This window comes from Brevibacterium sediminis, from assembly GCF_024895295.1.
GTDB classification, from domain to species: Bacteria; Actinomycetota; Actinomycetes; order Actinomycetales; family Brevibacteriaceae; genus Brevibacterium; species Brevibacterium sediminis.
On record NZ_JAHQRN010000006.1, the window covers coordinates 1 to 56,011 of the forward strand.

55 protein-coding genes (1 of these 55 cut by a window edge) are annotated in these 56,011 nt (G+C 63.9%); 32 read left to right on the top strand and 23 right to left on the bottom strand.

Going from position 1 to position 56,011, the window contains the following annotated elements; translation table 11 throughout:
- The first annotated feature begins 213 nt into the window (after positions 1–213).
- Positions 214–420, top strand: a complete 207-nt coding sequence (locus tag KTJ89_RS14210) for a hypothetical protein (protein ID WP_172172848.1) — start codon at positions 214–216, stop codon at positions 418–420.
- A 51-nt stretch (positions 421–471) separates the two neighbouring features.
- Here KTJ89_RS14210 and KTJ89_RS14215 read toward each other — a convergent pair whose 3' ends face one another.
- Positions 472–969, bottom strand: a complete 498-nt coding sequence (locus KTJ89_RS14215; protein ID WP_259358175.1) for an SRPBCC family protein — start codon at positions 967–969, stop codon at positions 472–474.
- A gap of 1 nt (position 970) precedes the next feature.
- Positions 971–1,381: an ArsR/SmtB family transcription factor gene (locus KTJ89_RS14220; RefSeq protein ID WP_259358176.1), complete on the bottom strand. Its 411-nt coding sequence runs from the start codon at positions 1,379–1,381 to the stop codon at positions 971–973.
- Positions 1,382–1,709: 328 nt separating this feature from the next.
- Between KTJ89_RS14220 and KTJ89_RS14225 the strand changes: the two genes are divergently transcribed.
- The 3 genes from KTJ89_RS14225 to KTJ89_RS14235 all read left to right on the top strand — a co-directional run bounded on the left by KTJ89_RS14225 (position 1,710) and on the right by KTJ89_RS14235 (position 5,068).
- Positions 1,710–3,170, top strand: a complete 1,461-nt coding sequence (locus KTJ89_RS14225; protein WP_139906575.1) for an APC family permease — start codon at positions 1,710–1,712, stop codon at positions 3,168–3,170.
- A complete protein-coding gene (locus KTJ89_RS14230) occupies positions 3,167–4,084 on the top strand; it encodes a universal stress protein (RefSeq protein WP_139906576.1) in 918 nt (305 codons plus the stop codon). Before KTJ89_RS14225 ends, KTJ89_RS14230 begins: the two co-directional genes overlap by 4 nt.
- 132 nt (positions 4,085–4,216) lie before the next feature.
- Complete coding sequence (locus KTJ89_RS14235) at positions 4,217–5,068, top strand: fumarylacetoacetate hydrolase family protein (protein ID WP_259358177.1); 852 nt, start codon at positions 4,217–4,219, stop codon at positions 5,066–5,068.
- A 91-nt stretch (positions 5,069–5,159) separates the two neighbouring features.
- On the opposite strand, the gene KTJ89_RS14240 is transcribed toward KTJ89_RS14235, so the two are convergent.
- The gene (locus tag KTJ89_RS14240; RefSeq protein WP_259358178.1) at positions 5,160–5,738 is read right to left on the bottom strand and encodes a hypothetical protein; all 579 of its coding nucleotides are present in this window, start codon (positions 5,736–5,738) and stop codon (positions 5,160–5,162) included.
- 280 nt (positions 5,739–6,018) lie between these two features.
- Here KTJ89_RS14240 and KTJ89_RS14245 point away from each other — a divergent pair, with 280 nt between their 5' ends.
- From KTJ89_RS14245 to KTJ89_RS14290, 10 genes are all read left to right on the top strand, one after another.
- On the top strand, positions 6,019–6,366 hold the full coding sequence (locus KTJ89_RS14245) for a hypothetical protein (RefSeq protein WP_259358179.1): 348 nt from the start codon (positions 6,019–6,021) through the stop codon (positions 6,364–6,366).
- A 1-nt stretch (position 6,367) separates the two neighbouring features.
- A complete protein-coding gene (locus KTJ89_RS14250) occupies positions 6,368–7,816 on the top strand; it encodes a sodium:solute symporter family protein (RefSeq protein ID WP_259358180.1) in 1,449 nt (482 codons plus the stop codon).
- 136 nt (positions 7,817–7,952) lie between these two features.
- Positions 7,953–9,233 carry a CaiB/BaiF CoA transferase family protein gene (locus KTJ89_RS14255; protein ID WP_139906580.1) on the top strand — a complete coding sequence of 427 codons (1,281 nt, stop codon included), beginning with the start codon at positions 7,953–7,955 and terminating at the stop codon, positions 9,231–9,233.
- A 48-nt stretch (positions 9,234–9,281) separates the two neighbouring features.
- Positions 9,282–9,842 carry a dihydrofolate reductase family protein gene (locus tag KTJ89_RS14260; protein WP_259358181.1) on the top strand — a complete coding sequence of 187 codons (561 nt, stop codon included), beginning with the start codon at positions 9,282–9,284 and terminating at the stop codon, positions 9,840–9,842.
- A gap of 156 nt (positions 9,843–9,998) precedes the next feature.
- The gene (locus KTJ89_RS14265; protein ID WP_259358182.1) at positions 9,999–10,946 is read left to right on the top strand and encodes a hydroxymethylglutaryl-CoA lyase; all 948 of its coding nucleotides are present in this window, start codon (positions 9,999–10,001) and stop codon (positions 10,944–10,946) included.
- Between the two features lie 13 nt (positions 10,947–10,959).
- The gene (locus KTJ89_RS14270) at positions 10,960–12,174 is read left to right on the top strand and encodes a CaiB/BaiF CoA transferase family protein (RefSeq protein ID WP_259358183.1); all 1,215 of its coding nucleotides are present in this window, start codon (positions 10,960–10,962) and stop codon (positions 12,172–12,174) included.
- Positions 12,175–12,243: 69 nt separating this feature from the next.
- Positions 12,244–13,308: a tripartite tricarboxylate transporter substrate binding protein gene (locus KTJ89_RS14275; protein WP_259358184.1), complete on the top strand. Its 1,065-nt coding sequence runs from the start codon at positions 12,244–12,246 to the stop codon at positions 13,306–13,308.
- On the top strand, positions 13,305–13,901 hold the full coding sequence (locus tag KTJ89_RS14280) for a tripartite tricarboxylate transporter TctB family protein (protein ID WP_259358185.1): 597 nt from the start codon (positions 13,305–13,307) through the stop codon (positions 13,899–13,901). The genes KTJ89_RS14275 and KTJ89_RS14280 overlap by 4 nt, the downstream gene beginning before the upstream one ends.
- 9 nt (positions 13,902–13,910) lie before the next feature.
- Positions 13,911–15,425 (top strand): tripartite tricarboxylate transporter permease, encoded by a 1,515-nt coding sequence (locus KTJ89_RS14285; RefSeq protein WP_259358186.1) that lies wholly within the window; start codon positions 13,911–13,913, stop codon positions 15,423–15,425.
- 9 nt (positions 15,426–15,434) lie between these two features.
- Entirely contained in the window at positions 15,435–16,133 is a 699-nt protein-coding gene (locus KTJ89_RS14290) for a helix-turn-helix domain-containing protein (protein ID WP_139906586.1), read from the top strand.
- Positions 16,134–16,184: 51 nt separating this feature from the next.
- Here the strand turns inward: KTJ89_RS14290 and KTJ89_RS14295 are convergent, their stop codons facing one another.
- Positions 16,185–16,859, bottom strand: a complete 675-nt coding sequence (locus KTJ89_RS14295; RefSeq protein WP_259358187.1) for an SRPBCC family protein — start codon at positions 16,857–16,859, stop codon at positions 16,185–16,187.
- A gap of 256 nt (positions 16,860–17,115) precedes the next feature.
- Between KTJ89_RS14295 and KTJ89_RS14300 the strand changes: the two genes are divergently transcribed.
- The gene (locus KTJ89_RS14300) at positions 17,116–17,616 is read left to right on the top strand and encodes an NADPH-dependent FMN reductase (RefSeq protein ID WP_259358188.1); all 501 of its coding nucleotides are present in this window, start codon (positions 17,116–17,118) and stop codon (positions 17,614–17,616) included.
- 184 nt (positions 17,617–17,800) lie between these two features.
- Here the strand turns inward: KTJ89_RS14300 and KTJ89_RS14305 are convergent, their stop codons facing one another.
- The 3 genes from KTJ89_RS14305 to KTJ89_RS14315 all read right to left on the bottom strand — a co-directional run bounded on the left by KTJ89_RS14305 (position 17,801) and on the right by KTJ89_RS14315 (position 19,998).
- Complete coding sequence (locus KTJ89_RS14305) at positions 17,801–18,130, bottom strand: putative quinol monooxygenase (protein WP_259358189.1); 330 nt, start codon at positions 18,128–18,130, stop codon at positions 17,801–17,803.
- Positions 18,131–18,212: 82 nt separating this feature from the next.
- Positions 18,213–18,998, bottom strand: coding sequence for an SDR family oxidoreductase (locus KTJ89_RS14310; RefSeq protein ID WP_259358190.1), 786 nt, complete (start codon positions 18,996–18,998; stop codon positions 18,213–18,215).
- A 172-nt stretch (positions 18,999–19,170) separates the two neighbouring features.
- Entirely contained in the window at positions 19,171–19,998 is an 828-nt protein-coding gene (locus KTJ89_RS14315; RefSeq protein WP_172172749.1) for an IclR family transcriptional regulator, read from the bottom strand.
- A gap of 112 nt (positions 19,999–20,110) precedes the next feature.
- Here KTJ89_RS14315 and KTJ89_RS14320 point away from each other — a divergent pair, with 112 nt between their 5' ends.
- The 8 genes from KTJ89_RS14320 (at position 20,111) to KTJ89_RS14355 (ending at position 28,721) form a co-directional block, all read left to right on the top strand.
- Entirely contained in the window at positions 20,111–20,686 is a 576-nt protein-coding gene (locus KTJ89_RS14320; protein ID WP_181271058.1) for a hypothetical protein, read from the top strand.
- Positions 20,686–22,308 (top strand): GMC family oxidoreductase, encoded by a 1,623-nt coding sequence (locus KTJ89_RS14325; RefSeq protein WP_259358191.1) that lies wholly within the window; start codon positions 20,686–20,688, stop codon positions 22,306–22,308. Before KTJ89_RS14320 ends, KTJ89_RS14325 begins: the two co-directional genes overlap by 1 nt.
- A gap of 127 nt (positions 22,309–22,435) precedes the next feature.
- Positions 22,436–22,996 (top strand): dihydrofolate reductase family protein, encoded by a 561-nt coding sequence (locus tag KTJ89_RS14330; protein WP_259358192.1) that lies wholly within the window; start codon positions 22,436–22,438, stop codon positions 22,994–22,996.
- A 176-nt stretch (positions 22,997–23,172) separates the two neighbouring features.
- Positions 23,173–23,931, top strand: a complete 759-nt coding sequence (locus KTJ89_RS14335; RefSeq protein ID WP_180345555.1) for an HpcH/HpaI aldolase family protein — start codon at positions 23,173–23,175, stop codon at positions 23,929–23,931.
- 339 nt (positions 23,932–24,270) lie between these two features.
- Positions 24,271–25,119, top strand: a complete 849-nt coding sequence (locus KTJ89_RS14340) for an ABC transporter permease (RefSeq protein WP_259358193.1) — start codon at positions 24,271–24,273, stop codon at positions 25,117–25,119.
- Between the two features lie 11 nt (positions 25,120–25,130).
- Positions 25,131–26,159, top strand: coding sequence for an ABC transporter substrate-binding protein (locus tag KTJ89_RS14345; protein WP_172172741.1), 1,029 nt, complete (start codon positions 25,131–25,133; stop codon positions 26,157–26,159).
- A 13-nt stretch (positions 26,160–26,172) separates the two neighbouring features.
- Positions 26,173–26,952, top strand: coding sequence for an ABC transporter ATP-binding protein (locus tag KTJ89_RS14350; protein WP_139467842.1), 780 nt, complete (start codon positions 26,173–26,175; stop codon positions 26,950–26,952).
- A 119-nt stretch (positions 26,953–27,071) separates the two neighbouring features.
- On the top strand, positions 27,072–28,721 hold the full coding sequence (locus tag KTJ89_RS14355; RefSeq protein WP_259358194.1) for a M24 family metallopeptidase: 1,650 nt from the start codon (positions 27,072–27,074) through the stop codon (positions 28,719–28,721).
- Between the two features lie 222 nt (positions 28,722–28,943).
- Here the strand turns inward: KTJ89_RS14355 and KTJ89_RS14365 are convergent, their stop codons facing one another.
- From KTJ89_RS14365 to KTJ89_RS14375, 3 genes are all read right to left on the bottom strand, one after another.
- A complete protein-coding gene (locus tag KTJ89_RS14365) occupies positions 28,944–31,103 on the bottom strand; it encodes an aldehyde dehydrogenase family protein (RefSeq protein ID WP_310650302.1) in 2,160 nt (719 codons plus the stop codon).
- Between the two features lie 109 nt (positions 31,104–31,212).
- A complete protein-coding gene (kdgD, locus tag KTJ89_RS14370; RefSeq protein WP_139467845.1) occupies positions 31,213–32,160 on the bottom strand; it encodes a 5-dehydro-4-deoxyglucarate dehydratase in 948 nt (315 codons plus the stop codon).
- A 100-nt stretch (positions 32,161–32,260) separates the two neighbouring features.
- Complete coding sequence (locus tag KTJ89_RS14375; protein ID WP_172172735.1) at positions 32,261–33,145, bottom strand: LysR family transcriptional regulator; 885 nt, start codon at positions 33,143–33,145, stop codon at positions 32,261–32,263.
- 199 nt (positions 33,146–33,344) lie between these two features.
- Here KTJ89_RS14375 and KTJ89_RS14380 point away from each other — a divergent pair, with 199 nt between their 5' ends.
- Positions 33,345–34,142, top strand: a complete 798-nt coding sequence (locus KTJ89_RS14380) for an IclR family transcriptional regulator (RefSeq protein ID WP_172172733.1) — start codon at positions 33,345–33,347, stop codon at positions 34,140–34,142.
- A gap of 73 nt (positions 34,143–34,215) precedes the next feature.
- Here KTJ89_RS14380 and KTJ89_RS14385 read toward each other — a convergent pair whose 3' ends face one another.
- From KTJ89_RS14385 to KTJ89_RS14425, 9 genes are all read right to left on the bottom strand, one after another.
- Positions 34,216–35,148, bottom strand: a complete 933-nt coding sequence (locus KTJ89_RS14385; protein WP_259358195.1) for a hydroxymethylglutaryl-CoA lyase-like TIM-barrel protein — start codon at positions 35,146–35,148, stop codon at positions 34,216–34,218.
- A 10-nt stretch (positions 35,149–35,158) separates the two neighbouring features.
- Positions 35,159–36,463: a CaiB/BaiF CoA transferase family protein gene (locus tag KTJ89_RS14390; RefSeq protein ID WP_259358356.1), complete on the bottom strand. Its 1,305-nt coding sequence runs from the start codon at positions 36,461–36,463 to the stop codon at positions 35,159–35,161.
- Between the two features lie 50 nt (positions 36,464–36,513).
- On the bottom strand, positions 36,514–37,995 hold the full coding sequence (locus KTJ89_RS14395) for a GntP family permease (protein ID WP_172172731.1): 1,482 nt from the start codon (positions 37,993–37,995) through the stop codon (positions 36,514–36,516).
- A 244-nt stretch (positions 37,996–38,239) separates the two neighbouring features.
- Complete coding sequence (locus KTJ89_RS14400; protein WP_259358196.1) at positions 38,240–39,313, bottom strand: alcohol dehydrogenase catalytic domain-containing protein; 1,074 nt, start codon at positions 39,311–39,313, stop codon at positions 38,240–38,242.
- Positions 39,310–40,002, bottom strand: a complete 693-nt coding sequence (locus KTJ89_RS14405) for a phosphonatase-like hydrolase (protein ID WP_139469539.1) — start codon at positions 40,000–40,002, stop codon at positions 39,310–39,312. The genes KTJ89_RS14400 and KTJ89_RS14405 overlap by 4 nt, the downstream gene beginning before the upstream one ends.
- Before the next feature lie 111 nt (positions 40,003–40,113).
- Entirely contained in the window at positions 40,114–41,793 is a 1,680-nt protein-coding gene (gene phnE, locus KTJ89_RS14410; protein ID WP_259358197.1) for a phosphonate ABC transporter, permease protein PhnE, read from the bottom strand.
- Entirely contained in the window at positions 41,790–42,707 is a 918-nt protein-coding gene (gene phnC / locus KTJ89_RS14415; RefSeq protein WP_259358198.1) for a phosphonate ABC transporter ATP-binding protein, read from the bottom strand. Before phnC ends, phnE begins: the two co-directional genes overlap by 4 nt.
- An 11-nt stretch (positions 42,708–42,718) precedes the next feature.
- Positions 42,719–43,663, bottom strand: a complete 945-nt coding sequence (locus KTJ89_RS14420; protein WP_259358199.1) for a phosphate/phosphite/phosphonate ABC transporter substrate-binding protein — start codon at positions 43,661–43,663, stop codon at positions 42,719–42,721.
- A gap of 310 nt (positions 43,664–43,973) precedes the next feature.
- Positions 43,974–45,089 (bottom strand): TIGR03364 family FAD-dependent oxidoreductase, encoded by a 1,116-nt coding sequence (locus KTJ89_RS14425; protein ID WP_259358200.1) that lies wholly within the window; start codon positions 45,087–45,089, stop codon positions 43,974–43,976.
- A gap of 184 nt (positions 45,090–45,273) precedes the next feature.
- Here KTJ89_RS14425 and KTJ89_RS14430 point away from each other — a divergent pair, with 184 nt between their 5' ends.
- The 4 genes from KTJ89_RS14430 to KTJ89_RS14445 all read left to right on the top strand — a co-directional run bounded on the left by KTJ89_RS14430 (position 45,274) and on the right by KTJ89_RS14445 (position 49,098).
- Positions 45,274–46,038, top strand: coding sequence for a GntR family transcriptional regulator (locus KTJ89_RS14430; protein WP_062860559.1), 765 nt, complete (start codon positions 45,274–45,276; stop codon positions 46,036–46,038).
- Positions 46,039–46,253: 215 nt separating this feature from the next.
- Positions 46,254–47,699 carry a dihydrolipoyl dehydrogenase family protein gene (locus KTJ89_RS14435; protein WP_259358201.1) on the top strand — a complete coding sequence of 482 codons (1,446 nt, stop codon included), beginning with the start codon at positions 46,254–46,256 and terminating at the stop codon, positions 47,697–47,699.
- A gap of 22 nt (positions 47,700–47,721) precedes the next feature.
- The gene (locus KTJ89_RS14440; protein WP_259358202.1) at positions 47,722–48,663 is read left to right on the top strand and encodes a phosphoglycerate dehydrogenase; all 942 of its coding nucleotides are present in this window, start codon (positions 47,722–47,724) and stop codon (positions 48,661–48,663) included.
- 39 nt (positions 48,664–48,702) lie between these two features.
- Complete coding sequence (locus KTJ89_RS14445; RefSeq protein WP_259358203.1) at positions 48,703–49,098, top strand: MmcQ/YjbR family DNA-binding protein; 396 nt, start codon at positions 48,703–48,705, stop codon at positions 49,096–49,098.
- 24 nt (positions 49,099–49,122) lie between these two features.
- On the opposite strand, the gene KTJ89_RS14450 is transcribed toward KTJ89_RS14445, so the two are convergent.
- A complete protein-coding gene (locus KTJ89_RS14450; RefSeq protein WP_259358204.1) occupies positions 49,123–49,932 on the bottom strand; it encodes a hypothetical protein in 810 nt (269 codons plus the stop codon).
- Between the two features lie 149 nt (positions 49,933–50,081).
- Between KTJ89_RS14450 and KTJ89_RS14455 the strand changes: the two genes are divergently transcribed.
- Both KTJ89_RS14455 and KTJ89_RS14460 read left to right on the top strand, forming a co-directional pair.
- Positions 50,082–50,948, top strand: coding sequence for an aldo/keto reductase (locus KTJ89_RS14455; RefSeq protein WP_259358205.1), 867 nt, complete (start codon positions 50,082–50,084; stop codon positions 50,946–50,948).
- Between the two features lie 38 nt (positions 50,949–50,986).
- Entirely contained in the window at positions 50,987–51,520 is a 534-nt protein-coding gene (locus KTJ89_RS14460) for a GNAT family N-acetyltransferase (protein WP_259358206.1), read from the top strand.
- A gap of 33 nt (positions 51,521–51,553) precedes the next feature.
- Here KTJ89_RS14460 and KTJ89_RS14465 read toward each other — a convergent pair whose 3' ends face one another.
- Complete coding sequence (locus KTJ89_RS14465) at positions 51,554–52,564, bottom strand: LacI family DNA-binding transcriptional regulator (protein WP_259358207.1); 1,011 nt, start codon at positions 52,562–52,564, stop codon at positions 51,554–51,556.
- A 159-nt stretch (positions 52,565–52,723) separates the two neighbouring features.
- Here KTJ89_RS14465 and KTJ89_RS14470 point away from each other — a divergent pair, with 159 nt between their 5' ends.
- Positions 52,724–53,659, top strand: a complete 936-nt coding sequence (locus tag KTJ89_RS14470) for a dihydrodipicolinate synthase family protein (protein ID WP_259358208.1) — start codon at positions 52,724–52,726, stop codon at positions 53,657–53,659.
- 210 nt (positions 53,660–53,869) lie between these two features.
- Positions 53,870–55,147: an Nramp family divalent metal transporter gene (locus tag KTJ89_RS14475; RefSeq protein WP_259358209.1), complete on the top strand. Its 1,278-nt coding sequence runs from the start codon at positions 53,870–53,872 to the stop codon at positions 55,145–55,147.
- A 77-nt stretch (positions 55,148–55,224) separates the two neighbouring features.
- Here the strand turns inward: KTJ89_RS14475 and KTJ89_RS14480 are convergent, their stop codons facing one another.
- Both KTJ89_RS14480 and KTJ89_RS14485 read right to left on the bottom strand, forming a co-directional pair.
- Positions 55,225–55,647, bottom strand: coding sequence for a PadR family transcriptional regulator (locus KTJ89_RS14480; RefSeq protein ID WP_259358210.1), 423 nt, complete (start codon positions 55,645–55,647; stop codon positions 55,225–55,227).
- A gap of 1 nt (position 55,648) precedes the next feature.
- Positions 55,649–56,011, bottom strand: partial view of a hypothetical protein gene (locus KTJ89_RS14485; protein ID WP_181271421.1) — the 3' portion only. The gene runs 90 nt beyond the window's last position; only the last 363 of its 453 coding nucleotides appear in the window; its start codon lies beyond the right edge, outside the window; its stop codon occupies positions 55,649–55,651.

The window sequence follows — 56,011 nt, forward strand, 5'->3', positions numbered from 1 at the left end:
GCTTGACAGACATAGAAGGATCGGCTCAGCAACCTGGCGCCAGGTTGCTCAGCCGCCGTCGGGTGCCTTGGAGAGCGAATTTCATCCTTTTGTGGGAGATACATCGACTCGGAGACCCGCTACTGTTGAGTGGTCCCGTCACCGTTACGACGCCCGTTGAAGGTTCGTCGGACGTGATGACGGTCCAGTCAGCCCAGCCCATCAACTGGAACGGTGATCAGAAACTTGCAGGAACCCGCCCGTCGCTCCCTGCTGCTGACAGCATTGAGCTATCCGCTCGTCGTTGCGGGAATCATCCTGCTGATCCTCGCGGACGAGGTCCCGGGTGCAGCCCTGCTGGGCTCCGGTGTCTTCCTCATCGGCATCAACGAGCTGTGCCTGTACATTGCCAGGTCGTCCGCCCCCTCCCGAACTACCTGACGGCGGCTCAGCAACCTGGCGCCAAGTTGCTGAGCCGCCGTCACGTAGTAATTAGGGGTGGTCTAGGAGGCGGTCGAGTTTGTTGTAGCCCTCGACGATGCCGTGCTCCATACCCGAGGCGACCATGCCGTCGCGGGATTCGAGCGAGTCGAAGATTGAGGTCGACATCAGCCGTGTCCGCCCGTCGTCGAGGTCAGTGAGCGTGAGGATCTCGAGGTTGACCGCGTCCGGGAATCCCTCAAAGGTGAAGGTCTGGACGATGCGCTCGTTCTCCCTCACCTCGTGGAACGAGCCGAAGAACGCGTACTCGCCGCGATCGTCGTTCGAAACATAGCTCCAGTTCCCGCCGGTCGTCGCATTCCATTCCCGGATCGTGTTCGTGATCGAGTCCGGTCCGCACCACTTGACGAACAGTTCGGGGTCGATATGGGCCCGGAACACCTTGTCCGGTGAGGCGGCGAAATCGCGGGTGATCGAGACGGTCTGCACCCCCTCGGGGACGTCGAGCTTGAGAGTCGAATAGTCGGCTGCGGTGTCTGTGGTGGTCATGTCATGCTCCTTTGCGTGATCTTCTGTGGGGTGATGTGTCCTCGGATCCCTCCGCCGAGGCGGCGCTGGAGTCCGAGTCGTTCGCTTCCTCGTCCGCGTTCATCGCTTCGAGGACCCCGTCGAGGCGTTGGTAACGTTCCTCTGCCTGCTGCTTGTATCTTTCGATCCATTTCGTCATCAGATCGAACACATTGTCTTCGAGGTGGACTGGTCTGCGCTGGGCGTCACGGGTGCGGGAGACCAGTCCGGAGTCCTCGAGCACCTTGAGATGTTTCGATACGGCCTGCAGGCTGACGTCATAGGGTTCGGCGAGTTCGTTCACCGTCGAGTCCGCGACGCTGAGTCTGGCCACCATGTCCCGTCTCGTCGGGTCGGCCAGAGCGGCGAAGACCTTGGACAGCTGATCGGCCACTTGAGCCTCCTGTGGATCTGAATCGAAACAATCATTCAACCAATGGGTTGATAAAAGGGTATGTCTGCCAATTCTCGTAAGTCAACCATTTAGTTGAATAAAGTATTCGTTGGAGCGTATCTCGTCCTCCACCTGCAGTGACGTGCGCAGGGTCGGGGCCGCCTCGGCGAGAGGCGACGGATTTCGCACCGATGAATTCCGGTAGAAACCGAATCGGATCGCGCAGTCTGTCGTATGGTCTCAGTAGCGGCGAGCAGCGAGCGCACCTGACCGGTGCGCGACGGGCTCCGCCGACAGGCAAGTAAGACGATGAAGTCTGGAGATGAACATGCCCACACTGCGACAGCAGCTGTTCCGGATCAAACCGGTTCCGCGGCAGAAGGAAGACGTCGAGACCGATCTCAAACGCACGATCGGGCTGTTCTCGCTGACGATGGTCGGCGTCGGCTCAACCATCGGCACCGGCATCTTCTTCATCCTCTCCGAGTCCGTTCCGGTGGCGGGACCCGCCGTGATCTGGTCATTCGTCATCGCCGGCGCCGTCGCCGGCCTCGCGGTCATCTGCTACGCCGAGCTCGCCGGATCCGTCCCCGTCTCCGGTTCCTCCTACTCCTATGCGTACGCGACCCTCGGCGAACTGCCGGCGATGGGGGTGGCCGCGTGTCTACTCCTCGAATACGGAGTCGCCGGTGCGGCCGTCGCGGTCGGCTGGTCGCAGTACGTCAACCAGCTGCTGTTCAATCTTTTCGGATTCCAGATCCCGCACGCCCTGGCCTACGCGCCGGAAGAAGGCGGCATCGTCAACCTGCCTGCCATCCTGCTGCTAGCGATGTGCTGCTTCCTCCTGGTGCGCGGCACCGGCGAATCCATCGTCGTCAATGCGATCATGGTCTGCCTCAAGATCGGCGTGCTCATCTTCTTCATCTGCGTCGGCGTCACCGGCTGGGACTCGAATAACTTCGCCGACTTCGCTCCGTTCGGCATCTCCGGAGTCGTCGCCGGCTCGGGTCTGATCTTCTTCAGCTACGTCGGCATGGACGCTGTCGCCACGGCCGGCGATGAGACGAAGAACCCGAAGAAGACGATGCCCCGAGCTCTCATCGCTGCCCTCATCATCGTCACCTCCGTCTACGTCCTCGTCGCCGTCGCCGCCCTGTCCGCCCAGCCGTGGGAGAAATTCGACGGACAGACCGCAGGCCTGTCGGCCATCCTCGAGAACATCGTCGGCTCGCAGTGGCCCGGCACGGTCGTGGCCGCCGGCGCGGTGATCTCGATCTTCTCCGTCACCCTGGTCTCCATCTACGGCCAGTCCCGGATCCTCTTCACGATGGCCGGCGACGGAATGATGCCCAAGCTCTTCCGTGAGGTCAATCCCCGCACACTCACCCCGGTCAAAGGCACGATCGTCGTCTCCGCCGTCATCGCGGTCCTCGCCGGCTTCATCCCGTTGAACTTCCTCGCCGAGATGACCTCGATCGGCACCCTCGTCGCCTTCGTCGTCGTCTCCCTGGCCGTGATCATCCTGCGCGTGCGCGAACCGAACCTCGAACGCGGCTTCAAGGTCCCGTTCTATCCCGTCCTGCCGGTGCTCTCGATCATCGGCTGCTTCTGGATCATCTCGAGCCTGCAGGTCATCACTATCGTCGTCTTCATCATCTGGACCGCCTTTATCCTGGGCCTGTACTTCATCTTCGGCCGCAAGTCCTCCGTCCTCGGCAAGCAGCTCGCCGAGGCGGGACCCACCAATCTCGAAGCCCCCGGACCGGACTCCACAGGAGGAGCCAAATGAGCATCGTCGTCGGTCTTGCCCCAGGTCAGGACAACCGCGCAGCCGTCGAGCTGGGCATCGTCCTCGCCCGCACCTATCGACGCCGGATCGTCGCAACCGCCGTGGACTCCGCTGCGTTCCCGATGGCGCCCGTGCACTTCGAGAGCCAGTACGAGAACAGGTTCCGCACCGTCGCCGAGGCGGCCCTCGACGAGGCGCGTGCGCTCATTCCCAGCGATATCGAGTCCGAATGTGTCCTCCACTCCGCGCGGTCGTCTCGGCGCGGTCTGCTCGAGATGTGCGAGAAGACCGACGCCTATCGCCTCGTCGTCGGACCATCGTCGGAAGGGAAGCCGGGCAAGATCGCGCTCGGGTCGGTGTCGAACGGTCTGCTGCACAGCGCCAGGCTGCCGGTGGCCCTGGCCCCGGCCGGATTCGAAGCGCCTGCAGGGGCGCGGCTGGAGCGGATCACGGCCGCGTATTCGGGCTCGTCCACCTCGGCGGATCTCATTCTTGGTGCTGCGATGGTCTCGGCGGAGTCGGACGTGCCGTTCCGCATCGCCTCGTTCGCCCCGCGTTCACGTGTGGTCGCCTCGGCGAACGTGCCCTTCGACATGGAGTCGCGCGTCATCGACGAATGGACGAAGACCGTCCAGCGCGACACGGACAAGATCCTGTGCTCGATCGAGCAGCTGCACATCAAACCAGGTGAGACGGACGTCGTCGTGGGAACCGGCGCCGATTGGGCCGCGGCGCTCGGCGCTGTCGAGTGGAAGCATCCGGAAGTGATGATGCTCGGATCCTCCGGGCTGGGTGCGCTCAAGCGGGTCTCGCTCGGCAGCCACGCGATGCGGATCCTGCAGAACTCTCCGGTGCCGACCGTCGTCGTGCCCCGTCGGGCGAAGGCCGATTACATCCGCCAGCAGACCGTGTGACGGTCGGTCCGGGTGGGCGCTTCGACGCCGCGGGTGTCCAATGCTTGAACAGTTCCAAATTAGCGCAGGCAGTCTCGCTAGCCTGGCGACAGGTCACAACGACGTGGCCGAGAGCTAGTAGAGAGGAACCGCATGGAACTGCTGCGACTGGGACCGATCGGACACGAGATTCCGGCTGTCCGCCACGACGGAGTCTGCTTCGACCTCCGCCCGCTGACCGATGACATCGACCCGGACTTCTTCGCCGCCGACGGTATCGGACGCGTCCGAAGCGCGCTTGACGCTGGGGAACTCAAGCCGCTCGATGGTGCTGATGAAATGCGCATCGGCGCGCCGCTGACCAGACCTTCTGCCATCGTGTGCGTGGGCATGAACTATGCAGCGCATGCTCGTGAGTCCGGAGCCGAACCTCCCGAGCGACCCGTCATCTTCTTCAAGATGCCCTCGACCATCGCCGGGCCCAACGACCCGATCGAACTGCCGCCGTATGCGGCGAAGGCCGATTGGGAGGTCGAACTCGGAGTGGTCATCGGATCACGGACCTTCAGGGTCGCCTCGGCGGAGGAAGGACTCGATCACGTCGCCGGGTACGTGCTCGGCAACGATCTGTCCGAGCGCCGACTGCAGATCGAGGAGTCCGGGGGCCAGTGGTCGAAAGGGAAGAATCTGCCCGGGTTCACCCCGCTCGGGCCGTGGATCCGCCCCGCCGCCGAGGTGGACCCCGGCAACCTGCGCCTGCGCAGCTGGGTCAACGGCGAAGCCAGGCAGGATTCGTCGACGAGTGACCTCATCTTCTCCGTCGGCGAGATCATCTTCCAGCTCAGCCAGGCGATGGCCTTCGAACCGGGCGACGTCATCCTCACCGGCACACCGCAGGGCGTCGCGCTGTCGGGGCAGTACCCGTACCTGGTCGACGGCGACGTCGTCGAAATCGAGCTCGAGTGCCTCGGCCGACACCGACAGGTCGTGACCGTCACGGAGTGAATGCGCGAAGCGGCGCACCGATGACTGGTGCGCCGCTTGTGTTTGCGGATCGGCGTCTCAACGATGACGCCGGATCAGGTGAGGGCTGAGATCAGCGGTTCTCGTCGAAGCCGCCCTGCTCGCCACCGAAGCCACCCTGGGCCTGATCCCGGCCGCCGAATCCAGCCTGCTCCTGCTGACCCGACTGACCCTGCTGACCGCCCTGTTCGCGGTCGTTGGCTCCGCCGAAGCCGCCGGACTGCTGTCCTTCCTGCTCTTGCTGACCGCGGTCGTCTCCGCCGAACCCGCCGTCGTTCTGACCGCCCTGAGCCTGCTGGCCGCGATCATCGCCGCCGGGTCCGTCCTGTTCCTGACCGCTGGGCTGGCCACCCTGCTCACGGTCATCTCCACCGAATCCGCCGGACTGTTCCTGGCCGCCGCTGAAGCCGCCCTGCTCTTGCTGAACGCGGTCGTCGCCCCCGAAGCCGCCCTGTTCCTGGCCGCCGCTGAAGCCGCCCTGGGCCTGCTGATTTTGGCCGCCGAAGCCACCCTGCTCCTGCTGACCCGACTGGCCTTGCTGGCCACCCTGGTCGCCGAAGCCGCGCTGCTGTCCCTCGGGACCGCTCTGCTGCTCATTGCCGAAGTCGTTCTGACCGCTGTCGTTGTTGCCTGCGAAATCGTTCGATTCCATGTCCAACTCCTCATTCGGTGACGAATCATCGCTGTCTGCGACTCGATTGCCAGTCTTCGGTACCCAGAGCCTGGGTGACAATAGAGTTCAAGGAATGTTGCACGAAGTTCACTCAAGCCGCAGCTGATGTTCAGCCAAGGCAGCTTTTCAATGCGACTTTGCTGTCAGCGGCATTTCGTCACCGTCCAGCACCGATTGTGGAGAGAAGATGGACGTGGTCGTGACCATGGTGGTCGGACCGCCGGCCGAGCAGACCGGCCGAACGAGTGCGGGAGGCACAATGAGTACACCCGATTCCGACACACGACGGGTGACGAAAGGTCGCGTCACGGTCTGGGCGGTTCTCTGTCTCATTCCGGTGATCGCCGCCTTCGTCCTCCAATGGCTGCCGATTCTCAACGGCCCACATCTGTTTCTCGGGCTGCCGACCATCTTGTGGTGGACCTGTGTGCCCGGCAGCCTCCTCGTCACCGGCATCCTCCTGATCATCGAGAAGACCCGCCCCGATCTCGAACGGCAGGGCCACCTCGACGACCTTGCCCTCGAAGAAGCCGAGAGGCTCGAATCGGCCAAAGTCGGAGACCGACCGGAAGTGCAGGCACACCCCGACAACGGTCGGGAGGGCTGAGATGAGCACTATCGAGATCGTCACCCTCGGCGGAATCGTCCTCGTCGCGATCCTCGGTTTCATCGGACGCAAGAAGCCCAATGCCGACCTCTCCGAGTGGACCGTCGGCGGCCGACGCTTCGGCGTGGCCACGACCTGGCTGCTTCAGGCCGGCGAAACCTTCACCACCTTCACCTTCCTCGGTACTGCCGGGCTCGTGGTCTCTGGAGGCGCCGCCGCCTTCTACTCGATGCCCTACGTACCCCTCGGCTACCTGGTCCTCTACTTCATCGGCCCGAAGATCTGGCGCATGGCCAAAGCACGCGGACACCTGACACAGGCTGACTTCCTCGAACACAGCTACTCCTCGCGCACCCTCGGAGTCATCGCAGGCATCTGCGGAGTCATCTTCCTGCTGCCCTACCTGCAGCTGCAGATCACCGGACTCGGCCTCATCGTCCAACTCGTCACCGGCAACCGAACGACGGGCGTGTGGTCAATGGTCATCGCCTTCATCCTCGTCGTCGCCTTCGTCCTGTGGTCGGGCCTGCGAGGCGTGGCCACGACCGCATACTTCAAAGACGCGCTCATGCTCGTCATGCTCTTCGTCGTATGCATCTCGATCCCCATACATTTCACCGGCGGATTCACGAACGTCTTCGACACCGTCGCTGCCACCATGCCCGACCTCCTGAGCGTCCACGGCACAGAGGAATACGGCATCCCCTGGTACATCTCGAACATGGCGATCAGCGCCATCGGCGTGGCCTTCGTGACTCTTCCGCACATGTGGCCGCCGATCCTCGCCGCCCGCAGCTCCGCGGTGCTGCGCCAGAACTACCTGTGGCTGCCGATCTACAACACCTTCATCGTCCTGCCGCTCATCGTCGGCTACGTGGCCGTCGTCATCCTCGGTCGGAACACCGATGCCGACTCGGCTCTGCTCCACCTGTCCGGACAGATGTTCCCCGATTGGGTGATCGGAGTCCTCGCCGTCGCCGGAATCACCACGGCGATGGTGCCCTCGGCCGCGCTGCTCATCGGCATCTCGACCCTGGCTTCACGCAATGTCTTCCGGATCAGATCCGAACGGCATCAGTTCACTGCGACTCAGATCATCGTCGTCGTCGCCACTGCCCTGTCGCTGCTGCTGGCCATCGTCATGCCCGACCTGTTGGCGAACCTCCTGCTGCTGACTTTCTCCGGCCTCGACCAGCTCGCTCCGGCGATCGCCGCGGCTCTCTTCTTCCGCGGTCGTCTCAGTGTTCGCTCGATCATCGCCGGTCTTGCTGCGGGACTGATCGTCGTCATCGCCTACACGTTCTGGCTGCCGTTGCCGTGGGCGATCAGCGAAGGCATCATCGGCCTCGGCGTCAACATCCTCGTCGTTGCGGTCTGCGAAGCCGTGCGTGCCGGGGTCGGTCGGTCGCAGGCTGAGACTTCGACCGAATCCATCGGTCAACGCGCGTAGGTCACGCTGCGGAACAGCTGAGCACCGCCTCGGGGAGGTGGACCGTCCGACCGCCCGGGCGGCGGATATCCGCGCCGATCGCCCCGACACCTGGCACCATGGGAGAACCGAACCACGCACAACTAGGAGCATCGTCATGAGCACGCACCGACTTCCCCTTTCCGGTGTGCGAGTCCTCGAACTCGGAAACTACATCGCCGCACCCACCGCCGGGCGGATGCTTGCGGACTTCGGCGCCGAGGTGATCAAGGTCGAACGCCCCGGCACCGGCGATGAGCTGCGCAATTGGCGGCTCAAGGCCGGCGACACCTCGATGCTCTACCGCACGATCAACCGCAACAAGAAGTCGGTCGTGCTCGACCTGCGCAGCGACGAGGGACGCGAAGCTGTGCTCGAACTCGTCCGCCGCAGCGACATCCTGCTCGAGAACTTCCGCCCCGGCACCCTCGAGAAATGGGGACTCGGCCCCGACGTGCTCGAAGAGGCGAACCCCGACCTTGTGTTCGTGCGCATCTCAGCGTTCGGCCAGACCGGACCGATGTCGTCCCGGCCTGGATTCGCCGCCGTCGCCGAAGGATATTCCGGCTTCCGCGAACTCGTCGGCGACCCCGACCGCCCGCCGGTGCGCGTGGGCATCTCGATCGGCGACTCGATCGCCGGAATGCAGGCGGCGTTCGGTGCCGTGATGATGCTCTTCGACCGACAGCGGCAGAAGATCGCCGGAGCCGCCGAGGCGGTCGTCGGATCCGCGCACAGCTTCGAAGGCAAGGGTCCGCTGTCGGAGCGGACCGTCGACGTCGCGCTCAACGAGGCGATGTTCTCCGTGATGGAATCCCTCGTCCCCGACTACTCCGCATTCGGCGAGGTCCGCACCCGCACCGGCGGTCGGATGGAGGGCATCGCGCCCTCGAACGGCTACATGTGCGCCGGCGGGAAATCCGTGGTCATCGCCGGTAATGGGGATGGAATCTTCCCGCGGCTGATGACGGCGATCGACCGTCCCGACCTCGCTGAGGATGCCGACCTGCAGACGAATGCCGGCCGTTGGCAGCGGCGCGACGAACTCGACGAAGCCATCGGGGCGTGGTGCGCGCAGCGTTCAGTCGAGGACGTCGTCGAGACTCTGGAGGAAGTGGGCGTTCCGGCGGGACCCATCTACACGGCCGAAGATCTCGTCGCCGATGAGCAGCTCGCCGCTCGCGGGATGATTCAGAACCTCGACGTCTCCACCGGCGAAGAAGTCCTCGAAGACGTCGCCTTCCCCGGCATCACCCCGGTCATCGGCGGCGAATCGATCGCGATCGACCACCTCGGTCCTGATCTGGGCGAGCACACCGACGAAGTGCTGTCATGGCTGGGACTGGCACCGGAGCAGAATGCAGCCCCGGAGCCAGACCAGGACGGCGCTGAGGACTGAACGCCGAGACCTCTTCCGACGGTGACCGCCCAGGTCTATTCTTATGCCATGGGCGAGCTGAGGTACTCGATCAACGTCACCGTCGACGGCTGCTGCGACCATCGCGTCGGAGTCATCAGCGACGATTTCCACCTTCACCATGCGAACAATCTCAAGCGTGCCGACGGGCTGATCTTCGGCCGCGTCACCTACCAGATGATGGAAGACGCGTGGCGCCGGCCCGAGGGTGACACGACCCCGGAGGAAGACCTTGATCCGTTCGTCGCGGCCATCGACCCGGCTCGCAAGTTTGTCGTCTCCAGCACCCTGGACAGCGTCGACTGGAACTCCGAACTCATCCGCGGCGATCTCGGCACCGCTGTCCGCGAGCTCAAGGAGCAATCGGTGACGGGACTCGCTACAGGGGGAGTGACGCTGCCGCTGGCTCTGGCCGAACTCGGTCTCATCGACGAGTTCGAATTCGTCGTCCACCCCTGCATCGCCGGGCACGGACCCTACCTCTTCGCAGGACTGAACGACGTTGTCGACCTGGAACTCGTCGACCGCAGCGAACTCGAAGCAGGCCACGCGATTCAGACATACCGGCCGAAGAAGCAGGCTTCCCGATAGACGGGACTGAACACAGGCAATTCTCCCCGACCTCTCATATGCCGAACAAAGCCTGTTCCCTGGACTGAGCGCGTTATATAACGAGAGTGGAGTCGCGCATGGTCGCGCGGCGACGAATCGTTTCCCGTTCACCGGGAGCCTGCGTGAAGGAGTCCCATGGTCCGGCCCACTTCCGTCGATATCCTCGACACCACTCTGCGCGACGGGCTGCAGATCGAAGAAGCCATCGTGCCCACCGATGTCAAGGTCGCCCTGGCCGAGAAGCTCATCGGCTCGGGACTCAAGCACATCGAGGTCGGCTCCTTCGTCAATCCGAAGAAGGTCCCGCAGATGGCCGACACCGACGAACTGCTGCGCCGTCTGGCACCGCACGAAGCCGACGGGGTCGAGTTCTTCACCCTCGTCTTCAACCTCAAGGGCGCCCAGCGGGCCGTCTATGCCGGGGCGAAGAACATCAAACTCGTGCTCTCGGCCTCCGAAGGACACTCGAAAGCGAATTCCGATGCCTCCATCGCCGAGGCCTCCGACCGCCTCATGGACGCCGCCGTCTTCGCCCGTGACCAGGGACTGCGCTTCGACATCACGACCGCCGTGAGCTTCATCTGCCCCTTCGACGGGATCACCGAGGCTGACCACCTCGTCGAGGTCCTCCGTCCCTTCGTCGACGCCGGAGCCCACGGCGTCGGGGTGGCCGACACCATCGGCAACGCCAACCCATCGCTGGTCCGCCGCAACACCTCGGCGGTTCTCGACGCGTTCCCCGGCAAACCGGTCAACCTCCACCTCCACGACACCTACAACTTCGGCATGGCCAACGTCATCGCCGCCCTCGAGCTGGGGATCGCGAACTTCGACGCGGCCATGGGCGGACTCGGCGGCTGCCCCTTCGCCCCGGGCGCCGCCGGCAACATCGGCACCGACGACCTCGTCCACCTCCTCCACCGCGAGGGCGTGGCCACCGGCGTCGACGTCGAGGCGCTCACCGAGGTGCGCGACCCCCTCATCGCCGCCGTCGGACACGACCTGACCTCGAGCCTGTCGGACATCCCCGCGACCCCCGCGGTCTTCGACGACCGGTTCGCGGCCGCCTCGGCGAAGGTCTGAAATGACTTCCCACATGACCGCCGAACAGACCCAGGCAACGACCCCCGAACCGCTGCCGCTCGAAGGCATCCGCGTCATCGAGTTCTCCCACATGGTCATGGGTCCCAGCTGCGGGATGATCCTCGCCGACCTCGGCGCCGAGGTCATCAAGATCGAACCCCGCGGAGCCGGCGACAAGACCCGCTACCTGCCCGGGTCCGGATCCGGGCTGTTCCCCGCGTTCAACCGCAATAAGCACAGCGTCCAACTCGATATCGCCGAGGCGGCCGACCGTGACCGTGTCCTCGACCTCATCGATTCCGCCGACGTCCTGCTCGAGAACTTCCGCGTCGGGAAGATGGAATCGATCGGCTTCGGATACGAGGAGCTCTCGGCCCGCAACCCCGGACTCATCTACTGCTCACTCAAGGGATTCCTCTCCGGGCCCTACGGGAACCGCGCCGCCCTCGACGAGGTCGTCCAGATGCTCGGGGGATTGGCGTATATGACCGGCCCGCCCGGCCAGCCGCTGCGCGCCGGAGCCAGCGTCAACGACATCATGGGCGGAATGTTCGGAGTCATCGGCATCCAGTCCGCACTGCGGGTGCGCGAAAGCACGGGCCGCGGAAAACTCATCAACTCCGCACTGTTCGAGAACAACGCCTTCCTCGTCGGAACGCACATGGCACAATCCCAGATCAGCGGCGAACCGCCCCGCCCGATGCCGACCCGGCAAGCAACCTGGGCCGTCTATGACATCTTCCGCGATGCCGATGACAACCAGGTCTTCGTCGCCGCCGTCTCCGACGGGCAGTGGCGCGACCTCTGCGATGAATTCGGACTGACGGGGCTGGCCGCCGACCCGGACATGCTGACCAACCAGGGCCGAGTCGACCAGCGCGACCGCATTCATCGCGAGCTCCAGCAGGCACTGTCACAGCTGAGCCTGGCCGAGATCGAAGACAAGTGCACCCGGCGCGGCCTGCCCGTCGCTCCGGTCAACACCCCGGCCGACCTCACCGACGACCCGCACCTTGTGGCCTCCGGAGCGCTCGCCCACACCGGGCTGCCGACAGGTGCAAGCGTGGATGTGCCGCTGCTGCCGCTGACCTTCGACGGGAACCGGCTCGGGCTGCGCAGCGATGTGCCCGAACCCGGCCGCCACAACAGCCATTACCGGGACGGCCCCGCAGTGCCGACGGGCCCACCCATCGACGGACCTCAGCCCGACGAGAACCGCCTGGACTGACAATTCAGCCAGCGGCACCACCAAGCACACCACCAAATATCGAGAACCGAACACACAAGGGGACAGCTCATGCGATCAACGACGATCACACGCACACGGACGGCCGCCTCGGCGAAGGAAGAGTCGACGAGTACCCGCAAGCGCGCGGCGAAGATCGGGGCCGTGCTCGCTTCGGTCGCCCTCGTCGCCGCTGCCTGTGGGAACAAGGCGCAGCCCCCGGGCGAGGGCGGGGACTATCCGAAGGGACCGGTCTCGGTCACCGCTCCGGCTGAACCCGGATCCGGCTGGGACACCACGGCACGGGCGCTGGTCGAGGCGCTGCAGAAGGAGGACATCGTCTCCACGCCGCTGCCCGTGCAGAACAAGCCCGGCGGCACCGGCTGCTCGTGGCTGACGTCGATGATGCAGCAGGAGAAGGGCAAGGACGATCAGATCGCCATCACCTCCCTGGCCAGCCAGACGATGAAGGCGCGCAACCTCTGCGAATTCGGTCCCGAAGACACGACGCTCATCGCCACCCTCTACGTCGAGGACTTCATGGTCGTGACGCCGAAGGACGGGGATTTCAAGGACCTCGACGCCCTGGTCAAGGCGCTGAAGGACGACCCGCAGAAGGTCACCGTCGCGGCCGCCGGAGACGACACTCTGCCGTTCGCCCTGTTCGCGAAGGAAGCCGGCGTCGACCCGGCTGACATCAATTTCGTCAACTACGACGGCGGCGGCGAGCAGACGACCGCCATGCTCAACGGGGACGCGAAGGTCGCCATCGCCGGCATGAGCGAATTCCGCTCCGTCATCGAAGCCGGCGACATCGAACCCCTCGTCACCTTCGCCCAGGAACCGCTGGCAGCGCCCTTCGACACGGTGCCCACCGCGAAGGACTCCGGCTACGACGTGACCTTGGGCAACTGGCGCGGAGTCTACGGACCCGCCGAGATGCCGCAGGAAGCCGTGGACTTCTGGGCCAAGGCGCTCGAAGACGTGAGCAAGTCCGACGCCTGGCAGGAGACGCTGAAGAACAACCAGTGGGCCACCGAGTTCCACACCGGCGACGACGCCCAGGCCTACGTCGATGACGCGGCGAAGACGGTCGCCGAAGGCGTCAAGGAGACCGACCTGGGCAACAGCAAATGACCGCTTTCCGCACCGACCTCATCACCGGCGGCGCCATCGCCGTCATCGGCGCGGTGTACTACATCGCGACGTTCTCCATCCAGGAGACCGCGAACATCGTCACCCCGCGCACCTTCCCCGCCATCGTGGGGATCGGTCTCATCGTGCTCGGCCTCTTCCTCGCCGGCCAAGCCGTTGTCCGGCACCGGAAGGACACCCCCGCCGAGGCGGCTCCCGGGTCCGCGGGATCAGCGCACTCGACCGCGGCGGCGGACGGGGACGGTGCGGCCGCCTCGGCGGGGGAATCATCCGTTGAAACCGCCGACCGATCCTCCGGTCAGGAGGGGGTCGGCGGGATCGTCCTCGAAGCCTCGCCGGAGCCGCAGGTGCGCAAGGTCGTGTTCCAGTTCGCGCTCTTCTTCGTCTATCTGGCGATCCTCATCCCAGTCGGATTCCTGCTGTCGACGGCGGCGTTCCTGATGGGGCTGACGAGCATCTACGCGCCTGAGAAGTGGATTCGCAACCTCATCTTCTCCGTCCTCTTCGCGGTCGTGGTCTACACGGCGTTCGTCTACGGACTCGCCGTGTACCTGCCGGTCGGGATCCTGGGTTAGGGGGCGGGCATGGACACTCTCATCGATCTGGGAGGCGGCTTCGCCTCGGCACTCGAGCCGGTCAGCCTCGCCTTCGCCCTCCTCGGCGTGCTGCTGGGCACCGTCGTCGGAGTGCTGCCGGGAATCGGACCCATCTCTGCGATCGCGATCCTCATCCCGGTCTCCTTCGGGATGGAGCCGGTGCACGGTCTCATCCTGCTGTGCGGAATCTACTACGGTTCGATGTACGGCGGCTCGATCACCGCTACGCTCATCAAAACCCCTGGTGAGGTCGCCAGCGCGGTGACCGCGATCGAGGGCTACGAAATGGCCCGCCGAGGTCGGGGCAAGGCCGCCCTGGCGACCGCGGCGATCGGATCGTTCCTCGCCGGCACCCTGGCGATCATCGGACTGACGTTCCTCTCACCCGTCCTCGTCAGACTCGCGAACGTCTTCGGCGCCACCGAATACTTCCTGCTCATGGCCACGGCCCTGCTGCTCGCGTCGACGATGTCGGCGGGTTCGCGGGCCAAGGCGCTCATCTCGATCTTCATCGGCCTGGCCGTCGGCCTCATCGGACTCGACTTCCAGACCGGACTGCCCCGGCAGACCTTCGGCATGGATCTGCTCTCCGACGGGATCGACTTCACGATCTTCGCGATGGCGCTCTTCGCCATCCCCGAGGCGATCCGCAACCTCGCGCTCGGACGTGGGGCCAAGGATGAGATCCAGAGCTTCGGAAACGACAAATGGATGACGAAGGAAGACTGGCAGCGGTCGGCCGGCCCGTGGGCCCGCGGTTCCGTGGTCGGCTTCATCATCGGCATCCTGCCAGGAGTCGGTCCGTCGCTGGCCTCGTTCATGTCCTACATCATGGAGAAGCGGATCTCGAAGCGGAAGGACGAGTTCGGTCACGGCGCCATCGAGGGCGTGGCCGGTCCCGAAGCGGCGAACAATGCCGGTGTCGGTGGTGCGATGATTCCGCTGTTCAGCCTCGGCATCCCGGGTTCGGCGACGACGGCGCTGCTGCTCTTCGTGTTCACGATGTACGGCCTGCAGCCAGGACCGCTGATCTTCCGGGACGAGACCGGTCTGATCTGGACGATCATCGCCAGCATGTACATCGGCAATATAGCGCTCATCATCCTCAACCTGCCGCTGGTCGGGGTCTTCGTGAAGCTGTTGAAGATGCCCAAGGAGATCCTCTTCTCGTCCATCCTCGTGCTTGTGGTCATCGGCGCCTACGCCATCGAATTCAGCCTGTTCGGGCTGATGATGCTCGGCATCTTCGGCGTCATCGGCTATCTCATGGAGAAGGGCGGCATCCCCTTGGCCCCGGCGATCCTGGCGCTCGTGCTCGTGCCGCTGCTCGAGGACAACTTCCGGCGCATGCTGCAGATCTCCGGTGGATCGTTCGCACCCCTGGTCACCAGGCCGGTGTCGCTGTCGATCATCATCCTCATGGTGGCAGGCATCATCGGACCCATCATCTTCCGGTGGTGGGTGTCCCGGCGGAAGCTGCTCGCCGATGTGACGGTGTCGTGAGGAGTGGGAATGAAGAGTTCTGAACAGGTGCCGGCGGAGATCGGAGTCATCGACCGCAGTGCGGCCATCCTCGAAGTCCTACAGGACTCGCCGATGACGGCTGCGGAGGTGTGCCGCCGCCTCGGCTATTCGAAGTCGACGACGTATCGGCTGCTGACCGACCTGCGGGCGCACAAGTTCATCGTCCGTGACTCCTCGGGGCTGCTGCGGTTGGGGCCCTTCCCGGGCAGGCGCAATATCGCCACGACGAACTCGGTGCTCGACCATCTGCGGACGATGACCGGGGAATCCGTGCAGCTGTGGGTCCGCGTCGGTGAGGACCGTGTGTGCGTGCGCAACGTCGAAGCCGATCATGAGCTGCGCGTCTCGCGCGGAGTCGGTGCGGTGCTCCCGCTCGTCGACGGCGGCTCGGCTGCCCTGGCGCTGTGCGGGCCGGGAAATCCGGCGGAGTTCTACGCGACCAAGCAGGCACGGGTGGCCGGGACCGCCTCGGCGAGTGTGGCCTTCACCGTCGGTGCGATCGTGTTCGCGCTCTGTGTGTCCTACCCGCTGACGCGGGAACCGGACAACGTCGCCGGCGCCTATCGCAGCCTGCTCAGCCGGGCTGCCGTCGAGCTGCGGGCGTTGCTCGACGGCAGCGAGGAACTCGAGGTGCTGCGCGATATCGCCCGGTTGGCGCTGGGTGCGCGGAAGCAGGCGGGGGAGTAGGGAGGGAATGGGGAGGACTATTCCGCCGTTGGCTCAGTCAGCGGATGAAGGTCACTCTGCCGGAGGCTGGCCGAGGTAGAAGCCGGTGGTGCGTTCTGCGGCGGCGCGCGCCTGATCGACCGGGGTTCCTGCCGCCGCCGAGGCCTCGCCCCAGCGGGCGCTGGAGGTGCGGACGAATTCCTGGGCCGACGCCGAGGCGACCCATTCATTCTCGTCTTCGGGGCGTCCCGTACCGGCCACGAGATGGTTGGCGAGACCGAGGAGGGAGATGTCCCACCCGACACCGGTGGCGCCGGGTCCGAACTGCACCCAGAAGTCGGCGTTCGCCTCACCTGTGTGCGAGTGCTCGAGGGTCAGGCGTGCGCCGCCGTCTGCCTCGGCGAAGCGGACGGTGACATGGCTGACTCCTCCCGCGAATTCCCAGGTCAGCGAATAGAAGTGGGGCGGTTCGCAGCTCTCGATCGTGCCGGAGGCATTGCCTTCGATCTGGTAGCGACCGCCGAGTTCGAGGTCGCCGCTGACGGGGGCGAACCAGCGCTCGAGCCGAACCGGATCGGTGCAGGCTTCCCAGAGATCTGCGACGGTGGTCGGGTAGGTCTGGCTCAACGTCTGGACCGTGTGCTGGGTGTCGCCCTCGACGGTGATGTTGAGCCCGCGGTCGACGGCGTCGGCCTGCGCGGCGAGGACCTGGTCTTCGGTGGGGCGACTGGAGTCGGGGGTGGTCATGAAAGCTCCTCGGAGGTCGTCGATGATCTGACGGCGGTTGCAGGTGAGGTGCGGGAGGTCCGCCGAAGATCGGCGGTACTTCATGGTAACCAAGGATGCGCGGCGGTGGAATGGCATTGGTCCAGTTTGGGGATGAGAACGGATATGTCATTTTTCAGGCTCGGTCCATCAGCCGACGCATAGTGTGGAGCGCAGACGGAGCCGCCGAGCGCGGGACCCGGACAAGAGCGCACCGCACCAATGGGAGGACCCCCTTATGACCACACGCATCGCCGTCGTCGTCGGCAACCCGAGCTCGAATTCGCGAACCCGCCAAGTGGCCGAAGACCTCGCCGCCAAGATCGCCGAGGTGACCGGATCCGAGATCGACGAAACCATCGAACTCGCCGAGGTGACCGACGAGATCTTCGAATGGAAGTCCGACCGCCTCAACACACTCACCGAACGTCTGGCCACCGCCGACTACGCCGTCATCGCCACGCCAACCTATAAGGCCAGCTACACCGGACTGCTCAAAGCCTTCCTCGACCGGTACGACGCTGGCGGTCTGCACGGACTGACCGCGATCCCGGTCTTCACCATCGGGTCCCCGGCGCACACGCTCGCGGTGGAGACGACCCTGCGTCCGCTGCTCGTCGAACTCGGCGCCAGCGTGCCGACGAAAGGTCTGGCGTTCCCGACCGCAAAATTCGATGACCGCGCAAACGTGCTCGACGAATGGGTCGACAGCCAGAAGGCGTACCTGCCGCAGAGATGAGCCTTCAGCTTGGTGAACCTGCAGCGGCTTAGTACAGGGGGCCGAGCTATTGCAGTTTCACCACGCGGGAGAGCTGGCCGGTGCCGGGAACGTGGCGCGGGTCCGCTGAACGCATCAGCGGACCCGCGCGGCTGTCTCGGCGAATGAGGTCGTCCCGATCAGGGACGGCCGCCTCGGTGGGGGTTCAGCCGATCTGCAGCTCGCCCATCGCATCCCAATCATCACCGTCGATCTGACGGGAGATGATCTTCGGGGTCGCTGCCAATGCGGAGTGCATCGGCCCGCCCGCGGCGGTCGCGGCCTGGAAATGGTCGGACTTCACATGCGCTTCGGCGGCATCGTCGTCGAAGGCTTCGACGAGGACGTACTCGTTCGGGTCATCGAGGCTGCGCGACCAGTCGAACCATTTGTTGCCCGGTTCTGCGCGGGTCGCCTCGGTGAATTCGCGGGTCAGCTCGGGCCACTGGTCAGCCATTTCGGGCTTGACGGGGAACTTCACGACGATGAAGATCATGTCTTCTTCCTTCTCTCTGTGGTTGTTCTCTCGGGTGGAGATGTGGGTGTGGCGGTGTCGGTTTCTGCTCTCAGCGACAACGTTACGAGAACTGCATTCCGCCGTCGACGAGCATGGTCTGTCCGGTGATGTAATCGGAGTCCTCGCTGGCGAGGAACGACACGAGGTTCGCGACGTCCTCGGGCACGGACACCCGGCCCATGAGGATGTCACCAGCATATTTCTTGATCGCCTCACCCTTGGCCAGCCCCTCCTCGGCGGCGAGCTTCTCATCGATGAGGTCCCACATCGCGGTGCCGACGATGCCGGGCCCGTAGGCGTTGACGGTGATGCCGTGCTTGGCCCACTCCATCGCCGCACCCTGAGTCAGCCCGCGAACGGCCCATTTCGTCGCCGAATACGGCGACAGGAGGGCGAAGGGGCGGAAGGCGACGATCGAGGCGGCGCCGATGATCTTGCCGCCGTTGCCCTGCTCGATCATCTGCTTCGCCGCGGCCTGATACGACAGGAAGACGCCGGTGAGATTGACGTCGACGATCTTCTCGAAATCCGCCTTCGAATATTCGATGAGGGGTTCGACCTGGGCGATTCCGGCGTTCGCGACGAAGACGTCGAGTTTTCCTCCCGCATCGACGGCAATCTCGACGAGGCGGCTCAGCGAATCTTCGTCCGTGACGTCGACCTCAGCGCCGGTGGCCCTCCCACCTGTGCTTTCGATCGTTGTGACGGTCTCCGCCACCCCGTCCTGCATGCTCGGCAGGTCAGCCACGATGACATGATGGCCATCGGCTCCGAGCCTCTGCGCGATGCCCTGGCCGATTCCCCGTGCGGATCCCGTCACCACTGCGACGCTGTTGTTCGTGCCCATTTCTCCTCCTTGAGTTCTCAACTGTGAGCGAGCACGATCATTCTCAGCAGAGTCGGCAGCCGGAGGACATGGTTCTTCTCATGTGGCGATAAAGCTGGGGGGGGGCAAACGTGGCCGGTTGTGGGGCGGGTGGTCGCTGTCGCGAGTGCTGTCTCCATCGGGAGTTCGGGGCTCAGGCGTGTTCGGCGACGGGGACGGTGACCGACCCGCCGCGCAGGTAGCTCGACGCCAGTCCCGCATGCTCGCGCAGGGTCGACTCGACCAACTTCGCCCGTCCCGCCATCTTCGACGAGGGGGTGCTGATCGCCATCGCCCCGACCTGCATTCCCGTGCCGTTGCGCACCGGCACGGCCGCGCAGGTCTGACGGGGCAGGAACTCCTCGTGCTCCCAGGCGATTCCGCGGGTGGCCACCTCGGCGAGGTGGGGGTCGAGGGCCTCCCGACTGATCATCGTCTGCGGGGTGAGCACCTGCATTCCGCGCGCCTCGAGGTAGTCGGTGCGCTGCGGTTCGGGCATTCCGGCCAGGAGGATCTTGCCGAAAGCGGTGGCGTGCGCCGCCTCGTGGAAACCGAAGCGCAGAGGCCGCAGCCGCGGATGCTTCTCGCAGTCGGAGCAGTAGGTGAGGATGATGTCCGAGCCGCGGTAGATCGCGAAATAGGCGGCAGTGCCCAGCGACCGGTGGAGCTGATCGGTGATCTGCCGGATCGGATGCGGGGCGACGAGGCGCTGCTGGAACGACAGTCCGAGTTCGAAGCATTTGGGACCGAGCTCGAAGCGCTTGGTGTCCTTGAGGTAGACGAGATACCCGGAATCGGCGAGCTCGTTGAGGAGCCGGTAGACGGTGGGCAGCGGGATCTCGAGGCGGGTGGCCACGGTCTTCGCGGCGGCACAGCCCGAAGCGGCGACGGCCTCCAAGACGGAGAAGGTTCGTTGGATCACGGCACTGTTGGACACACGGTCTCCTGACTGTGCGATCGCCTCGGCGATCGACTTTTTCATGTGATGAGAATGAGGATAGTCCATGGTGTCGCGGGTCACATAGGTTGCTCATGTCAGGACAGTGGCGGGCGTGCGTCGATGCCGCCTGCCGAGTGGAGCAAAGGAGCATCCGATGGCATTCCCTGCAAAATACCCATCGCTGAATGCGATGGAGATGACGGACGAGGCGAAGCAGACCCTCATCCGAGTGCTGCGCGTGGCATTCCCGCACGCAGATTTCCCCGACGGACCGTATTTGCGCACCGCGGAGAAGATCCTCATCGCCGCCGATGAGGAGACGTGGTTCAGGGTGGCCCTCATCCAAGGGCTGCTGTCGTTGGATCAGCTCTCCGACGGTGATTTCTGCGGACTCGATGATGACTCCGCGCTCAAGGTGCTGCGCCGGGTCGAATCCACCGAGTTCTTCGGCTTCGTCCGCCGCACCGCCGTGCTCAACCTCTATGACGATGTCGAGGTGTGGGAGACGCTCGGCTACGAAGGGCCGTCGTTCGACAAGGGCGGCTACATCAACCGCGGCTTCGATGATCTCGACTGGCTGCCCGAACCGCGGATCGTCTACCCCGAGGATGAGCCGCTGCCCGAGCTCGGCGACGGGGTTATGGGTGTCCGCAGCGGCAGCGCTGCCGGTGACGATTCGACCAATCAGCCGGCGCCGCAGAGCGTCGAGATGGGTGAGGTGAAGAAGTGATGACCGCTGAGAATATAGGACGCGGTGCCAGCGCCGAGGCTGGACACAGCGTGACCGGATTCAGCATCGACCCGGACGAAGAGGCCGTCGTCATCGTCGGCTCCGGCGCCGGCGGGGGAACCCTGGCCTACGAGCTCACCGCGAAGGGCATTCCCGTCGTCGTGCTCGAAGCCGGGCCGTATCTGCGCAACGAGGACTACGTCAACAACGAATGGGAAGCCTTCAACCAGATGGCCTGGCTCGATCCCAGGACGACGACCGGATCGTGGCGGATCGCCCGCGATTTCCCGAACCTGCCGGCCTGGATCGTCAAAGCTGTGGGCGGCACGACGACCCACTGGTCGGGAGCGACCCCGCGATTCAAGGCTCATGAGTTCAAGGCCCGCAGCGTCTACGGCCGCATCGACGGCGCCAACCTCCTCGACTGGCCGATCACGCTTGAGGAGATGGCCCCGTACTACGACCGGGCCGAGAAGGCGATGGGTTCGACCCACGTCCACAGCCGGAAGCCGCTGCCGGCGAACAACAACTACAAGGTCTTCGCCGGAGGGGCGAAGGAGGTCGGCTACAAGTTCTATGCGACCGGGCCGTACGCCACGAACGCCGAAGAATACGACGGCCGCCCCGCCTCCATCCAGGACGGCTTCAACTTCCAAGGCGATAAGAACAAATCCAAATGGTCGACCCTGGTCAGAGAGCTGCCGCGGGCGGCGGACACCGGGCTGCTCGATCTGCGGCCCGAGTCCCAGGCAGTGCAGATCACCCACGATGCGGGCGGTCGGGCCGACGCCGTGCTCTACCTCGACAAGGACGGGAACCTCCACCGTCAGGCCGCGAAGGTCGTGTGCGTGGCCGGCAATTCGATCGAGACGCCGAGGCTGCTCCTCCTCTCCGGCACACCGTCCTTCCCTGACGGGTTGGCGAACTCGTCCGGCCATGTGGGCCGGAACTATATGCGTCACCTGACCGGCACCGTGTGGGGCCACTTCGACAAGCCGGTGCGGATGTATCGCGGGGAGACGATGGCCGGAGTCATCGCCGACGAGTCGATCCACGATCCCGACCGCGGGTTCTCCGGAGGCTACTACATGGAGACGATCTCGCTGGGCCCGGCATTCATGGCCTCCTTCGTCGAGCCCGGCGGGTGGGGACCGGACTTCGCGGCACTGCTCGACCGGTACCTCAACACCGCGGGAATGTGGATCGTCGGCGAGGACATGCCGCAGGAGAGCAACCGGGTGACGCTGAATACGACGGTCAAAGACACGAACGGTCTGCCCGTGCCGAACGTCCACTATGACGATCACGCAAATGATCTGGCGATGCGCGAACACGCCTACGCCGCAGGGCAGAGAGTCTACGAGGCGGTCGGTGCGCAGACCTCCCACCACACTCCGCCCTATCCGTCGACGCACAACCTCGGCACCGCGCGGATGAGCGAACGCCCCGAAGACGGAGTCGTCGACAAATGGGGCCGGACCCACGACGTGAAGAACCTCTTCATCTCCGACGGATCGGTCTTCACCACCGGCGCCGCCGCGAACCCGACACTCACGATCGTGGCGCTCGCGATCCGGCAGGCCGAGTACATCGCCGAGGCGCTGCGGACTCAGGAGATATAGGGGCGGCAGGATGTCGTCGCATCGATCGGCGTCGGTTCTGTCAACGGATGGAATCGACGCCGAACTGCTGTGAGAGAGCATCGGACCAATAGGATGAAAGGGAGACGCATCAAGGAGGAGACTGCCTGTGGCACGTACCGTCTACTACACCGCGACCACGCTCGACGGGTTCATCGCCGACCCGAATGACTCGCTCGAATGGCTGCTGCGTCAGACCGAAGAACCGCCGGACGACGGGTTCATCGACGGAGTCGGAGCGATCGTCATGGGCTCGACGACGTACGAATGGGTGCTGCGCAATCTCGACGGGCCCTGGCCCTATGAGGTTCCCGCGTGGGTGATGACCCACCGGAAGCTCGGCCTGCCCGAAGCCGGGAAGGACGGGATGACACCCGACATCCGGTTCGCGAAGGGCTCGGTCTCCGACCACTACTTCGAAATGTGCACCGCCACGGGCGACCATGACCTGTGGGTGATGGGCGGCGGCGACCTCGCTGGACAGTTCGCCGACGAGGGACTCCTCGACGAGATCATCACCTGGACCGCGCCGGTGGTCCTCGGCAAGGGGCGCTCGCTCCTGCCGCGCCGCCTCGACCTCGAACTCATCGAAGTCGGACACAGCGCCCCCTTCGTCATCTCCCGCCACCGAGTCATCGGGCCCCTCCTCGAGGACAGCCCAACCGAGTGAAATCCCTCGCCGAGGTGGGGCGACGTTTCGGACGGGTCGATCTTTGGTACGGACGTTCAGGGCCGCCTCGGCGAAGTGATCGATGATCTATACGCGAGGGTGGGCCGCCTCGGCGGGGTTCATCCGGATATCGGGCACCCCTGGTGGGCGGTGGGATTCCGTGATTCGATGCAGTCATGACTGCTGCGATTGAGAACCATCGGGCCCGCCTGCGCGCGGGGGAGATCTACAACGGACTGTGGATGATGTCGACGAGTCCGGAGCTGGCGAAGGCCGGGTCGGCGGCCGGATTCGACTATGTCTGCCTCGACCTGCAGCACGGGCTGGTGCGGCCCACCGACGTGCTGCGACTGTCCGACGCTGTGCGCGCCAGCGGCGACGCACTCGTAACGGCGCGGGTCGCGGCGAACCGATTCACGGAGATCGGGGCGCTCGCCGACGCCGGAGTCGAGGCGATCATCGTTCCGCTCGTGTCCTCGGTCGACGAGGCACAGGCTGCGGTGGCCGCGCTCGACTATCCCTCGCGGGGCGGGGATCGTTCGTGGGGACCGACAGCCGAGATCATGCACGGCGCCGTGCAGGACACACGGGACGAGCGGCCTCTGCTGTTCGTCATGATCGAGAACGAGGAGGGTCTGGCCGCGGTCGAGGACATCTGCGCCGTGCCGGGAATCGACGGGGTGTACGTCGGTCCGTCCGATCTGGCGTTCGCCGTCGGCGCGCTGCCGGGGCAGCACAACGAGGCCCACGCCGAGGCGCTCGTGCGGATCCGCACGGCCGCCGATGCCGCCGGGGTGGTTCCGGGAATCCACTGCGGCGACGGCGAGGAGGCTCGGTTGCGTCGGGAACAGGGCTTCCGCTTCATCACCTCATGCGGCGACTTGGGCGCCGCGGGCCGAGCCTTCCGAGAGGACCTGGCAAACGCCCGCTCCTAGTTTCTCCAATTACTACCTGACGGCGGCTCACCAACCTCGCGCGAGGTATCTGCGCCGCCGTCAGGTAGTTCGGGGATCCGCGTTGCGCGCGACGTTGCCATGGTGCGCCAGGATGTTCTTGGGAAGTCCGAGTATCCTGGCGTTTCTCAATTCAACTCTCGAGTTTTTCCTGCCTGCACAAACTCATTGATGCAATTCCTTCAGGGTATCGAAACATGCGAAAACAATCTTGGACAGGCATCGTTGAGTCGCGAATACTGGAACGCATCACAGTTGTTCCACGTCACAAATGCAATGCCACACCTGCTCATGGACCAGAACCCAATGGAGGGATCGCCAATGACAACAGCACCACGCATCGATACCGATGCAGTTCGACCTATGGAGCCCAGCCCTGCGCCGGCAGCTCCGCCGACTGCATCTAGGCTCAAACCTGAGTCATTCACAGCGGGAATCAAAGCTGTTGTCGGGCTCGTCGGATTGTTCGCGATCTGGGAGCTAGCAGTCTTCATCTTCGACTTCCCGAAGTATCTGCTTGTCGGTCCGATTTCGGCGTTCGAAGAATTGTTCACGAACCCGGGATACTTCGCGGTCAACGCTCTCACTACCCTGCAGGAAGGTCTCGCAGGCTTTGCGCTCGGCACAGCATTGGGCGTTCTGTGTGGAGCACTCCTCTATTACGCTTCCTTCCTTCGTCCCTTCCTCTATCCGGCGCTCATCGCCATCGACACGATTCCGAAGGTCGCTCTGGCGCCGCTGTTCATCGTCTGGTTCGGCTTCGGCTTCGAGTCGAAGGCTTTCGTGGCAATGGCCATCGCATTCTTCCCGCTCGTCATCAACACATTCGACGGGCTCAACTCTGTGCCGCACGAGCTGCAGGACCTTGCACGCATCAACCGTGCCTCGAAGCTGAAGAAGATGATGAAGATCGATTTCATCTATGCGCTTCCTTCGATCTTCACGGGAGCTAAGATCTCGATCTCGCTGGCTGTCGGAGGTGCCGTGGTCGGTGAGTTCATCGCCGGGTCCAAGGGACTCGGATACGTCATTCTTCTCGCGAACTCTCAGGTCGACCTCCCCTCGATGTTCGCAGCATTCATCGTGCTTGCGGCGATCGCATTGCTTCTCTTCTTCATCATCGACCTCATCTCGAAGAAGCTGCTGCCGTGGAAGAACTACACGAAGTGAGAGGCGGAACCATGCACATCTTGAAGAAACTGCTAGTTGCGCCGCTCCTGCTGTCTGTCGTCACTCTGACAGGATGCACGCCAAAGGACGGACTCGATGACTTCAACCTCATGGTCGACGTCGCCTATCTGCCGAAGCACGCACCGTTCTTCGCAGCTGAGGCCGAGGGGTTCTTTGAAGAGGAAGGATTCGACGTCTCGCTGATGCCGGGTTCCGGCTCAACGAACACCGTGACTTCCGTCGAAACCGGGAGAGTCGACGCCGGATGGGCCGATTTCGGCGCGACCATCCTCAGCCAGGGCAAAGGAGCTCACGTTAAGCAGGTGAATCTGCTTCAGGCCCGATCAGCGTACGCGACTATCGCACTCGAGAGTTCGGGTATCAAAACCTGGGAGGACATGAAGGGCAAGACGGTGGCGACTGAGGGTGCCGGTGCCATGACGGCTATGTGGCCGCTCGCGCTCGAACGCAGTGGCCTCAAACAGGATGACGTCAACGTCGTCCACGCCACCGGCGAATCGAAGATTCCAGGTCTGCTGGCCGACCGCTGGGATGCGAACCTCGCGCTCTACGTCTCCGACGAGCCGGCGCTGATGGCGCTCGGTGAGAAGGCGAACATCCTCAAATGGTCTGACGTCGGCATCGACCTCTACGGCAATGGCATCGTGGTCTCGGATGAGGCCCTGAAGAATGATCCCGAGCGTGTTGAGCGCTTCAACCGCGCGATGCAGAAGGGCTTTCTCTGGGCCTGCGACCACCCGGATCAGACTGCAGAGGACTTCACGAAGGAAGTTCAAGGGTACGAACCGGAGACCGTGACCTATGCGCTCAAGTCGCAATGCGAGTTGAACTGGGCCACCGGAAAGTCAGACGACCAGTTCGGTGTGATGACCGACGATGGAGTTGGGCAGATGCTGAGCGTGGCCACTGACTTCCTCGGTCTCGAGAATTCGACCGACCTCACCGTCGATGACATCTATACGAACGACTACATCGACCCGATTCGCCATGACGAAGACGTTGCGGCACCCACAAAGTGAATGGAGTACGACCATGACCACTGACTATGCGATCTCAGTCAACAACGTCGGCAAGACCTACACCTCGCGAGACGGGCAGGAGAACGTCGTCCTCAAGGGACTCGACTTCCATGTCAACCCGGGGGAGTTCGTCTCGATCGTCGGCCAGTCCGGCAGCGGAAAGACCACTCTGCTCAACACGATCTCGGGTCTGCAGGAAGCCTCTGAAGGCGAAATCCTCATCCGCGGACGTGAGATCAGCGCCGCTCTCAAGGACATCGGAATGGTGTTCCAGAGCCCGGTCCTCCTGCCCTGGCGGAATAATCTCGACAATGTCCTCCTGCCCTTGGAATTTCGTGACGCCGTCACATCGGAATCCAAGGACCACGCCATGGAGCTGCTGCACATGGTCGGACTTGGAGAGAAAGCGACCCGGTACTCCTACGAGCTCAGCGGTGGGATGCAGCAACGCGTCGCCATCTGCCGCGCGTTGGTTTCACGTCCGGAAATTCTCCTCATGGATGAGCCATTCGGCGCACTCGACGCGATGACGCGTGATTCGATGAACTTCGAAATCCAGAGGATCTGGCGCCGCACGGGCTGCAGTGTCCTCTTCGTCACCCACAGCATCTCTGAAGCTGTATGGCTGGCAGATCGAGTCGTCGTTGTCGGTGATCGTCCGGGACGGATCGTCGCTGACGTCAAGGTGGACATCGAACGTCCCCGCGCGAAAGAGCACAAATTCTCAGAGAACTTCGCCAGCTACGTGGCGGAGATCGAATCCCACATCGGCGTCACCGCCGGAATCAGCTGAGCGGTCCGCCCGTCCGGCCCGACGAACACATGCCAGGGATGGCCGGCAGGGATCCTTCGGCCCAAGGCACACCGCACGAGGCGAACACGTCTCAAGGAAGATATGGAGTTGGAAACGCAATGATCAAACTGACAACCGACAAGACGCGTCTGGCAGATTCGTTCGGACTACATGCCCAGAAGAGCCTTCTGTTCTCTGCGATTCGCCTTGATTCGAGCCCTCTGGTTGCGCCGATCATCGCCGACACGACTGACGGTGAAGTGCTGCTTGTTCGCCAGCAGGAGCAGGGAAACGTCCTGTCCGCCGGGGTACCGAAGGAGCGGATGAGATTCTATGCGCCGTGGGTGACGATCGATCCCCGAATTGTTGCCGATACACCAGCCTCAGCATCACTCTCGACATTGGTTGAGGAGCTCGCAGAAGGGGATCAGGTCGGTCTCGACTCCGGTGTTGTCATGAAGCACTACTCGACGTTGTCGAAGAGCCTCGATGTCGTCGCCGACAAGCAGCCGACGACTCCGGTGGTCGCCTATGAGATCGACACCGCAGCGGTTCTTGAGCGCTTCTCTCGCTGGCGTGAGCTCGGAGCGGAGACTGCGACGCGGCTCATCGACGACGTCGAACATCTTGACGGACTGGACAAGGAGATCCAGTCGCAGACCGACACACGCTATTCGGCGCTGCAGTCGATGGCGAAGGACCGCGGTCTCGACGCCGTCATCATCGCCGCTCCGCCGAACTTCAGCGAGGTCGTCGGAACTCAGCAGAGCGAAGATCAACTGGCGGTTTGGTCAACGCAGGACGAGAAACTCTACGTTCTCGCCCCGGAGACCGCGCACGGTGTGTCCGGCACTCCTATCGGCCGCTTCGCCGGACTTGGTGCGGCAGCTGTGGCACTGGCTCATGGCAATCAGATCGGCGTTGAGGAGGAGTGGATCGCAACCGGTCTGGCACTCGAACTCGAAGCCGAAGGCGCCGTCCTCAATGAGTTGTCGACCGCTCTCGGTCACTGGCGCGATATTCGTGACCACGAAGACCTCGGGTTCCAGATCGTTGCTGCCAGGTGCAGCGTCTTCGCCATCGAAGAGGCTCTGAAATGGGCGGAGGAGTCGTTGGCGGCGGGGCTTGAGTTCACCGAGCTCGACATCTACGCGCGCTATGTGGACAAGATCGTCGAATTTCGCACGGACAACGTGATTCCTTTTGCGATCGAACCGTACTTCACCAACTTGCACTCCTCGAACAGAATGCTGTTTCCCGGACCTCCCGTCGATTTCCCGATCAACGATGACACGAAGTGCATCCAACTCGACGCCGGTGTGCGGATCACCTTTGACGGGATCACTGTGGCGACCTCCGATATGGCACGGTCGCTTCCGCGTACCGATAGCGCCAAAGAGGCCTATGAGTTCTTCTTCGACGTGGTCCGTGAGGGAATCATCGGCCAGTTGCGTCCCGGAGTCGTGTGCGAGGATGTCCATCAGGGGACATTGGACTACTTGGCGCCCCACCTCGACAGGATGATCGAGATCGGCATGCTCGGTGCAGACGTGGATTTCAACACGGAATACCGGAAGCGCAATGTCGGGCACCTCATGGGCAAGCAGGAGTCATTCGCCAACGAGCTGCGTCCCGGCTACAAGCACGTCTTGGAGGTCGGTTCCTTCGGCGCCGCGGAGATCCCGTGGCGGTACGGCAATGTGGCGATCGGCACTGAGGACCTCTGGTTCATCGGGTCGGACCGTACCTATATTCTCTCCAAGCGCTGAGGCGGGACCTCTCCACTTCGATGTGTCTCACGCAGGACGCTCAACTCCTTACAGGTTGAACGGGGCGGACATTCCCACAAGGGAGTGTCCGCCCCGTTGCGTAGATTGAAACCAGCAGAAGAGTGAGATGCAGTTACCTTATGGTCAGCAGGGAATTGAAAGCGGTCCGGTCGTTGAATCGACCGGACCGCTCTGCGTTTGTGCTGTCAGCTTGGCAGCTGATCAGCTGGGGCGGAGTTCACCTGGACTCTTGAGCTTGACCACGGCTTCGATCTCAACCGGTGAGTTCGCAGGGAGACGCGGGACTCCCAGAGCAGTGCGTGCATGACGGCCTGCGTCTCCCAGAGCATCGACAAGGAGTTTGGAGGCCCCTTCAGCGACGACGGGGTGCTTACTGAAGTCTGTCGGACTGGCCACATAGACGTTGAGTTTGGCGATGCCCTCGACATTGTCGAGGCCGAGGTTCGTCTCCAGCTGGGCAATGAGATTCACCGCGCACAGCTGAGCTGCCGCAATTCCGTCCTCTATGCTCAGATCCTCACCGACGACTCCCTGAACCGGTACTTCTCCGCCTTGTTTGGCAATCTGCCCGGACACGAAGGCCAACTGGCCGGCGACGGTCACCGTCTCGTAGCTGTAGCTGGCGGGATTGGCTTCGGGAAGGTCGAATCCGAGTTCATTGAGACGGTGGCGCACGCCGTCTGCGAAGGATTTCGCCGAGACAGCTGCGTCGGTAGCGGCCGAGGCATCGCCACGCTGTGCTGCAGAGTATCGACCATCGAGCACCCGGGCCACCGCCCAAGGATTGGCGTCCTGGAGGACCGGATGAAGAATGGCCTGCGGGACGTTCTGGTAGGCGACCGGGCGGAGGAACCTGTCGATCGCAGTTGCACCCACCGAAGTGGTCTGCGGAGCTGACGTCGCTGGAAACGGTCCACCATGGATCATCGCATGGCCGACATCGACTCCTGTCGGCCAACCGTTGACGATGATCCGTCCGACGGTGAGTTCCAGCGCGCGCACAAGCGCGTCGGCCACCTCGGTGTCCTGTTCACTCATCTGCAGTGTCGCAGTCAGCTGTCCTTCGAGCTCTGCTACGACATGCTCCAGCTCATCAGTCGAGTGATAGCGCACGACGAGGGCAGCGGAACCGAAGATCTCATTCTGCAGTTCCTTGTTCGACGCGAAGTCCTGGATCGAGGTCGTGAACACGCGGGGCCCGGGCGCGTTGAGCGTCTCCCCATCCGCCCCCTGAGCCAGAGATGAGACGCCCGGCTGTGCTGAAAGCTGGTCGACTCCACTCTGCCAGGCTGCGGCTATGGAGGGAGTGAGCATCGTTTGACCCTTCGCCGCGTTGAATTCCTCAGCAATGCGAGCCGTCAGAGCATCTCCACGGTCGCCGTTGGGAACGAAGAGAATTCCAGGGGAGGTGCACAACTGACCGGAGGAACCGGTCACTGCTCCGAAAAAGCCTTGGGCCACCTCGGCGACGTCATCGGCAATGGCGCCTGGCAGGACGAACACGGGATTGATTGAACTCATCTCGGCATAGACAGGGATCGGTGTGGGTCGAGCCGCGGTGGCGGCCGACAATGCCAGTCCGGCAGCCCTGGAACCGGTGAATCCTACGGCCGTGATTCGCCGGTCCGTGGCTAGCTGCTGCCCGACCTCGGAGCCAGCCCCATAGACGAGTGAAAAGACGCCCGGGTGAAGCCCGCTGTCGCGAACGGCACGAGTGATGGCGGCACCGACCAGTTCGTTGGTCCCGGGGTGGGCATTATGGGCCTTGACGATTACCGGGCATCCGGCAGCAAGTGCGGAAGCGGTGTCACCGCCTGCGGTTGAGAAAGCAAGGGGAAAGTTGCTCGCGCCGAAGACAGCGACGGGGCCCAGAGGAACCTTGCGCTGACGAATATCGGGGCGCGGCAGCGGTGCGCGTTCCGGGAGCGCGGGATCAATGCGCACGCCGTGGGCGTCACCGAGCCGAACGACCGATGCGAACAGGCGCAGCTGGTTGGAGGTTCTGGTGATCTCGCCATTCAGGCGCCCCGCAGGAAGTCCGGTCTCCAGAACGGCCCGGTCGACGATGCGCCGCGCGTCAGACTCGATATTGGCTGCGATTCTCTCGAGAAAGGTTGCGCGGATCTCCGGCGAAGTGCCGCGGTACGAAGGGAACGCATCGTGGGCCTCGGCGATGGCTGCGGATACCTGCTCCTCGGTGAGCAGCGTGTATTCGGGATCTAAGGTCTCACCTGTCGCCGGATTGATTGCACGGCTGGTCTCCCCCTGTCCTGGCGTCTTCGTGCCGGCCACAATTGATGTGCCGGAAAGTGATGTGTCGACGTCCGAGTCGGTCGTCGCGGTAGTGAACTGCGTCGTCATAAGTGACCTCTATTCCTGATAGCGATGTCGGCGCCGACCGGCTCAAGCCGATCGGCGCCGATCTGTGGGTGTGGCTGTCTCAGCCGCGGATTCGTGGCGGACTGAACGTTCAGGCGACCGCGGACGCGGTGCGGTCGAGTCGGATGCCGGCAGCGGACATAACTTGTTCGAGATCCTGCAGGTCTGCCTCGGTGAGGTTCTGCAAGGGTGGCCGGACCGGCCCGCAGTCGCGGCCGATGACTTTGAGGCCGCCCTTGACGATGGAGACGCCGTAGCCGGCCACTCGTTCGCGGATCTTCGAGTAGGGCAGGACGAAGGAGTTGAGCTTCTCTGTCACGGCGGCGCGGTCCTGTTTGCGCACCGCATCGTAGAAGTCGAGGGCGAATTCGGGTGCGAAGTTGAACATGGCGGATGAGTAGGTGCTCATTCCGAGCTGCAGCAATGGCAGTGCATAGACTTCGGCGGTCGGAAGTCCGCCGAGGTAGAAGAGGCGGTCGCCGGTGCGGGCGTAGACCTTCGTCAGCTGCTCGATGTCGCCGAGGGCGTCCTTGAAGCCGATGAAATTCTCATGGGTGTCGGCGAGGCGTTCAACGGTCTCGGGCGAGTAGATCGCATTTGCCCGGTTGTAGACGATGACGCCGATCTTGGTTGCTTTGCAGATGGCGGATACGTGCTCGAAGAGGCCGTCTTGGCTGCATTCAGTGAGGTAGGGAGGAAGGGCCAGAAGGCCCTCTGCTCCGGCTTCCTCGGCGTCGATCGCATTCTGCACGGCGTGTGCAGTGGCACCCCCTGCCGAAGCAAGGACCGGCACTTCAGTACGTGAGTTTGAAACTGCCAAGCCCACGACCTGTTTCGCTTCCGGGGGAGTGAGGCTGAATCCCTCGCCGGTTCCGCCAGCGGCGAAGAGTCCTGCGACGTCGAAGCTCGACTGCCAGGTGATGTGGTCGGAATAGGCGTCGGCGTCGAGGGACAGGTCTGCGTTGAATGCTGTCGCGGGGAAGGAGAGGAGTCCGTCCTTGAGGTGGTCGGCGAGTTCTTGAGGTTGGTAATTGGCCACGGAATGACGTCCTTGTTAGTCGGGATAGTGATCCCACTGTAAGAACGAGGAATAATTCCTGTCCAAGATTATTTATATATGCATTGATGCCCAGAAGGTATTATCTTAATTCTCTGCGAATCAATGCGAGGACTTCCTTGAGTGCCGGGTTGCGGGACTCCGGATTCCAGATCGCATGAAGTTCGACGACATCGCGTGGAGCGTCGTAGAGCGGCACATATGTGACACCGTCGACGCCGAGGCGAGCAGCTGATTCCGAGACGACGGCGATGCCGCGACCAGCAGCGACGAGATTGACGATGGTCAGGATCTGGCTCAGCGAATGAGCCACCTCATTGGCTTCGACATCGATGTAGCGAACGGTGAGATCGTAGAAGTATCGAGCCCTCGTGGCATCGTGCATGAGCAGTCGCTGACCGGAGATCTCCTTTGTGTCCACAGAGTCACGTGCGGCGAACGCATGGTCCGAAGGGACTGCCAGTACGAGCTGCTCAGACAGGACCAGGGTCGCGTCGATGGTTTCGGGAATGCGGCCCACTCGCCCCAGGCCGATGTCGATCTTGCCCTCAGACAAGGCCTTGATCTGTTCTGCCGTAACCATCTCGGCGATCTCGACGCTTATGCCCGGCAGCTGTTCTGCCAGGGTCGAGACCAGACTGCCGAGGACGCCGAACGTCGAGACCGCAGTGCACCCGATGGTGATCTGACCCCAGGAGCCCTCGGCGATCTTCTGTGCTCGCCGCGGCGCACGCTCGACGGAGGCGAGCAGACCGTATGCCTCAGCGAGGAAGGCCTCACCTGCCGGCGTAAGTGTGACGGTGCGATTGTTGCGTTCGAAGAGGTGGACACCGATCGATTTCTCCAGCTTCTGGATCTGCCGGCTCAACGGTGGCTGGGTCATATTCAGCTCTTCAGCGGCGCGTCCGAAGTGAAGGTTTTCGGCCACCGCGATGAAGCCGGTGATCTGTGCCAAGGTGAACTGCATCGCTCGCTCGTTTTCTTTCGTGGGCCACGGCCTGTGCTGTTCAGCAGTGTATCGGGCGTGCGGCACCTCGCTTTCAGTTGTCGGCAACTCCCTCCGCGCTACCCGACGGCGGCCCAGATACCTCGCGCGAGGTATCTGGGCCGCCGTCACGTAGTTCTGGGCGGGGCACGTTGAGTCCATCGCGACTAAGCTGGCAAACATGACCGATGCGGACAAGCAAGCCGGGCGTCAGAACCAACTTCTGGTGCTCGGGAAGATTTCTGCGATCCTCGACGCCTTCTCGCTGCGTGCTCCGGAACGGACGCTCACTGATATCCGCGACGCGACTGGCTTGCCGGCATCGACCGTCCAACGACTTGTCGCCAACCTCGTCGAGCAGGGGTTCCTCGAGAAGACCGAGGACAAGTACCGGATCGGCATGCGGATGGCCTTCTGGGCGGCCCCGGCCACGACTGGGCGGGATGAACACGATGTCGTCATCCCGGTGCTCAGGGAGCTGCGGGATCTTACTGGGGAATCGGCTGTGCTGTTCCGGCGGGAGGGCGACTACCGAGTGTGCATCGGCCTGGCCGAGACCCGGCATGCGCTGCGCCGGGAGCTGCATGTTGGGAAGATGATGCCCTTGCATGTCGGCTCGGCCTCACGGGTCCTGCTCGCATGGGATCCTGAAGCGATGGAGCAGCTGCTCGATGCCACGCTCGACTCGCTCACGGATGCGACGATCACCTCGCCGGACGAATTGCGTCAAGTGGTCGCGCAGACGAAAGCTGACGGGTTCGCCATCACCATTGGCGAACGCGAATCGGGCGCATCGGGACTCTCGGCGCCGGTCTTCGATGCCAGAGCGAGGATCACCTCGGCGGTCTCCATCAACGGTCCTGTCTTTCGGATGCCCCGCGAGGTCTGCGAGGAATGGATCGAACCTGTCGTCGACGCGGCCGAACGGATCACTCGGCTCCTCGGCGGACGCTTCCCCGGCGAGGCCGCGGAATCCTGATCGTCGGCCGCGGATATTCCGCAGTCCGAATGCACCGGTTCGTCTACGACCTCTATTGGCCAATCCTTCGCAATCAGGTCGTAGGGATCACCCAGGGAAAGGCCTCCGCCTTGGAGCGGGCGCCCTGTGCAGCCTTTGATCGCGGTTCTTCACCGAGTTCAGTGGTGATCGATTCCGAAAGCTCGACGAGGTCGGCGAACGTCCCCGGCGTCAGCCATTCAGGACGAGTGGCGAAGAGCAAGTCCTCGCTCGAAGTATTGCCGCTGGCACCCGGAGCAAACGGGCATCCGCCGAGTCCGCCGAGAGCTCCATCGAGGACTGCGGCACCGGCAGAAGCGGCCACGAGACTGTTGGCGACTCCCAAACCCCATGTGTCGTGGCCGTGGAAGACGACCCGGCGGTCTCTGTTCGTCTCGGCTGCGGCAGCGATGAGCGACGACACCTGGGCCGGCACGGCCTGACCCAGTGTGTCGCAGATGACGATGTCGTCGGCGTCGATCGCGCGCGGATCGCGGGCAATGGCCAGTACCCGTTGCGGGTCGACTTCGCCGTCGAACGGGCAGGTGAACGACGTCGCCAGGCACAGTTGGATGCGTCCGCCCGCGGACCTGACGATGTCGAAGCTCTCGGGGAAGGCAGACATGCTGGTCTCCGTGTCGCGGCCGATGTTTGCCTTGTTGTGAGCGTCGGACACGGACAGACAGTACTGGATGTTGGTGATGCCGGCGTCGACGGCCCGTCGGACCTGACCGGGAGTGGCCACCCAGATCCAGCAGTGGGCGAGTTCGTCCTCGGTGAGCGCCTCGACGACTTCGAGCGTGTTGGCCATCGGCGGTACGAGGTCGGGGCGGGCCATGGAACCGAGCTCGATCTCCTCGACGCCGGCGGAGATGAGAGCTCTGACGGCGGCAACCTTGCGTTCGGTGCTCAGCAGCTTTCCCGTGAGCTGGAGCCCGTCGCGCAATGTGACGTCGCGGAGGATGGGAGTTGTGGAAGCGGCGGTCAAGGGAACTCCTTCAGTCCTTCTTCGTGGCCATGCGGATGTCGGCGGTGCTCATTCCAAGGCGGTCGCCGAGGATCTCCTCAGTGTGCGCGCCGAGGTCGGGCCCGAGCGTACGGATCGGCAGAGACCTCTCGCCGATCACAGGGACGATTCCAGGGAATCCCACCTCGGTGAGCGTCTCCTCGCCGGTCGACACCTCGCGGTACTGAATCATGTCGCGCGCGATAAATTGGGGCTCGTTGACGATGTCCGCGGCTGTGTGGATGGCTCCGGCCGGGACGCCGGCGGCATCGAGAGTGTTGAGTGCTTCGGACACGGTGCGGGTGAGGGTCCACGCTCCGATTGCGGCGTCGAGGTCGTCCCGGCGGTTCCACCGTCCAGCGTTGGTCTGAAGGTCGGGGTCCTCGGCGAGATCCGGCCGGTCGATGGCTTCCATATACCGTTTGAAGATTCCGTCTCCATTGCCCGCGACGACGATGGAGCCGCCGTCGCCGCACAGATAAGCGTTCGATGGGGCGATGCCCTCCATCCGTCCGCCGGTGCGCTCGCGTTCAGTTCCATAGGCGCTGTAGTCAGGGACGAGGGATTCGAGCATGGAGAACATCGCCTCGTGCAATGCGACGTCGACCATCCGGTTGGGTGCGGCTGAGCGGCTGGCGGGTTCCGCATCGGACGTCTGGTCCGGTCCAGTGGTGGCGTGGTGTTGTGCATCGCGGAGTGCGAGGCGTTGGAATAGGGAAATGGCGGTGCCGAAAGCGGCGTAGAGTCCGGCGATGGAGTCGCCGATTGAGACTCCGACCCGGACCGGAGCGCGGTCGGGGTCGCCGACGAGGTTGCGGAATCCGCTGAAGGCCTCGGCGACGGCGGCGAAGCCCGGGCGCTCGGCGAGCGGACCGGTCTGTCCGAAGGCAGAAATGCGCGTGATGATGATGTCCGGATTGATCGCGTGCAGGACGTCAGGTCCGATCCCCCAACGCTCAAGCGTGCCCGGACGGAAGTTCTCGAGAAGGACATCGGAGTCGCGGACGAGATCGAGGATCGCCTGGCGGCCGATTTCCGAGCGAAGGTCAAGTTCCACGGACTTCTTGTTGCGATTTATCGTCCGGTAGAGCATGGACACACTGCCCTTCTGCAGCCGCCAATTGCGCAGTTCGTCCCCGGTGTGCGGGCGCTCGATCTTGATCACTTCGGCGCCGAAGTCCGCGAGGAGGCGCCCAGTGGTGGGAGCGGCAATGTAGTTGCCGAGTTCGATGACACGCACACCTTCCAGGGGAAGTGGCGCCTCGGATTGTGAAGTGGTCGTCAGGAGCGTGGGCATGTCCCCGGGAGTGGGTGCGGCAGCAGTCAAGGGGGGATCCTTTCGGTGGTTCAGATGAACAGGCTCAGGGCCAGGACGCAGATGAGGGCGACGACGGAAGCGATGGAGAGTGAGACGGTAACGGTCTTCAGGGCTCCGCGGACTGTCTGGCCGAGGAGGGTCTGCAGCAGCCAGAAGGTATTCGAGGTGACGTGGATGATGAACAGTGAACCGGCGCCGGCAGCGAGGGCGATGAGCACAGGGTCGAGTCCGATGCTCGGTGCCACGGGAGCGAGGAGCCCGGCGGCGGTGATCGCCGAGAGAGTGACGGAGCCGACGGCCACGTGGAGGATTGCGGCGATGCCCCAGACGACGAGGAGAGGAGCCACGGTACTCGCAGAGAAGACCTCTCCGAGAATGTCGCCCATGCCGGCTTCGGTGACCACAGCGGCCAGGGAGCCGCCGACGCCGGTGAGGAGAAGGATTTGGCCGCTCTCCCGGAAGCCGCTGGTGACGGCATCTTCGATGCCTTCGCGTCCGATGCAGAAGTGCGCAACGACCATAGTTCCGAGGAGCCCGATGAGCAGAGCGATGTTGGGTTCGCCGAAGAAGAGGACCCAACCGGGCGTGAATCCGGCGATGTCGGCCACCGCGCCACCGGCGATGAAGAACAGGGCCAGCAGCAACGGACCGAAGAGCAGCCACAGTGGTGGTTGATGGGTTGACGTCGACTCGGCCGTCGCGGTCATGACGGCACCGCCTTCATCGGCGGGACGGGAAGGGTCATCAGGCTGTGACGATGTCCTGGCGGCACCTGATGATGCACCAGCCGAAGAGCGGGCTCCTGCGGTGGACGTCCCAGCCGCAGAACCGGCGGTTGAGGTCGCCTCCGCCAGTTCCTTCTCGACTTCTTGTTCGTCTCGTTCCTCCTTCCACCAGCCCCGGCGGAAGAGGAATGAGGTGATGAAGATGGTGAGGAGGACGGTGGGCACGACGACGAGCAGACCGAAGACGAGCATCTTGCCCAGGGGGACGCCGAGGAGTCCGGCGAGGGCGAGTGCGCCGACGCCGGGGACGGTGAAGACGATGCCGCACTCTAGACCGACGGCCATTGCGACGGCCATCTTCGGAGTTCCGAAGCGACCGATCCTGTGTCCGACGCGTTTGGCCAACGGTGCAGTGATGACGAGAAGGACATCGACGAAGATCGACTGCAACACAGTTCCGACCGCAGTCCCCAGCGCATAGGGGATGCCGCGGGAGCCGAAAATGCGGAGCAGCCCATCGACGAGGCGGGAAATCGCTCCGGTGGCGTTGAGGATCGATCCCATCAGGATGCCGAAGGCGATGAGAAGTCCGAGGTCGACCATGATGTCGCCGAAACCCTTGGTGATCGTCTCGACGGTCTTCTCCACTCCCATCCTTGTGATGAGGCCGAGGTAGAGCGAACCGATGACGAGGGAAATGACTGGATTGACCTTGAAGCGCACGATCAATACAACAGTGGCGACAACCGCGATGGCTGTATTGACGATGATGGCGACGTCGGACATCAACACTCCTATGTGTGTGTGCGTGAGTCATTGCTGACTCACGATATGAGTTCAAACTCACAATGTCAATATTGCGGGAGACCGCTGGAGCGTCGATCCATTAGAGGAGACCCCGGGTCGCCATGCAGTACTTGGTCCCCGGCTGGACCTTCGACGCCAAGAAGCCCTGCCTAGTGAGGTAATTACTACCCGACGGCGGCCCAGCAACCTCGCGCGAGGTAGCTGGGCCGCCGTCACGTAGTAATTAGAGGGAGACTATTGTGCGGAGGGCTTTGGTCGGGGACGCGAACTCCTGCGGCAGGTCCCTCAAGGGGATCGGGCCGCCGAGGATGTCCTGCCACGGCAGAGCGGCGCCGTCGGCTGCTAAGAAGTCCACGGCCTCGGCCAGGTGGTGAGGTTCGAAATTGTGGACTCCGGTGATCGTGCGCCATCCGCGCACCATCTGCTCGGGATCGATCGACACCTGCGGCCCCGGCGTCACGCTGCCGGCGAGGACCACAACGCCCCCGACACCCAACGGCGAAATGCAGGAGCGCACCCCTGACTCGGCACCCGAGAGCTCGAGAGCGACCTCGACATCAGCGATCTCCTCACCTGGTTCAACGGACCGCGTCGCCCCCGCCCGGTCGGCCAGAGAGCGGCGGTCCGGGTGCGGATCGGCGGCGACGACCTCGGCCGCACCGCGGGCCAGAGCGGCTCCGACCGCGGTCAACCCGAGCATCCCGATGCCATTGACGAACACCCGTCGTCCCCGCAGGTCACCGGCTGCTTCACACATCGCCATCACGGTGGCCACGGCGCATCCCGCGGTCGCCGCCACCCCATCGGGCAGCGAGTCCGGCACCGGGACCACAGCCACCCCGGCAGGCAGGTGGATATGGCTGGCGTAGGTGCCCGACAGCGCCCAATCCGACTCGGCCGATTCGTGGCCGACCTTGCGCACCGAGCTGCATTTCGCGCTCAGCCCGCGTCGACAGTTCCGGCACTGATCGCACACCGAGGTGACCGAGAAGACCACGCGAGTGCCGACGGGCACATCCCCGCGCGTCTCCTCGACGATGCCGACACCTTCGTGACCGAGCACCGAGGGGCACGCCCCCGGACGACGTCCGCTGACGGTGTGCCGGTCGGACCCGCACACCGTCGCCGCGGTCAGCCGGATGAGGCTCTCGCCCGGTGCCAGCTGCGGTCGGTCGAACGTGCGGAGCTCGAATTCCGAGCCTCCCGTCCACACCTGGGCAAACGGCTGAGCGGTCGCGCGGCCACGACCGGCCGCCTCGGTGCCGGTCATCGTCGAATCGGGGACGGTCGATTTCACTTCGCGACCACCGCAGCTTCCTGCTCGGCGAGGACCGCGGGCAGATCCGCCACGGAATCGAGGACGAGGTGCGCGCCCTCGGCCGCGAAATCCTCTCGACTCAGGTGCCCGGTGAGAACGCCCACCGCCGTGACCTCGGCGTTGAGTGCCGATTCAATATCCGCCGAGGTGTCGCCGACGCTGACGACGGCAGCGCGGTCGGTGACTCCGACCGTGTCCATGACCTTGTTGATCAGGTCCGGCGCCGGACGTCCGGCGGGCACCTCGTCGCCGGTGACCGCGACGTCGAAGGTCTCACCCGGCGCCCAGCCCATGGTGGAGAAGATGAGGGCGGCGATCTCGCGGGAGAATCCGGTGGTCAGGCCCACCTTGATCCCGCGTTCCCGCAGGGTCGACAGGGCCTCCTCGATCCCGGGCAGCGGACGCGGAGGATTCTTGGTGTAGGTCTCGCGCAGTTCGGCACGGAACCACTGCCAAGCCCGCTCGTGAACCTCCTCGGTGACCTCGATTCCGCCGAGGCGGAGCAGATTCTCGATCGCCCAGTGCTTCTCCGTGCCCATCCACTTCTGGAAGACCTCATCGGAGTAGTCTGCGCCCTCTCGTTCGGTGGCCTCGCGCAGCACGCGGTAGACCTCGTCCCGTTCGTCGATGGTGGTTCCGGCCATGTCGAAGACGGCAAGTTCAGTCATGTCGATTCTCTTTCTCTTGCGGTGGTGCCCACGCGAGTTCGTGGGCTCTGCTTCGTCCGCTTGGTCGGCGGACGGAAACTTCGGTGGGCGGGTGGACTTGATTGCGCAGGCTCAGCGCACGGCTCGGCGCAGCCACATGGACAGGGCCTCGACTGCGAGGACGACGGCGACCATGAGGATGAGCACCATCGTCACGACATCGAACTGGTTGACCCGCGAGGCGTTGAGCAGCAGGAATCCGATGCCTCCGGCGCCGACGACGCCGAGCAGCGTGGCCGAGCGGATGTTCGTGTCGAGCAGGTACATGATGTGGGCGACGAATGCCGGTGCCGCCTGCCGCAGAGTGGCGGAGAAGAACACCTGCGCCTCGCCGGCTCCGGTGGCCCGCATCGCCTCCTGGACCTGGAGGTCCGTCTCCTCGATGGAGTCGGCGATGAGCTTCGAGAGCAGGCCGATCGCACCGATGGACAGCGCCAGGGTTCCGGCCACCTCGCCGAGTCCGGAGATGACGACGAAGATGATCGCGAGGATGAGCTCGGGGATGCCGCGGACGATGACGATGAGGACGCGGAACGTCTTGTACACCGCCCGGTTCGCCACGACATTGCGGGCAGCGAGGACGCCGATGGGCACCGCGAGGATCGCCCCGATGAACGTCGCCGCCAGCGAGATCTGGATGGTGACGAGCAGTTGCTCGACGAGGTTGGTAAGCGTCCCGCCGGTCGACGGCGGGAAGAACAGGCTGACGGTCTGCGGCAGGTCGAGCAGACCCGCGGCCAGGGCCGACCATGACACGTCCACCCGCCACAGGGCGGCGATGGTGAGGACGATGAGCACCGCCGCCGAGGCGAAACGACGGAACCGTGCCACGCTCCATGGTGGGGTGAGGTTGAGATCGCCGACCCCGGTTCCCCGACCCCGGTTGAATATCCGGTCGACCCAGGTGCCGCCGGTGATCTTCGCCCCTGTCGAGGCCATGAGCGCGGCCCGGATGGATCCGGAGACGAGTTCGATGACGATGCACAGGACGAGCACGATGACCGCCAGGGCCATCCCGCGCTGGTAGTCCAAGGTGCGCAGGGAGTCCGCGATGGCCAGGCCGATTCCGCCGACGCCGACATAGCCGAGCAGCACCGAGGTGCGCAGGTTGATGTCGAAGCGGTGCAGAGCCGTGGCGATGAGCTGCGGCATGAGCGTCTGCGGGATCGCGGTGAGGATCTGCTGGGAGCGGCTGCCGCCGAGGGCCTCGATCGATTCGCGGGGTCCGTCGTCGAGCTCTTCGATGGCATCGGCGTAGAGCTTGCCGATCATCCCCACCGAATGGATGCCCATGGCGATGATGCCTGCCGTGGCGCCGAGGCCGAACATCCGCAGGAACACGATGGCGAGCACGAGGTCGGGAATCGCTCTGGCGAGGACGATGAGGGTGCGCGCCGTCCACTGCGAACCGCGCCCCATCCGGGTGGGGCGAGCGGCGAAGAGGGCGACGGGGATCGAAAGCACGACGGAGAGCAGAGTCGCCAGGAACACGATCGCCAAGGTCTCGACGACAAGCGAGACGGTCTCACCGAACGCCGGGAAGTCGAGCGGGACGATGCGGGAGAAGAACCCCACGGCATTGTCGAACGACGAGGCGATCGTGGCGATGTCGATCCCGAGCGACCACACCGACCAGGCACCGGCAACGGCGAGGCCGATGAGCACGATGACGGCGACGGCGGAGTTCCCCGACGGGCGGGGACGCCGCGGTTCGACGACGGCGGGAGACTCTCGGTCGAGCACGAGACTCATCGGGTGGCTCCCACCCGGGCGCCCGCCTCGGTGCCGGACGTCGCGGTCTGCGATCCGGCAGTGGTCGCACCGGCTCGCTCGCTCGCCTCGGCGGCGGTGTCCATTCCGGACACGCTCGAGTAGATCTGGGAGGCCTCCTCGGCGCTGAGCCCGGCGGTCTTGCGGTCGAGGACGACGCGACCGGTGCGCAGACCGATGATCCGGTCGGCGAAATCGATGGCCAGCTGCACCTGGTGCAGGGAGGCGATGACGGTGAGGTCATCCTCGGCGGAGATCTGCCGCAGCAGGTCGATGACGTCGCGGGCCGATACCGGGTCGAGGGAGGCGACGGGCTCATCGGCGAGCAGCACCTTCGGGTGCTGCATGAGTGCGCGGGCGATCGCGACCCGCTGCTGCTGACCGCCGGAGAGCGTGTCGGCGCGTTGGTAGGCGCGGTCGGCCAGACCGACCCGGTCGAGCTTCTCGAGGGCTTCGCGGCGGATGGCCTTCGGGTACATCATCAGGGTGATGCGCGGTCCGCGCAGCGATCCGAGCGCCCCGGCGCAGACGTTCTCGAGCACGGACATCGGGCCGACGAGGTTGAAGGACTGGAAGATGACGCCGATGTCGCGGCGCACGGCCTTCAGCTCCGAGCGGCGCAGCCGGTCCATGTCCTCACCGAGGACGCGCACCTTCCCCGAGGTGGGGCTGTGCAGTCCGTTGATATGGCGCAGGAGGGTGGATTTGCCGGAGCCGGAGAGGCCGAGGAGGACGCTGATTCCGCCGGTGCGAAAACCCAGGTTGACGTCGTCGAGGCCGAGGACTCCGCTGCCGAAGTCCTTCGTCACATGGTCGAGTTGGACGGAATAGATGGAGTCGATCTCCTTCTGCAGTTCCGGTGTGGTCGGGCGGGGAACGGTGTGTGAGTGTGGCATGGTCATCCTTCTCAGCCGATGTTCTTGCAGGCGTCGGCCTGGGTGGCGTCGCAGATGTCGCGGATCGAATCGAAGTCCGAATCGGAGACTTCCTTGTAGCCGTAGGTGATCTCTTCGGGCAGGACGCAGTCGTCCTCGGAGTCGCAGATTCCGGATTCGACCATCGCCGGGACGTTGGCCTTCTCGCGCAGGATGTTGGTGATCTTTGCGGCCGTATCGGCGTCGAGGGAGTCGTTGTTCACCGCGATCGGGTCCTCGGTGATCGGGTCTGATTCCCAGATGGGTTCGAGGCTGCCCTTGTCGACCTGACCGGACTTCTCGAGGGTGGTGAGCATGGCGTCGTGGGCGAAGGCGACATCGCAGTCACCGGAGTTCAGCGACAGCAGCGAGGCGTCGTGGCCGCCGGACATCACCGGTTCGAGGTCTTTGTCGATGTCGATGCCTTCGTCCTGGAGTCCCTTCATCGGCACGAGGTAGCCGGAGGTGGAGGCGGCATCGACGAAGCAGACCTTCTTGCCCTTGAGGTCCTTCATGTCTTTGACGTCGGAGCCCTTCTTCACATACGCCAGCGAGGTGTAGGCGGGATCCTTGGCTTTGTCGTTCGTCGGTGCCGCGGCCGGTTCGATGTTGATGCCCGAGTCCTTGGCGATGACGTAGGCGAAGGGGCCGAACGAGGCGGCGTCGATCTGGCCGGCGCGCATGCCTTCGACGACGGCGGCGTAGTCCGAGGCGTTCTGGAATTCGACCTTCTTGCCGGTCTCTTCTTCGAGCAGCTTCGTGACGTTCTCGAACGAGGATTCGAGCGTCGAGGAGGATTCGGCGGGGACGGCGGCGAAGGTGATCGTGTCGTCGCCGTTTCCTCCGGAGCTGCCGCAGGCGGCGAGCAGAGGCAGGGCGAGGAGACCGGCGGTGAAGGTCCGGACCGCAGTGGAGCGGAGGAGGGAGGTCATGGTCATGGCGTGGTGGCCTTTCGGAGAGCAGTGCGGCTGAGGCGCTGAGGTGATCGTTCGCATTCATCGTGCCGAGATCACCGTCGAATGTCTATACAAGTCGAGGCAGTTCACCGACTGGACATGACAACTTCACGGTCGGTTCGGAGTTACCCCGACGTATCGTGGCGGCGGTCACTGAAATGGTCGGGTGGGTGCGGCCGGGCGTCGCATCTCTGAGGGCAGCGAATCGGCCCCGAGGTGGTCGCGCGGATGGGCGCGACCACCTCGGGGCCGGTTGGGTTTGTCGGTGTCAGGGCGGGGAAGGGGAGTGGCCTCAGATGTCGGCGGTGCCGCCGGAGAGGATGAGGTCGGCGATGCCGAACGACAGGGTCATGCCGATCCCCGAGGCGACGACGGCGACGGTCGTGCGTTCGTCCGGGCGCTCGAGGACGAGGTTCGTCGTCGGGCTGTCGGCGTACATTCCTAGCCACCGCTGCAGCACCCGCGGGCTCTCGATCCCGAGCATCGAGGTGGCCCGATCGAGCAGCAGTGCGCCGATCTTCTCGTCGATGAAGGGTTCCGGGCTGAGGTCGTAGGCGTGTGAATCGCCGATGAGCAGGCCCTGCGGGATGTCGGTGACCATGAGGTTCGCGATGCAGCCGCGAAGCTCCGGTTCCCGTTCGTCGAGGTCGTGGCGCAGCGCCTCGGCGCCGGGCATTGCTGCGAACCCGTCGTAGCGGGCCAGGGAGGTGCCGGTGAGCATCGCGAAGCCGGTCGGAATGTGCTGCGGGGCCTCGATGAGCGACATGACGAGCGAGCAGATGCGGATCTCGTGGGATTCGGCGATCTCGGGGAAGAGGCTGGTCAGCTGATAGCCGGGGCAGACGACGACCTGCTCGGCGTGGAAGTTCCCGCGTGTCGTCGACACCGTGCCGTCGGCGACCGCAGTGACGTGCGTGTTCCAGGTGAATTCCACGCCCTGGCCGGCCAGCCACGCGGCGATTCTCGGGGCGGCCTGTCGCGGGTCGACGCGCATGTCCTGCGGCAGATGTGCGCCGCCGATGGCCGGGAGGTCGGGGTTGCCGACCGCCTCGACGATCGCCTCCGGGTCGAGCAGTCGAACTTGGTCGGGGCCGCGATGGGCGGCGAACTGCTCGAGGACGGTCAGCTCGGCCTCGGTCATGGCCGGGATGAAGGTTCCGGTCTCGGCGGCCCAGAGTCCCGTGGCGGATGCGGCGTCGAGCCAGCCCTCGCGGGCCTTCGAGGCGATCGGCTGCGCGGCATCGGACTGGCCGGTGAAGCAGGCGTGGCCGAAGTTCTGGATGGACGAGCCCACGGGTCGGTCGGAACGGTCGATGATGTGAACGCTGCGGCCTTGTCGGTGAGCGAGGAATGCGGTGGCCAGGCCGAGGATGCCCGAGCCGGTGATGATGAGATCTGTTGTCGGCATTCCCTCATATTCGTGCGGTTGTCGGATAAGATGAAGATATGTATGTACAAGTTTGATGTCTGTTCACCTGAATGTGACATTCTGACTTCGTTGAGCCATGCCGAGTTCACCGAGACAGCGCTTCCTCGACTCTGAGGCGCTGTCCTCTGAGCCGGATCAGCACCGTCGAAGGAGAAGTGAGGCCATGACCACCGGCCCGAGGCACCGTACCCGTCAGCAGCATGACGAGATCGCGCACTACCTGCGCACGGCGATCCGTGAAGGCTCGTTCCAACCCGGCGATGAACTGCCCTCCGAGGCGGAGCTGACGCGGAAGTTCGCGAGCTCCCGTGGACCGGTGCGGCAGGCGATGTCCGCTCTGCGCGGGGAGGGGCTGATCTCCTCGGGGCGGGGGAGGCGCACAGTCGTGCTCGACAACGTCCTCACACAGTCCTTCGACGACGTCATCTCCTTCTCTCAGTGGTGCCACGCCTCGGACATCGTGCCTGGTCAGGTCACGCAGCGTGTGGCGCGGGAACCGGCGGAGAAATCACTGGCCGCGAGCCTGCGGATCGAAGAGGGCGATCCGATCGTCTCGGTGTTCCGGCTGCGGCTCATGGACGAAGCTCCGGCCATGGTCGAGAGGCTGAACTATCCGTTCGAGTTCGGACGTCACGTGTTGGCCTTCGACACGGATTCCGGGTCGATCTATCAGGAGCTCATCGACCAGGGCGTCGACATCAACCGGGCGTCACGCACGATCGATGCGGTCGGAGCGAACGATGACGATGCCAGGCTCCTCGAAGTCCCCGTGGGCACCCCGCTGCTGCGGGTGCGCCGGAGGGCGTTCACGACCGCCGGTGATGTCATCGAGTCCTCCGATGACCGGTACCTGCCGTGGAAGGCGAGCTTCACGATGAACTCCACCCGCGGAAACCCGAGCTCCATGTCCTTGATCTCCGGCGACTAACTCCCTAATTACTACCCGAGGGCGGCCCAGCAACCTGGCGCCAGGTATCTGGGCCGCCGTCGGGTAGCAATAAGGGTGAGTCGGGTCTCCAACTGTCCGGCGCTAGGAATATGCGGCGAGGCGTTTCGTTGAACTCTGTGTAGACAGTCGCGCATCCCGACGGCGAAAAGTTGCCCGGGAGTAAAGTGACAGACACCGACTCGAGAGGACAGAGCATGACCACAGAGACAGTGACGCAGCAGGGCACCTCGACCGAAACCACCCCATCCTCCACCCCCACCGGAGCCGACCACACCGAACACGTCGACCTCCTCGTCATCGGCTGGGGCAAGGGCGGCAAGACTCTGGCAGGGACCATGGCCCGCGCCGGCAAGAAGGTCGCCGTCGTCGAACAGTCGGAGATGATGATCGGCGGCTCGTGCATCAACATCGCCTGCATCCCCACGAAGATCCTCGTCCACGACGCCGAGAACAAACGCGCCGATGACGACACCGACGAATACTTCGCCAAGGCCGTCAAACGTCGAGACACACTGACCGGGGCGATGCGGAAGAAGAACCACTCGATGCTCGCCGACCTCGACTCGGTGCTGCTGGTCAACGGTCGCGCCGAGTTCACCGGCGAACGCGAAGTCCGAGTCACCGGCGGCGCCGACACCATGACGATCACCGCCGACACCGTCATCGTCAACACCGGATCCGTCGCGAACATCCCACCCATCGACGGTGCCCAGCTCGGCGGCCGCATCCACGACTCCGAATCGCTGCAGCACGTCGACCCGTTCCCGAAACGCCTCGTCATCGTCGGCGGCGGGTACATCGGACTCGAGTTCGGATCGATGTTCGCCCACTTCGGCTCGCAGGTCACCGTCCTCGACCGCGGACCCCGCCCGCTAGCGAACGAAGACGACGACGTCGCCGAGGTGGTCGCCCAAGCCCTCGCCGACGACGGAGTCACCATCGTCAACGACGCCTCCGTCACTGCAGTCGACGACGGCGCCGACGCCGCGACCGTGACCTATGAGGTCGACGGAGAAACGAAGACCATCGACGCCGAGGCGGTCCTCCTGGCCGTCGGACGCAAACCCGCGACCGCGGACCTCGGCCTCGAGAAGGCCGGCATCGACACCGACGACCGCGGGTTCATCGTCACCGATGAGCGCCTGCGCAGCTCCGCCGAGGGCGTGTACGCGTTCGGCGACGTCAACGGCGGACCGATGTTCACCTACATCTCCCTCGATGACAACCGGATCCTCGCAGACCAACTCCTCGGCGAGGGCAAACGGTCGACGAAGGACCGCGGATCCGTGCCGTACACGATGTTCCTCACCCCGCCCGTCGCCCGCGTCGGCCTGACCGAGAAGGCCGCTCGCGACGAAGGCTATGAGATCAAGGTCGGAGCGAAGCTGCAGGCCGATATCGCCGCGGCACCACGGGCGAAGATCGAAGGCGACCCGCGCGGAATCGTCAAGTTCGTCGTCGACGCGACAACGGACCACATCCTCGGCGCGGCCCTCGTTCATGTGCACTCACAGGAGGTCATCAACACCGTGGCGCTCGCCATGCGCCACGACGTCACCGCGACCGAGCTGCGCGACACGATCTACACCCACCCCTCGGCCACCGAGGCGCTCAACGAGGTGCTCGGCGCACTCAAGTGAGAGCCGCGATAGGCTCGCCATCATGAGCCGTCGCATCGTCATCACCACCGATTACCTCGAACCCGACGACAGCGTCGACCGGCTGCTGAGGGAGCGCGGACTCGAACCCGTGTATTCCCCGGCGGCCGGTCGACGCACCGAGGATGAACAGCGCAACCTCCTCAAAGGTGCGATCGGTGCCATCGTTGCGAGCGAACCGATCACCCGTGACACGCTCGCCGAGGCGGCCGACCTCCGGATCCTCGCCCGCAGCGGAGTCGGATACGACTCCGTCGACACCACCGCGGCCCAAGAGTTCGGCATTCGCGTGGCCAACACCCCCGGCGTCAACCACCACGCCGTCGCCGAACTCGCGCTCGCTCTCATGCTCAACTGCGCCAAACACTTGAGCGACGTCATCGCCGGCACCAACGCCGGTCAGTGGCCGCGCACCGCAGGCACGGAACTGCGCGGCAAGACGCTCGGCGTCATCGGCTACGGCCCCAGCGGCAAGGCAATCGCCGCAATCGGTGCAGCTCTGGGCATGAAAGTCATCGTCGGCACCTCCCACCCTGATACCAACGCGGACCCGAGCATCGAATTCGCCGACGTTGACACCGTCGTCGCAGCCGCCGACTACCTCACCCTCCACGCTCGGGCGACGGGCACCCCGATCATCGGGGCCGACCGATTCGCTGCGATGAAGGACACCGCGTTCCTCGTCAACACCGCTCGCGGATCGCTCATCGACGAGGCAGCCCTCATCGACGCCCTCGACAATGGCCAGATCGCCGGTGCCGCCCTTGACGTGCTCGAGACCGAACCGATGACGAAGGACAACCCGCTGCGGAAATTCGACAACGTCTGGGTCACCTCGCACCTGGCCGGTCAGACGGTCGAAGCCCGTGAACGCGCCGGGTTGGCCGCCGCTCAAGCCGTCATCGATGTAATCGACGGAAAGGAACCCGTCGGACTCATCGTCTGAAGAGTCCTATCCTCACCTGCCGGGGCGTACCGTTGACTCATGGCGCATCCGCAGATGTTCGATGACGACGATCCGATGCTCGAGCGGGTCCGCGCGATCGCGCTCGGCCTGCCCGAATCGGCCGAGAAGATTTCGCACGGCAGACCGGCCTTCTTCACGAAGAAGATCTTCGCTCACTACGGCGGCACTGAGAAGCTGGCATCGGGGGAGATGGTGCAGCACCCGCAGGCGCTGCTCGTCCTGCTCGACCCCATGGACGCCGAGGTGGTGCTCGAGCGACCGGACTCCTTCGTTCCCATGTACCTCGGCCCCTCCGGCTGGGTCGGACTCGGACTCGACGATCTCGACGACGAGGAGCTGCGCGAACTGACCATTGATTCCTATCGGAACACCGCCTCGACGAGGTTGATCAAGGCCCTTGACGCTCAGGAATGAGCGCTCAATGTTCCCGCTCGGCGATCAGTCTCGAGCGGTCCGCAGACGCTGCTGGTCAGCTTCGACTCTTGTGCGCCGCATCCTCACAATAATGAGCAGGACCAGTCCTGCGACGGCGATGACCACTCCCGCCAGGAACCCGTAGAAGGGGCACCCGTACTGCGTCACCGAGAACTCCTGACCGGTGACGGTGTCGCCCGAGCAGGTCAGGCTCGGCGGCAGATAGTCGGCCGTGACCGAAAACCCCAGCACATCATTGCCGCCGACGGTAAAGGGGCAGATCCCAAAGCCGTCCGATTTCGAGTACCACTGAAAATACTGGCCGAGCATCATCACCGGCAGCATGAAGACCCCGATCCCGATGAGCCGCAGGGGCCACCGATCTCGACGCGGTTCGGCCAGCGGCGACCGGTACAGCCCGAGCAACCGGGTCACCATGAACGCGATCAGCACCCCGAGAAGCACCGCAACGCTGAGAGCGGCGAGTGCCATCGAGACCATAAACAGCGCCGAGGTGGCCCCGGAGTGCTCAATGATCGCGTGCCCGCCGTCGTAGGTCGGGGCCTGGCAGACGAATCCGGACGGTGCGCGATCCTCGATTTCGATCGCATCGGGGTCGACGCTGAGGGTATCGACCAGATCGGAACAGGCATCGCCGGCACCCTGTGCACGGGCGACTGCTGTTGATATCCACGACGTCACCCACTGGGCGGCGTGGAGCAGCGCGGCGACCACCAATCCGGCGCTCGGCAACAGAAAGGCCACCCGCCACCGCGAAAGCCTGCGAATACGGCGAAGGAATCCCCGCTCCGCAGCTCGCGCGTTCGTCTCCATGCGACCACGCTAGCCCAAGCCGCATTGTGAAAACCCCGCGGCAGTGCCTCCTCGGGACACCTCACAGGAAGAGTTCACTCACGACACCCTGCTCAAACTCAAGGCGAATGCTCTGGCCAGCACGGCCTCGGCGGTCATAGGGTGAATACATGACGACCCCAGCGAACACTCCCGCACAGAACTCACCGATCCCCACCCTCGACCTCAACGACGGACGCGCGATCCCGCAGCTCGGGCTCGGCATCTACGCGATGAAAGGCGACGAGGGGGTCGACGCCATCGTGGGTGCCGTCGACAATGTCGGCTACCGCCTGCTCGACACCGCGGTGAATTACGAGAACGAACACGAGGTCGGCCGGGCCATCGCCGACTGTTCCGTCGCCCGCGAGGATCTGTTCGTCACGAGCAAGATCCCCGGCCGCCACCACGGCTTCGACGAAGCCATCGCCAGCACCGAGGAATCCCTGGCCCGCCTCGGCCTCGACTACCTCGACCTCCACCTGATCCACTGGCCCAACCCCAGCGTCGGCAAGTACGTCGAGACTTGGGAGGGCCTCATCGAACTGCGCAGACGCGGGCTGGTGAAGTCCATCGGCGTCTCGAACTTCACCGAGGAGATGCTCACCGAGCTCGTCGAGAAGACCGGCGTCACCCCGGCCGTCAACCAGGTCGAGCTGCACCCGTATTTCCCGCAGACCGAGCTCGTCGCCTTCCACCGCTCCATCGGCGTGCAGACCGAGAGCTGGTCGCCGCTCTACCGTGACCAGGGACTGTTCGATGAAGCACCCATCGCCGAGGCGGCCGCCGCCCATGGCGTGACTCCGGCTCAGGTGGTCCTGCGCTGGCATATCGAGATCGGCAGCATCCCGATCCCGAAATCGGCGAACTTCGAACGTCAGCGGTCCAATGCCGACGTCTTCGAGTTCGAACTCACCCCCGCCGAGGTGGCGGCGATCTCCGGACTCGAGCGCGGTCGCATGAAGGATCGGGATCCGCTCACTCACGAGGAGATGTGAGGCGGCGCAGCGGCGGGTGAAGCCGATCGCGAGGACACGTGGAATTTCGACGGACCACGCGGGCTGACTTTCCGCTGCTCGCGCGGTGGCTCGGGTCGTCTCACGTCGCCCGATTCTGGAACCACGAGACCACCCCGGAGGCGATCGAACGAGACTTCGGCGGCAGCATCGATGGCACCGAACCGTCATTCGACTTCATCGTCGAGGACGCCGGGGTGCCGGTCGGGTTCATCCAACGCAGTGCGATCTGGGATTATGCGGACGAGCAGCGGGAACTCATCGAGTTGGCTGACGCCTCTCGGGATGCGCTGACGATCGACTATTTCATCGGCGAAGTCGATGCGATGGGCAAGGGGCTCGGCACACGGATGATCCGGGAGTTCACCGAACTCTGCTTCGCTGACTGCCCGACTGCCTCGGCGATCATCGTGCCCGTGATCGCGGGGAATCCTGCGTCGTGGAGGGCTCTCGAGGCTGCCGGATATGAACGGATCGCCGAGGGGCACATCCCGCCCGACAACCCGATCGATGACGGGTGGCACGTCATCTATCGCCGGGATCGCAGCTCATAAGGCACGGAGTCTGAGTCACGGGCTCAGACAAGATCAATCCACTGGTGGTGCTGTTGATCTGCGCGGAATGAGGACGGGCAGTGCCTTATGCACGGGTGCCATTCCTTGCTCGTCAAAGAGAAGCCCGACCCCAGTCTCAGCGATCTGATCAAACGGGACTCTCACTGTTGTCAGCGGAACCGGAAGCTTTTCAGCCAGAGGTATGTCGTTGTAGCCGACGATGGACAGGTCATGTCCGAGTGTCTTGCCAGCATGTGCAGCAACTGTGGAAATTCCGATGGCGAGGTTGTCGTTCGCAGCGAAAATCGCTGTCGGGGGAGTATCTGATTCGAGAAGTCTCTTGCCGCTGTCTATTCCAGCGTCTACGCCATACCCAGCGAAAATGACATTGTCGTCCCTGATCTCTACCCGGGCTTCCGCCGCAGCGGCACGAGCTCCAGCAACTCGGTCATTCGCACTCGAGGTGAAGTCCGGACCGGTGACAATGGCGATGCTTCTGTGTCCAAGGTCGAGAAGATGGCGGACCGCGAAGTACCCGCCTTGGAAATCATCGCCTAACGAGCTCGGGCTCACCCCATCAGTGCGCAGGACGAGTGAGTGTCGCACCTTCTGGGACCTCAACATCGCTGGAAGAGAGTCATCGATCCGTGCGTTAGCGAGGATGAGCCCGTCGACATTGCGGTCGAGCAATCGTTCGACGGCGAGCCGTTCGTCATCAGGGTCATCGCCGCTGGTAGCGACGACTGCATAGTGGCCCCGCTTGCGGGAGGCCCTTTCGATAGCTTCGAACATCAGTGCCATCACCGCATCGGTCAGTCTCGGAACCACGACACCGAGCATCGCGGTCTCCCCGCGGCGCAGGCTCGAAGCGAAGACATTACGACGGTAGCCGATCTGCTGCGCGATCTCGCGGATCCGAGCCGCCGACGCCGACTTCGACGTCGGCATTCTCTCGTCCAGTGCTCGGCTCACGGTCGATACGCTCACCCCGGCGCGTTCCGCCACGTCGCGCAGGGTCACGACCGAAGAGTCTCGTGCGCTCATGTGGGCTCCGATCCAAGGTATCCGAATCGCCTGATCCGATGCCGTGACCAAAGCGATTCAAAATGAATGCTTGACATTCTTTTCGCCATCACAGCATACTTGAAATCGTTCCTGCAAACGTTCCCGCGAACGTTTGCAACATCAATCAAGGAGGATGAAATGTCACTGGATCTGCGCGGACTGAGCCCTGCCCCCGTCACACCTTTCACTGAGGATGGTGAGATCGATTTTGCGGCGATCAAACGCCTCGGCGGATGGCTCGGATCCATCGAAGGAGTCAAAAGCCTCGTTGTGCTCGGGCATGCCGGTGAGGGAACGTTCCTCACTCAGAAGGAGCAGTCCGACGTCATCACAGCCTTCCGGGACTCTGTGAATGGAGAGATTCCGATCATTGCGGGCATCACTCAAGAGGGGAATGCTGTTGCGGCCGAAGAGGCGAAGCGCGCAGTAGATGCCGGTGCCAGTGCCGGGCTCATCTACCCCTCGCATGGATGGCTGCGCTTCGGATACCAGCAGGGCGCGCCCCAGACCCGCTACCGTGCGATCTATGAGGAAAGCGGTCTGCCGATGATCCTCTTCCAATACCCCGACAATACAAAGGCCACATACGACCTGGATACCCAGCTCGATATCGCCGGTCAGGAGGGGGTCTTCGCGACGAAGAATGGAGTGCGCAACATGCGCCGCTGGTACACCGAGATTCCCGCGCTGCGTGCCGCCTATCCTGGTCTCCAGGTTCTCTCGTGCCATGACGAGTACCTGCTGCCGACGATGTTCGATGTTGACGGTCTGCTCGTTGGGTACGGCAATATCGCCCCCGAGCTGCTCGTCGAACTCATCGATGCGGGTAAGGCGCATGACTACGATCGAGCCCATGCCATCCACGAGAAGCTGCTGCCGGTGACGAAGAACGTCTACCATCGTGGCTCCCATATGGAGGGGACTGTGGCCCTCAAGTGGGGTCTCGTGGCTAGAGGCATTCTCGACCGCGCGACAGTCCGCGAGCCGCTGTTGCCGCTCCAGAGCGGAGCCGACAAGGAGATTGCCGCAGCGTTTGCTTCAGCCGGACTCGGGCGGGTCGCTGTTTCTGCCTGACGCTCTCTCGAGCGGAGGTCACGTTTCCAGCGCTCCGAGTGGATAGGGCTTGATTGACAAAAGCCGATCCTCAAGCTGCTGGGCGTGACCTCCGGGCCCAGTGGTTCCTGACCGGGAAAACCGCATCCCATTCAGCGATGTGATGAGTGCGCCATCGCACTGACCTGACAATTGAGACAATGAAGTCCGGCTCCAAAGGAGGAGCGAACAATGACTGAGCAAACCATCCAGAAGGGCACTGTCCAGCCCATGGCCACTGAATCCCCTGCCGCAGCCGGGCATCCGCGCCGATTCTGGCGGACCCTTGCGCTCATCGGACCGGCTTTCGTTGCTGGCGCCTGGCAGTTCGGGCCTGGCAATCTGGCCTCGGCCGTCCAAGCAGGAAGTGCGTATCAATACACCCTGATCTGGGTGATCATCGTGTCAACGATACTCATGATCTTCTTGACCGACATGAGCGTGCGGCTCGGGATCCAGTCTCCTGTATCCCTCATATCTTCGATCAAGAAGAGGCTGGGTGCCGCAGCGGGGATGGTCGCGGGGATCGGCGTTTTCCTCATCACCCTCTGCTTTTCCGTCGGCAACGCCGTCGGCGCTGGACTCGGATTGTCCCTGTTGGTGCCAGGTACGGCGCCGGTGATGTGGTCGCTTATCTGCACCTTGTTCGTGGCGTCCATCCTGTTCATCAAAAGCACCTACGCCGTGGTCGAGAAGATACTTGTCGTGATGATCGCTGTCATGGCCATCTGCTTCGTGGTCAGCGCGTTCGTTTCGGGTGCAGACTGGGCACAAGCCGCCTCGTCTCTCGTTCCGTCCGTGCCCAGTGGAGCATGGATCCTGGTGATTGCTCTGGTCGGCACGAACTTCTCGATCAATGCTGCTTTCTACGCTTCGTATGCGACGAAAGAGAGAAAGCGGACTGCTGAGGAGTACAGGACCGTCACGCTGGTCGACACGATTCCCGGAATTGTAGCTCCGGGCATCATGACCATCCTCGTTATCGTCGTTGCCGCCGCTGTACTCGGCCAGACTGGAAGTCCGCTCGATTCCTTCGCTGGGCTGGCCAAAGTGTTCGAGCCTTTGGCGGGACCGGTCGGTGGATTCATCTTCGCTCTCGGCTTCTGCGGTTCCGCTCTCTCGTCAATGATTCCGAACGCGATCGCAGGCGGAACGATGCTCTCGGACGCCTTCGGTCGGGGAGCGTCGGCGGGCACGGTGACTGCTCGAGTGACCAGCGGATGTGTTCTTGCGTTCGGGGTGATGGTCACTCTGCTGTTTCAGGGGTCTCCGGTCCAACTCATTATCCTGGCTCAGGCTCTGACGGTTTTGGTGGCTCCGATACTCGCGATCCTGATCGTCTTCATGGCCAATGACAAGGGGTTGATGGGGTGCCTGCGTAACAAGTGGTGGCAGAACGTGTTCGGCATCATCGGTGTCGTCTCGGTATGTGCACTATCGATTCGCCTGCTCATCAATTTCTTCGTCTGAGAATTCTGATGGGGCGGCTCCTTCGTGGGGTCGCCCCATTGTGGCGCCGTCATTGCCGGTTCAGGGCGCCGGTGCCGTCATTTCAGTTCTGGCACCTCGACGAGGTGGCCCCGGATTCCTGCGAGGTAGCTCGCGCCCAGCGGGGTGAGCGAGAGCATCTTGCGTTTCGCGCCGGTCCGCGGCGCATCGACCGCCGTGCTCTGCAGGAACCCGGAATCCTGCAGGCGTTTGATGGTGCGATAGAGGCCGCGTTCTGTGATCTGCCATCCCGTGGCTGCGATGACCGCCTCGGCGATGATGGAGATCTCGGCCGGCTGATGCGTCGCGACAAGGGAGAGCGTGATCGGGGTGAGCATCGACTTTTTGTAAGTCTCGACCCAGGACTCGACGCGGTGGTCGAGCCACTCCCGCTCTTCCGGGGTGACTGCGGCCGGGCTGCCATTCGCCGCAGTCGTGATGTCGATTGCCTCGTTCGTGGTGTCGCGAGACTGTGCCGCCACCTCAATCCTCCCAGCCGCGGCCGAGGACTGAGCCGAGGAGGTGGACCAGCAGTCCGAGACCCCACAGGGCGCTCATCACGAGCGTGGCCCCGAACCAAGAGCTCTCGAGAAGGGTGTGGGTCGCGTCTCCGGCGCCGTCGACTTCGAAGCCGAGGAACATCACCCGGAGGATCGCGTGCAGATTGAAGGAGGTGGTGACGGTGACGAAGGCAATGGCATGGGCGATGACCACGCCGAAGCGGACACGTTTGAGCGCGGTCAGGTTCCGCCACAGCCACACCGCGATTCCGATGGCGACGAGTGCTGTGAGTCCACCGGCGAGGATCGTGACCTCGCCGCCGGTGGCAGCGACGACGATCTGCAC

Excerpts from the sequence above, each read along its gene's own strand:
- KTJ89_RS14215 (WP_259358175.1), bottom strand. The coding sequence starts at position 969 with ATGACCACCACAGACACCGCAGCCGACTATTCGACTCTCAAGCTCGAC.
- KTJ89_RS14225 (WP_139906575.1), top strand. The coding sequence starts at position 1,710 with ATGCCCACACTGCGACAGCAGCTGTTCCGGATCAAACCGGTTCCGCGG.
- KTJ89_RS14230 (WP_139906576.1), top strand. The coding sequence starts at position 3,167 with ATGAGCATCGTCGTCGGTCTTGCCCCAGGTCAGGACAACCGCGCAGCC.
- KTJ89_RS14235 (WP_259358177.1), top strand. The coding sequence starts at position 4,217 with ATGGAACTGCTGCGACTGGGACCGATCGGACACGAGATTCCGGCTGTC.
- KTJ89_RS14240 (WP_259358178.1), bottom strand. The coding sequence starts at position 5,738 with ATGGAATCGAACGATTTCGCAGGCAACAACGACAGCGGTCAGAACGAC.
- KTJ89_RS14245 (WP_259358179.1), top strand. The coding sequence starts at position 6,019 with ATGAGTACACCCGATTCCGACACACGACGGGTGACGAAAGGTCGCGTC.
- KTJ89_RS14250 (WP_259358180.1), top strand. The coding sequence starts at position 6,368 with ATGAGCACTATCGAGATCGTCACCCTCGGCGGAATCGTCCTCGTCGCG.
- KTJ89_RS14255 (WP_139906580.1), top strand. The coding sequence starts at position 7,953 with ATGAGCACGCACCGACTTCCCCTTTCCGGTGTGCGAGTCCTCGAACTC.
- KTJ89_RS14260 (WP_259358181.1), top strand. The coding sequence starts at position 9,282 with ATGGGCGAGCTGAGGTACTCGATCAACGTCACCGTCGACGGCTGCTGC.
- KTJ89_RS14265 (WP_259358182.1), top strand. The coding sequence starts at position 9,999 with ATGGTCCGGCCCACTTCCGTCGATATCCTCGACACCACTCTGCGCGAC.
- KTJ89_RS14270 (WP_259358183.1), top strand. The coding sequence starts at position 10,960 with ATGACCGCCGAACAGACCCAGGCAACGACCCCCGAACCGCTGCCGCTC.
- KTJ89_RS14275 (WP_259358184.1), top strand. The coding sequence starts at position 12,244 with ATGCGATCAACGACGATCACACGCACACGGACGGCCGCCTCGGCGAAG.
- KTJ89_RS14280 (WP_259358185.1), top strand. The coding sequence starts at position 13,305 with ATGACCGCTTTCCGCACCGACCTCATCACCGGCGGCGCCATCGCCGTC.
- KTJ89_RS14285 (WP_259358186.1), top strand. The coding sequence starts at position 13,911 with ATGGACACTCTCATCGATCTGGGAGGCGGCTTCGCCTCGGCACTCGAG.
- KTJ89_RS14290 (WP_139906586.1), top strand. The coding sequence starts at position 15,435 with ATGAAGAGTTCTGAACAGGTGCCGGCGGAGATCGGAGTCATCGACCGC.
- KTJ89_RS14295 (WP_259358187.1), bottom strand. The coding sequence starts at position 16,859 with ATGACCACCCCCGACTCCAGTCGCCCCACCGAAGACCAGGTCCTCGCC.
- KTJ89_RS14300 (WP_259358188.1), top strand. The coding sequence starts at position 17,116 with ATGACCACACGCATCGCCGTCGTCGTCGGCAACCCGAGCTCGAATTCG.
- KTJ89_RS14305 (WP_259358189.1), bottom strand. The coding sequence starts at position 18,130 with ATGATCTTCATCGTCGTGAAGTTCCCCGTCAAGCCCGAAATGGCTGAC.
- KTJ89_RS14310 (WP_259358190.1), bottom strand. The coding sequence starts at position 18,998 with ATGGGCACGAACAACAGCGTCGCAGTGGTGACGGGATCCGCACGGGGA.
- KTJ89_RS14315 (WP_172172749.1), bottom strand. The coding sequence starts at position 19,998 with ATGAAAAAGTCGATCGCCGAGGCGATCGCACAGTCAGGAGACCGTGTG.
- KTJ89_RS14320 (WP_181271058.1), top strand. The coding sequence starts at position 20,111 with ATGGCATTCCCTGCAAAATACCCATCGCTGAATGCGATGGAGATGACG.
- KTJ89_RS14325 (WP_259358191.1), top strand. The coding sequence starts at position 20,686 with ATGACCGCTGAGAATATAGGACGCGGTGCCAGCGCCGAGGCTGGACAC.
- KTJ89_RS14335 (WP_180345555.1), top strand. The coding sequence starts at position 23,173 with ATGACTGCTGCGATTGAGAACCATCGGGCCCGCCTGCGCGCGGGGGAG.
- KTJ89_RS14340 (WP_259358193.1), top strand. The coding sequence starts at position 24,271 with ATGACAACAGCACCACGCATCGATACCGATGCAGTTCGACCTATGGAG.
- KTJ89_RS14345 (WP_172172741.1), top strand. The coding sequence starts at position 25,131 with ATGCACATCTTGAAGAAACTGCTAGTTGCGCCGCTCCTGCTGTCTGTC.
- KTJ89_RS14350 (WP_139467842.1), top strand. The coding sequence starts at position 26,173 with ATGACCACTGACTATGCGATCTCAGTCAACAACGTCGGCAAGACCTAC.
- KTJ89_RS14355 (WP_259358194.1), top strand. The coding sequence starts at position 27,072 with ATGATCAAACTGACAACCGACAAGACGCGTCTGGCAGATTCGTTCGGA.
- KTJ89_RS14365 (WP_310650302.1), bottom strand. The coding sequence starts at position 31,103 with ATGACGACGCAGTTCACTACCGCGACGACCGACTCGGACGTCGACACA.
- KTJ89_RS14375 (WP_172172735.1), bottom strand. The coding sequence starts at position 33,145 with ATGCAGTTCACCTTGGCACAGATCACCGGCTTCATCGCGGTGGCCGAA.
- KTJ89_RS14380 (WP_172172733.1), top strand. The coding sequence starts at position 33,345 with ATGACCGATGCGGACAAGCAAGCCGGGCGTCAGAACCAACTTCTGGTG.
- KTJ89_RS14390 (WP_259358356.1), bottom strand. The coding sequence starts at position 36,463 with ATGCCCACGCTCCTGACGACCACTTCACAATCCGAGGCGCCACTTCCC.
- KTJ89_RS14395 (WP_172172731.1), bottom strand. The coding sequence starts at position 37,995 with ATGTCCGACGTCGCCATCATCGTCAATACAGCCATCGCGGTTGTCGCC.
- KTJ89_RS14405 (WP_139469539.1), bottom strand. The coding sequence starts at position 40,002 with ATGACTGAACTTGCCGTCTTCGACATGGCCGGAACCACCATCGACGAA.
- phnE (WP_259358197.1), bottom strand. The coding sequence starts at position 41,793 with ATGAGTCTCGTGCTCGACCGAGAGTCTCCCGCCGTCGTCGAACCGCGG.
- phnC (WP_259358198.1), bottom strand. The coding sequence starts at position 42,707 with ATGCCACACTCACACACCGTTCCCCGCCCGACCACACCGGAACTGCAG.
- KTJ89_RS14420 (WP_259358199.1), bottom strand. The coding sequence starts at position 43,663 with ATGACCATGACCTCCCTCCTCCGCTCCACTGCGGTCCGGACCTTCACC.
- KTJ89_RS14425 (WP_259358200.1), bottom strand. The coding sequence starts at position 45,089 with ATGCCGACAACAGATCTCATCATCACCGGCTCGGGCATCCTCGGCCTG.
- KTJ89_RS14430 (WP_062860559.1), top strand. The coding sequence starts at position 45,274 with ATGACCACCGGCCCGAGGCACCGTACCCGTCAGCAGCATGACGAGATC.
- KTJ89_RS14435 (WP_259358201.1), top strand. The coding sequence starts at position 46,254 with ATGACCACAGAGACAGTGACGCAGCAGGGCACCTCGACCGAAACCACC.
- KTJ89_RS14440 (WP_259358202.1), top strand. The coding sequence starts at position 47,722 with ATGAGCCGTCGCATCGTCATCACCACCGATTACCTCGAACCCGACGAC.
- KTJ89_RS14445 (WP_259358203.1), top strand. The coding sequence starts at position 48,703 with ATGGCGCATCCGCAGATGTTCGATGACGACGATCCGATGCTCGAGCGG.
- KTJ89_RS14450 (WP_259358204.1), bottom strand. The coding sequence starts at position 49,932 with ATGGAGACGAACGCGCGAGCTGCGGAGCGGGGATTCCTTCGCCGTATT.
- KTJ89_RS14455 (WP_259358205.1), top strand. The coding sequence starts at position 50,082 with ATGACGACCCCAGCGAACACTCCCGCACAGAACTCACCGATCCCCACC.
- KTJ89_RS14465 (WP_259358207.1), bottom strand. The coding sequence starts at position 52,564 with ATGAGCGCACGAGACTCTTCGGTCGTGACCCTGCGCGACGTGGCGGAA.
- KTJ89_RS14470 (WP_259358208.1), top strand. The coding sequence starts at position 52,724 with ATGTCACTGGATCTGCGCGGACTGAGCCCTGCCCCCGTCACACCTTTC.
- KTJ89_RS14475 (WP_259358209.1), top strand. The coding sequence starts at position 53,870 with ATGACTGAGCAAACCATCCAGAAGGGCACTGTCCAGCCCATGGCCACT.